This is a genomic window from Rhizobium sp. N324, assembly GCF_001664485.1.
Taxonomy (GTDB): Bacteria; Pseudomonadota; Alphaproteobacteria; order Rhizobiales; family Rhizobiaceae; genus Rhizobium.
Window position 1 is genome coordinate 3,893,332 of the sequence record NZ_CP013630.1, and the last position, 55,723, is coordinate 3,949,054.

At 62.2% G+C, this 55,723-nt stretch carries 56 protein-coding genes and 2 pseudogenes (2 of these 58 running past the window's edge); 33 read left to right on the top strand and 25 right to left on the bottom strand.

The window, feature by feature from the left end; translation table 11 throughout:
- Nucleotides 1-205: the 5' portion of a 50S ribosomal protein L31 gene (gene rpmE / locus AMK05_RS18840; RefSeq protein ID WP_008533100.1), read on the bottom strand. Its footprint begins 17 nt before the window's first position; only the first 205 of its 222 coding nucleotides appear in the window; its start codon is at nucleotides 203-205; its stop codon lies beyond the left edge, outside the window.
- Between the two features lie 193 nt (nucleotides 206-398).
- Here rpmE and AMK05_RS18845 point away from each other — a divergent pair, with 193 nt between their 5' ends.
- The 5 genes and pseudogenes from AMK05_RS18845 to AMK05_RS18865 all read left to right on the top strand — a co-directional run bounded on the left by AMK05_RS18845 (nucleotide 399) and on the right by AMK05_RS18865 (nucleotide 5,651).
- On the top strand, nucleotides 399-2,201 hold the full coding sequence (locus tag AMK05_RS18845; protein WP_064840640.1) for an ABC transporter transmembrane domain-containing protein: 1,803 nt from the start codon (nucleotides 399-401) through the stop codon (nucleotides 2,199-2,201).
- A gap of 142 nt (nucleotides 2,202-2,343) precedes the next feature.
- Complete coding sequence (locus AMK05_RS18850; RefSeq protein ID WP_064840641.1) at nucleotides 2,344-3,336, top strand: Bug family tripartite tricarboxylate transporter substrate binding protein; 993 nt, start codon at nucleotides 2,344-2,346, stop codon at nucleotides 3,334-3,336.
- Between the two features lie 263 nt (nucleotides 3,337-3,599).
- Complete coding sequence (locus AMK05_RS18855) at nucleotides 3,600-3,788, top strand: YegP family protein (RefSeq protein ID WP_012485137.1); 189 nt, start codon at nucleotides 3,600-3,602, stop codon at nucleotides 3,786-3,788.
- Between the two features lie 267 nt (nucleotides 3,789-4,055).
- Nucleotides 4,056-4,394, top strand: coding sequence for a YciI family protein (locus tag AMK05_RS18860; protein ID WP_064840642.1), 339 nt, complete (start codon nucleotides 4,056-4,058; stop codon nucleotides 4,392-4,394).
- 7 nt (nucleotides 4,395-4,401) lie between these two features.
- Nucleotides 4,402-5,651 (top strand): annotated as a pseudogene (locus tag AMK05_RS18865) (RNA polymerase sigma factor).
- On the opposite strand, the gene AMK05_RS18870 reads toward AMK05_RS18865, so the two are convergent.
- The 13 genes from AMK05_RS18870 to AMK05_RS18930 form a co-directional block, all read right to left on the bottom strand.
- Nucleotides 5,652-6,683 (bottom strand): peptidoglycan -binding protein, encoded by a 1,032-nt coding sequence (locus tag AMK05_RS18870; RefSeq protein ID WP_064840643.1) that lies wholly within the window; start codon nucleotides 6,681-6,683, stop codon nucleotides 5,652-5,654.
- Nucleotides 6,684-6,686: 3 nt separating this feature from the next.
- Complete coding sequence (locus tag AMK05_RS18875) at nucleotides 6,687-7,790, bottom strand: MotA/TolQ/ExbB proton channel family protein (protein ID WP_064840644.1); 1,104 nt, start codon at nucleotides 7,788-7,790, stop codon at nucleotides 6,687-6,689.
- Nucleotides 7,791-7,904: 114 nt separating this feature from the next.
- Nucleotides 7,905-8,705, bottom strand: a complete 801-nt coding sequence (locus AMK05_RS18880) for an inositol monophosphatase family protein (RefSeq protein ID WP_064840645.1) — start codon at nucleotides 8,703-8,705, stop codon at nucleotides 7,905-7,907.
- Nucleotides 8,706-8,903: 198 nt separating this feature from the next.
- Nucleotides 8,904-10,001 (bottom strand): protein-glutamate methylesterase/protein-glutamine glutaminase, encoded by a 1,098-nt coding sequence (locus AMK05_RS18885; protein WP_064840646.1) that lies wholly within the window; start codon nucleotides 9,999-10,001, stop codon nucleotides 8,904-8,906.
- Between the two features lie 7 nt (nucleotides 10,002-10,008).
- Nucleotides 10,009-10,866, bottom strand: coding sequence for a CheR family methyltransferase (locus AMK05_RS18890; RefSeq protein WP_064840647.1), 858 nt, complete (start codon nucleotides 10,864-10,866; stop codon nucleotides 10,009-10,011).
- A 29-nt stretch (nucleotides 10,867-10,895) separates the two neighbouring features.
- Nucleotides 10,896-11,378 carry a chemotaxis protein CheW gene (locus AMK05_RS18895; RefSeq protein ID WP_171899804.1) on the bottom strand — a complete coding sequence of 161 codons (483 nt, stop codon included), beginning with the start codon at nucleotides 11,376-11,378 and terminating at the stop codon, nucleotides 10,896-10,898.
- A complete protein-coding gene (locus AMK05_RS18900) occupies nucleotides 11,375-13,183 on the bottom strand; it encodes a methyl-accepting chemotaxis protein (protein ID WP_064840648.1) in 1,809 nt (602 codons plus the stop codon). The genes AMK05_RS18895 and AMK05_RS18900 overlap by 4 nt, the downstream gene beginning before the upstream one ends.
- 211 nt (nucleotides 13,184-13,394) lie before the next feature.
- Nucleotides 13,395-15,317 carry a HAMP domain-containing methyl-accepting chemotaxis protein gene (locus AMK05_RS18905; protein WP_064840649.1) on the bottom strand — a complete coding sequence of 641 codons (1,923 nt, stop codon included), beginning with the start codon at nucleotides 15,315-15,317 and terminating at the stop codon, nucleotides 13,395-13,397.
- 232 nt (nucleotides 15,318-15,549) lie between these two features.
- On the bottom strand, nucleotides 15,550-17,259 hold the full coding sequence (locus AMK05_RS18910; protein WP_064840650.1) for a methyl-accepting chemotaxis protein: 1,710 nt from the start codon (nucleotides 17,257-17,259) through the stop codon (nucleotides 15,550-15,552).
- A 32-nt stretch (nucleotides 17,260-17,291) separates the two neighbouring features.
- Complete coding sequence (locus tag AMK05_RS18915; protein WP_064840651.1) at nucleotides 17,292-17,804, bottom strand: chemotaxis protein CheW; 513 nt, start codon at nucleotides 17,802-17,804, stop codon at nucleotides 17,292-17,294.
- Entirely contained in the window at nucleotides 17,801-19,846 is a 2,046-nt protein-coding gene (locus AMK05_RS18920) for a chemotaxis protein CheA (RefSeq protein WP_064840652.1), read from the bottom strand. Before AMK05_RS18920 ends, AMK05_RS18915 begins: the two co-directional genes overlap by 4 nt.
- Nucleotides 19,843-20,211: a response regulator gene (locus AMK05_RS18925; protein ID WP_064840653.1), complete on the bottom strand. Its 369-nt coding sequence runs from the start codon at nucleotides 20,209-20,211 to the stop codon at nucleotides 19,843-19,845. Before AMK05_RS18925 ends, AMK05_RS18920 begins: the two co-directional genes overlap by 4 nt.
- A gap of 4 nt (nucleotides 20,212-20,215) precedes the next feature.
- Complete coding sequence (locus AMK05_RS18930; protein ID WP_064840654.1) at nucleotides 20,216-20,539, bottom strand: STAS domain-containing protein; 324 nt, start codon at nucleotides 20,537-20,539, stop codon at nucleotides 20,216-20,218.
- 344 nt (nucleotides 20,540-20,883) lie between these two features.
- Between AMK05_RS18930 and AMK05_RS18935 the strand changes: the two genes are divergently transcribed.
- Entirely contained in the window at nucleotides 20,884-22,632 is a 1,749-nt protein-coding gene (locus AMK05_RS18935) for a chemotaxis protein (protein ID WP_171899834.1), read from the top strand.
- A gap of 32 nt (nucleotides 22,633-22,664) precedes the next feature.
- Here the strand turns inward: AMK05_RS18935 and AMK05_RS18940 are convergent, their stop codons facing one another.
- Together AMK05_RS18940 and AMK05_RS18945 are read right to left on the bottom strand one after the other, a co-directional pair.
- Entirely contained in the window at nucleotides 22,665-23,747 is a 1,083-nt protein-coding gene (locus AMK05_RS18940) for a tetratricopeptide repeat protein (protein ID WP_064840656.1), read from the bottom strand.
- Nucleotides 23,748-23,757: 10 nt separating this feature from the next.
- Nucleotides 23,758-24,411, bottom strand: coding sequence for a thiamine phosphate synthase (locus AMK05_RS18945; RefSeq protein WP_064840657.1), 654 nt, complete (start codon nucleotides 24,409-24,411; stop codon nucleotides 23,758-23,760).
- Between the two features lie 107 nt (nucleotides 24,412-24,518).
- Between AMK05_RS18945 and AMK05_RS18950 the strand changes: the two genes are divergently transcribed.
- Both AMK05_RS18950 and AMK05_RS18955 read left to right on the top strand, forming a co-directional pair.
- Nucleotides 24,519-25,283 carry a sulfite exporter TauE/SafE family protein gene (locus tag AMK05_RS18950; protein WP_064840658.1) on the top strand — a complete coding sequence of 255 codons (765 nt, stop codon included), beginning with the start codon at nucleotides 24,519-24,521 and terminating at the stop codon, nucleotides 25,281-25,283.
- Nucleotides 25,284-25,411: 128 nt separating this feature from the next.
- Complete coding sequence (locus AMK05_RS18955; RefSeq protein ID WP_003542830.1) at nucleotides 25,412-25,672, top strand: ArsR/SmtB family transcription factor; 261 nt, start codon at nucleotides 25,412-25,414, stop codon at nucleotides 25,670-25,672.
- 50 nt (nucleotides 25,673-25,722) lie between these two features.
- On the opposite strand, the gene AMK05_RS18960 is transcribed toward AMK05_RS18955, so the two are convergent.
- Complete coding sequence (locus AMK05_RS18960; protein WP_049734850.1) at nucleotides 25,723-26,190, bottom strand: Lrp/AsnC family transcriptional regulator; 468 nt, start codon at nucleotides 26,188-26,190, stop codon at nucleotides 25,723-25,725.
- Between the two features lie 229 nt (nucleotides 26,191-26,419).
- Here AMK05_RS18960 and AMK05_RS18965 point away from each other — a divergent pair, with 229 nt between their 5' ends.
- The 10 genes from AMK05_RS18965 to AMK05_RS19010 all read left to right on the top strand — a co-directional run bounded on the left by AMK05_RS18965 (nucleotide 26,420) and on the right by AMK05_RS19010 (nucleotide 36,307).
- Nucleotides 26,420-27,484: a homoserine dehydrogenase gene (locus AMK05_RS18965; RefSeq protein ID WP_064840659.1), complete on the top strand. Its 1,065-nt coding sequence runs from the start codon at nucleotides 26,420-26,422 to the stop codon at nucleotides 27,482-27,484.
- On the top strand, nucleotides 27,481-28,890 hold the full coding sequence (locus AMK05_RS18970; protein WP_064840660.1) for an aldehyde dehydrogenase family protein: 1,410 nt from the start codon (nucleotides 27,481-27,483) through the stop codon (nucleotides 28,888-28,890). The genes AMK05_RS18965 and AMK05_RS18970 overlap by 4 nt, the downstream gene beginning before the upstream one ends.
- Nucleotides 28,891-29,021: 131 nt before the next feature.
- Nucleotides 29,022-29,801 (top strand): ABC transporter ATP-binding protein, encoded by a 780-nt coding sequence (locus AMK05_RS18975; RefSeq protein WP_064840661.1) that lies wholly within the window; start codon nucleotides 29,022-29,024, stop codon nucleotides 29,799-29,801.
- 37 nt (nucleotides 29,802-29,838) lie between these two features.
- Nucleotides 29,839-30,609 (top strand): transporter substrate-binding domain-containing protein, encoded by a 771-nt coding sequence (locus tag AMK05_RS18980; protein WP_064840662.1) that lies wholly within the window; start codon nucleotides 29,839-29,841, stop codon nucleotides 30,607-30,609.
- Between the two features lie 119 nt (nucleotides 30,610-30,728).
- Nucleotides 30,729-31,451 (top strand): ABC transporter permease, encoded by a 723-nt coding sequence (locus AMK05_RS18985; protein ID WP_064840663.1) that lies wholly within the window; start codon nucleotides 30,729-30,731, stop codon nucleotides 31,449-31,451.
- Between the two features lie 11 nt (nucleotides 31,452-31,462).
- Complete coding sequence (locus tag AMK05_RS18990) at nucleotides 31,463-32,152, top strand: ABC transporter permease (RefSeq protein WP_064840664.1); 690 nt, start codon at nucleotides 31,463-31,465, stop codon at nucleotides 32,150-32,152.
- A gap of 203 nt (nucleotides 32,153-32,355) precedes the next feature.
- Entirely contained in the window at nucleotides 32,356-33,627 is a 1,272-nt protein-coding gene (locus AMK05_RS18995; RefSeq protein ID WP_064840665.1) for a trans-sulfuration enzyme family protein, read from the top strand.
- 26 nt (nucleotides 33,628-33,653) lie between these two features.
- Complete coding sequence (locus tag AMK05_RS19000) at nucleotides 33,654-35,063, top strand: aspartate ammonia-lyase (protein ID WP_064840666.1); 1,410 nt, start codon at nucleotides 33,654-33,656, stop codon at nucleotides 35,061-35,063.
- 12 nt (nucleotides 35,064-35,075) lie between these two features.
- Nucleotides 35,076-35,870 (top strand): phosphotransferase, encoded by a 795-nt coding sequence (locus AMK05_RS19005; RefSeq protein WP_064840667.1) that lies wholly within the window; start codon nucleotides 35,076-35,078, stop codon nucleotides 35,868-35,870.
- On the top strand, nucleotides 35,867-36,307 hold the full coding sequence (locus tag AMK05_RS19010) for an Lrp/AsnC family transcriptional regulator (protein ID WP_064840668.1): 441 nt from the start codon (nucleotides 35,867-35,869) through the stop codon (nucleotides 36,305-36,307). The genes AMK05_RS19005 and AMK05_RS19010 overlap by 4 nt, the downstream gene beginning before the upstream one ends.
- 245 nt (nucleotides 36,308-36,552) lie before the next feature.
- Here the strand turns inward: AMK05_RS19010 and AMK05_RS19015 are convergent, their stop codons facing one another.
- Nucleotides 36,553-36,726 (bottom strand): YdcH family protein, encoded by a 174-nt coding sequence (locus tag AMK05_RS19015; RefSeq protein ID WP_003566443.1) that lies wholly within the window; start codon nucleotides 36,724-36,726, stop codon nucleotides 36,553-36,555.
- A gap of 228 nt (nucleotides 36,727-36,954) precedes the next feature.
- On the opposite strand from AMK05_RS19015, the gene AMK05_RS19020 reads away from it, so the two are divergent.
- From AMK05_RS19020 to AMK05_RS19055, 8 genes are all read left to right on the top strand, one after another.
- Complete coding sequence (locus tag AMK05_RS19020; RefSeq protein ID WP_003566445.1) at nucleotides 36,955-37,158, top strand: YdcH family protein; 204 nt, start codon at nucleotides 36,955-36,957, stop codon at nucleotides 37,156-37,158.
- A 13-nt stretch (nucleotides 37,159-37,171) separates the two neighbouring features.
- Nucleotides 37,172-37,666 (top strand): 5-(carboxyamino)imidazole ribonucleotide mutase, encoded by a 495-nt coding sequence (gene purE / locus AMK05_RS19025; RefSeq protein WP_037078966.1) that lies wholly within the window; start codon nucleotides 37,172-37,174, stop codon nucleotides 37,664-37,666.
- Nucleotides 37,663-38,739 carry a 5-(carboxyamino)imidazole ribonucleotide synthase gene (locus tag AMK05_RS19030; protein WP_064840669.1) on the top strand — a complete coding sequence of 359 codons (1,077 nt, stop codon included), beginning with the start codon at nucleotides 37,663-37,665 and terminating at the stop codon, nucleotides 38,737-38,739. Before purE ends, AMK05_RS19030 begins: the two co-directional genes overlap by 4 nt.
- Before the next feature lie 165 nt (nucleotides 38,740-38,904).
- Entirely contained in the window at nucleotides 38,905-39,030 is a 126-nt protein-coding gene (ykgO, locus tag AMK05_RS19035; protein ID WP_003582204.1) for a type B 50S ribosomal protein L36, read from the top strand.
- Between the two features lie 112 nt (nucleotides 39,031-39,142).
- On the top strand, nucleotides 39,143-39,751 hold the full coding sequence (locus tag AMK05_RS19040; protein ID WP_064840670.1) for a hypothetical protein: 609 nt from the start codon (nucleotides 39,143-39,145) through the stop codon (nucleotides 39,749-39,751).
- Nucleotides 39,752-39,867: 116 nt separating this feature from the next.
- Nucleotides 39,868-40,923: an alpha/beta hydrolase gene (locus tag AMK05_RS19045; protein ID WP_064840671.1), complete on the top strand. Its 1,056-nt coding sequence runs from the start codon at nucleotides 39,868-39,870 to the stop codon at nucleotides 40,921-40,923.
- A gap of 102 nt (nucleotides 40,924-41,025) precedes the next feature.
- Nucleotides 41,026-42,762: a gamma-glutamyltransferase gene (ggt, locus tag AMK05_RS19050; RefSeq protein WP_064840672.1), complete on the top strand. Its 1,737-nt coding sequence runs from the start codon at nucleotides 41,026-41,028 to the stop codon at nucleotides 42,760-42,762.
- A gap of 120 nt (nucleotides 42,763-42,882) precedes the next feature.
- Nucleotides 42,883-43,857 carry a threonine ammonia-lyase gene (locus AMK05_RS19055; RefSeq protein WP_064840673.1) on the top strand — a complete coding sequence of 325 codons (975 nt, stop codon included), beginning with the start codon at nucleotides 42,883-42,885 and terminating at the stop codon, nucleotides 43,855-43,857.
- A 95-nt stretch (nucleotides 43,858-43,952) separates the two neighbouring features.
- On the opposite strand, the pseudogene AMK05_RS19060 reads toward AMK05_RS19055, so the two are convergent.
- Nucleotides 43,953-44,753 (bottom strand): annotated as a pseudogene (locus tag AMK05_RS19060) (phytanoyl-CoA dioxygenase family protein).
- A 234-nt stretch (nucleotides 44,754-44,987) separates the two neighbouring features.
- Complete coding sequence (locus tag AMK05_RS19065; protein WP_064840674.1) at nucleotides 44,988-45,881, bottom strand: LysR substrate-binding domain-containing protein; 894 nt, start codon at nucleotides 45,879-45,881, stop codon at nucleotides 44,988-44,990.
- 115 nt (nucleotides 45,882-45,996) lie between these two features.
- Between AMK05_RS19065 and AMK05_RS19070 the strand changes: the two genes are divergently transcribed.
- The 3 genes from AMK05_RS19070 to AMK05_RS19080 are packed head-to-tail and all read left to right on the top strand — an operon-like array spanning nucleotide 45,997 to nucleotide 47,371.
- Entirely contained in the window at nucleotides 45,997-46,416 is a 420-nt protein-coding gene (locus tag AMK05_RS19070; RefSeq protein WP_064840675.1) for a tautomerase family protein, read from the top strand.
- Nucleotides 46,413-46,817 carry a cupin domain-containing protein gene (locus tag AMK05_RS19075; RefSeq protein ID WP_064840676.1) on the top strand — a complete coding sequence of 135 codons (405 nt, stop codon included), beginning with the start codon at nucleotides 46,413-46,415 and terminating at the stop codon, nucleotides 46,815-46,817. The genes AMK05_RS19070 and AMK05_RS19075 overlap by 4 nt, the downstream gene beginning before the upstream one ends.
- Complete coding sequence (locus AMK05_RS19080) at nucleotides 46,814-47,371, top strand: DUF4865 family protein (protein ID WP_064840677.1); 558 nt, start codon at nucleotides 46,814-46,816, stop codon at nucleotides 47,369-47,371. The genes AMK05_RS19075 and AMK05_RS19080 overlap by 4 nt, the downstream gene beginning before the upstream one ends.
- 2 nt (nucleotides 47,372-47,373) lie before the next feature.
- On the opposite strand, the gene AMK05_RS19085 is transcribed toward AMK05_RS19080, so the two are convergent.
- From AMK05_RS19085 to AMK05_RS19095, 3 genes are all read right to left on the bottom strand, one after another.
- Complete coding sequence (locus AMK05_RS19085; RefSeq protein WP_064840678.1) at nucleotides 47,374-48,009, bottom strand: LysE family translocator; 636 nt, start codon at nucleotides 48,007-48,009, stop codon at nucleotides 47,374-47,376.
- Nucleotides 48,010-48,138: 129 nt separating this feature from the next.
- Nucleotides 48,139-49,578: a pyruvate kinase gene (pyk, locus tag AMK05_RS19090; protein ID WP_064840679.1), complete on the bottom strand. Its 1,440-nt coding sequence runs from the start codon at nucleotides 49,576-49,578 to the stop codon at nucleotides 48,139-48,141.
- Nucleotides 49,578-50,063: a DUF1036 domain-containing protein gene (locus AMK05_RS19095; RefSeq protein WP_088937611.1), complete on the bottom strand. Its 486-nt coding sequence runs from the start codon at nucleotides 50,061-50,063 to the stop codon at nucleotides 49,578-49,580. The genes pyk and AMK05_RS19095 overlap by 1 nt, the downstream gene beginning before the upstream one ends.
- 211 nt (nucleotides 50,064-50,274) lie before the next feature.
- On the opposite strand from AMK05_RS19095, the gene AMK05_RS19100 reads away from it, so the two are divergent.
- The 3 genes from AMK05_RS19100 to AMK05_RS19110 all read left to right on the top strand — a co-directional run bounded on the left by AMK05_RS19100 (nucleotide 50,275) and on the right by AMK05_RS19110 (nucleotide 51,752).
- Complete coding sequence (locus tag AMK05_RS19100; RefSeq protein WP_064840680.1) at nucleotides 50,275-51,063, top strand: N-formylglutamate amidohydrolase; 789 nt, start codon at nucleotides 50,275-50,277, stop codon at nucleotides 51,061-51,063.
- Between the two features lie 29 nt (nucleotides 51,064-51,092).
- A complete protein-coding gene (locus tag AMK05_RS19105; protein ID WP_064840681.1) occupies nucleotides 51,093-51,398 on the top strand; it encodes a DUF1244 domain-containing protein in 306 nt (101 codons plus the stop codon).
- 90 nt (nucleotides 51,399-51,488) lie between these two features.
- Nucleotides 51,489-51,752, top strand: a complete 264-nt coding sequence (locus tag AMK05_RS19110) for a DUF2312 domain-containing protein (protein WP_003585771.1) — start codon at nucleotides 51,489-51,491, stop codon at nucleotides 51,750-51,752.
- 161 nt (nucleotides 51,753-51,913) lie between these two features.
- Here AMK05_RS19110 and AMK05_RS19115 read toward each other — a convergent pair whose 3' ends face one another.
- Both AMK05_RS19115 and AMK05_RS19120 read right to left on the bottom strand, forming a co-directional pair.
- Nucleotides 51,914-53,752, bottom strand: a complete 1,839-nt coding sequence (locus tag AMK05_RS19115; protein WP_064840682.1) for a DUF882 domain-containing protein — start codon at nucleotides 53,750-53,752, stop codon at nucleotides 51,914-51,916.
- A gap of 178 nt (nucleotides 53,753-53,930) precedes the next feature.
- Nucleotides 53,931-55,475, bottom strand: coding sequence for a sigma-54-dependent transcriptional regulator (locus AMK05_RS19120; protein WP_064840683.1), 1,545 nt, complete (start codon nucleotides 55,473-55,475; stop codon nucleotides 53,931-53,933).
- A gap of 206 nt (nucleotides 55,476-55,681) precedes the next feature.
- Between AMK05_RS19120 and AMK05_RS19125 the strand changes: the two genes are divergently transcribed.
- A protein-coding gene (locus AMK05_RS19125) for a M3 family oligoendopeptidase (protein ID WP_064840684.1) crosses the window boundary here: on the top strand, nucleotides 55,682-55,723 show its 5' end (the start). The gene runs 1,812 nt beyond the window's last position; the window shows 42 of its 1,854 coding nt (coding positions 1-42); the start codon lies at nucleotides 55,682-55,684; its stop codon lies beyond the right edge, outside the window.

Sequence of the window (55,723 nt, forward strand, 5' to 3'; positions counted from 1 at the left end):
CGAAACGCTTGTTGAACTTGGAAACGCGGCCGCCGCGGTCCATGAGCTGCTGGTTGCCGCCGGTCCAGGCCGGGTGCGACTTGGAATCGATTTCGAGGTTCATGACAGCGCCTTCCGAACCCCAGGTCGAGCGGGTTTCGTATTCGGTGCCATCGGTCATGACCACCTTGATCACGTGATAGTCGGGATGGATGCCTGCCTTCATAACAATCTTCCTGCGATACCGGAGTTCAATTTGCCGCATGCAGTTGCGGCCACCGAACCGATTGAATAAATGAAGCCGCAGTCGTGATGGCTACGGCTTCCCATTAGGATGGCGTGCCTATACATGAAGGGCGCTTAGATAACAAGAGCCAACAGGCCGCATTGCGCGGGTCCTGCGGGTGATCGGAGACGATTTGGCAGAGCAGGCACGGGCTGAGGAAAACAAAAGGCGGTCGCTGCGGCCGCTCGGCAGGCTAACGCCCTACGTCATGCGGTATCGCGGCCTGGTGGCCGGTGCGCTGACGTCGCTGGCGCTTGCCGCCGTCACCTCGCTGGCGCTGCCGCTCGCCGTGCGCCGCATGATCGACCACGGCTTCACCCAGTCCGACGGCCGCTTCATCAACAGCTACTTCGCCATGCTGATGATCATGGCCGTCGTGCTCGCGGTCGCAAGCGCGCTGCGCTATTATTTCGTCATTACCATCGGCGAGCGCATTGTCGCCGATCTCCGCCGCGATGTCTTTTCCCATGTGACGCGGCTGTCGCCCTCCTTCTTCGACGTCAACCAGTCCGGCGAAATTGTCTCGCGGCTGACCGCCGATACCACGCAGATCAAATCCGCCGTCGGCGCCACGGCCTCGGTGGCGCTCAGAAACCTCATCCTCTGTATCGGCGCCATGGGCATGATGATCGTCACCTCGCCGAAGCTTTCGAGCCTCGTCATCGGGGCGATTCCGCTGATCGTCTTTCCGCTCGTCGCCTTCGGCCGCTCGGTGCGCAAACGCTCCCGCGCCGCCCAGGATACGCTCGCCGATGCCTCCGCCTTCGCCAACGAGACGATTGCCGCGACCCGCACCGTCCAGGCCTTCAACGGCGAGGATACCGCAGCGACGCGCTATGGCACCGCCGTCGAATCCGCCTATGAGGCGGCCCGCGCCGCCATCCGCTCGCGCGCGCTGCTGACTGGGATCGCCATCACGCTGATCTTCGGCAGTGTCGTCGCCGTGCTCTGGGTCGGTGCCCACAGCGTGCTTGCCGGCACGCTTTCGGCCGGCACGCTCGGCCAGTTCCTGCTCTATGCGGTCATCTCCGCCGGTTCGCTGGGCGCACTGTCAGAGGTCTGGGGCGAACTCTCGCAGGCAGCCGGTGCCGCCGACCGGCTGACCGAGCTTCTCGACGAAGTCTCGCCGATCACAGCCCCCGCCAATCCGCAGGCTCTTCCTTCGCCCAGCCATGGCCGCGTCGAATTTTCCGGCGTGCATTTTGCCTATCCCTCGCGGCCCGGCAAATCGGCGCTGCATGGCCTGAGCTTCACTATTGCGCCGGGCGAGACCGTTGCCATCGTCGGCCCTTCCGGCGCTGGCAAAAGCACCGTCTTCTCGCTGCTGCTGCGCTTTTACGATCCGCAGCAGGGCAGCGTGACGATCGATGGTATCGACGCGCAGCTGACGACCCCTGACGAATTGCGCCGGCGCATTGCCATCGTACCGCAGGATGTCACCATCTTTGCCGCCTCGATCCATGACAACATCGCCTTCGGGCGTCCCGGAGCCTCACGTGAGGAGATCCGCGCCGCGGCCCTTGCCGCCCAGGCCGATGAATTCATCACGCGGCTGGATCATGGTTATGAGACCGAGGTCGGCGAACGCGGCATCACCCTTTCCGGCGGCCAGCGCCAGCGCATCGCCATCGCGCGTGCCATCCTGAAGAACGCGCCTGTGCTTCTGCTCGACGAGGCGACCTCCGCGCTTGACGCCGAAAGCGAGACGCTGGTGCAAAAGGCGCTCGACGGCCTCGTCGACGGCCGCACGACGCTCGTCATCGCCCATCGCCTGGCAACGGTGTTGAAGGCCGACCGCATCCTGGTCATGGATCAGGGCCGCGTCGTCGAGGAGGGTACGCATCAGAGCCTGATCCGCCACGGCGGCATCTATGCGAGGCTGGCGCGACTGCAATTCGACGCCGCCCACGAAGATGTGCTCGCCGGCGCGAAATAGGCGGCCATCCACTCTCCCCGATAACGACTAAAGTCTCACCCGTCACGCGACTCCGCGCGGTTGCCATTCGCGTCTCCTGCCCTACCCTCTTCATGCCCCGGGGTGGGGATATCGCTGTTGAAATTCTTGGGAGGAGATAAGAATGGCGCCTTTCGATATGACGCGACGTGCGGGCCTTGCGCTCGGTTTCGGTGTGCTTGCGGCCTTTGCATCAGGCGCGGCTGCGGCTGCTGCGGATTTTCCCGATCGTGCGATCACCATGGTCGTGCCCTTCGCGGCCGGTGGCTCGACCGACGTCGTTGCCCGCATCGTCGCCCAGAAAATGTCGGAGGATCTCGGCCAGCAGGTGATCGTCCAGAACGTCGCCGGCGCCGGCGGCAATCTCGGCGCCGGTAACGTCGCCCGCGCCGAACCTGACGGCTACACCATTCTGATGGGCACGGTCGCCACCCACGCACTCAATCCGCTGATCCTCAAATCGACCCCCTATGATCCCGAGAAGGATTTCGCGCCGGTCTCGCTGCTCGTCGTCGTGCCGAACGTCCTGGTCGTCAATCCGGAACTGCCGGCAAAGACCGTGCAGGAGCTGATCGCGCTGCTGAAGGCCGAGCCCGACAAATACAGCTATGCCTCGTCGGGCAACGGCACGCCGCTGCACTTGTCGGGCGAACTGTTCAAATCCATGGCCGGTGTCAGCATGCAGCATATTCCCTATAAGGGTGCCGGCCCGGCCTTGAACGACGTCATCGGCAATCAGGTGCCGATCATGTTCGACAACTTGCCCTCCTCATCGAGCCACATCAAGGCCGGCACTTTGCGGGCGTTGGCGGTGACCACGGCCGCGCGCGCCCCCTCCTTCCCCGACGTGCCGACGGTCGCCGAGTCAGGCATACCGGGTTACGAGACCTATACCTGGAATGCGCTTTTCGCTCCGGCCAAGACACCGAACGAGGTCGTCATGCGTCTCAACGCCTCGGCCAACAAGGCGCTGAAAGACCCCGCCGTTGCCGAACGGATGAAGGAATTCAGCGCCACCATCGTCGGCTCGACGCCGGATGAACTCGCCGCCCATGTGAAGGCCGAGCTCGCCAAATGGGGTCCGGTGGTCAAGGGCGCGAACATCCAGATGGAGTGATGCCGGCGGCGCGGGCGCCTTAGTTTGCTCCGATGGAAACAGTGACAGTTGGACACTGGAACAGGATGATTTAGGTCCGGTTGGCCTGAAATCTGAATCCTCTAAATTAAGAAGCCAGGGCATGATGTCTTGAGAAAACCGCGCACGCTTTTCGGCATCATGCTCTAAGCAGCCAATTCTAATTAAGGTAGTGGAAAAGCTCGCCATTTTGATCTAGCCTCCCTGACGCTGATGGTTGCAATTCAGCGTTTCGGGAGACATCCATGTATAAATTCGAAGTTTATAAGGATAAGGCAGGCGAGTTCCGCTTCCGCTTCAAGGCATCGAACGGCGAAACCATGTTCCTTTCCGAAGGCTACAAGGCGAAGGCGTCCGCCATGAGTGCCATCGAATCGATCAAGAAGAACACGCCGGGCGCCGACGTCGTCGACCAGACGAAAGCCGAAGCCTGAGCAGAATGGCAGCGGCGGCGCAAACGCCGCCCTGCCTCTCCGCGCGCCGATAAGCAGCGCCGGCATCTCAAGCCGGGCCTGTTTGCTTGTCATCTCCGCGCCATTTCTCTTTTTTTGCAGATTTCTTGAAAACCATGTCGAAATGGCCGCTGGCCGCGCCTCATTGTCTCGGAACGGCTGAACCGCTCCGCCGGCGTCATGGCTTTAGGGATATTCCCGATATCGCGGATGCCCGGATCAACGCCACAACGAGATCAGGAGTTTTCCATGCAATATGCTCTCATCATTCGTGAAGCCGCCGAGGATTTCGCCAACCGCAGCGATCCCGCCTATCGCGACGGCTGGGTCGCCTACAGCAAGGCGCTTGCCCAGGCGGGGATCATGACCGGTGGCGCCGGGCTGACGGCGCCCGAGACCGGCACGGTCGTACGCCGCAGAGGCGAGGAGCACGACGTTCAGGACGGCCCCTATCCGGAAGGCAAGGAACAGCTGGGCGGCTTCTATCTGATCGACGTTCCCAACATCGACACGGCGCTGGAATGGGCAACCCGCGTGCCGATCTCCGACAAGGGCTCGGTCGAGGTCCGCCCGCGCCTGCAGATGTGAGGCGGCAATGCCGCCCGATGCCGGACGCGTCGCCGAAAAGGTGGCGCGTCAGTCCTACGGCAAGCTGATCGCCTTCCTCGCCGCCCGCTCGCGCGACGTGCCGGCGGCGGAAGACGCGTTGTCGGAAGCGCTGGCTTCGGCCCTTCGCGTCTGGCCGGAGCGCGGCGTTCCCGGCAACCCGGAAGCCTGGCTGCTGGTGGCCGCACGCCGCAACCTCATGCAGGCCGCCCGCCACCGCACAGTCGAAACCAATGCGCAGACGACGATCACGGTCGCCTTCGAGGAAGCCGAGGAACGCATGAACGCGGCCGGCAACGCCGTCTTTCCCGATGAGCGGCTGAAGCTGCTGTTTGCCTGCACCCATCCCGCCATCGACAGCTCCGTGCATACGCCGCTGATGCTGCAGACCGTTCTCGGCATCAAGGCGAAAACCATCGCGCGGGCCTTCGTCGTTTCGCCGCAGGCGATGAGCCAGCGGCTGGTACGGGCCAAGGTGAAGATCCGCGATGCCGGCATTCCTTTCGCCGTCCCGCCTCGCCCCGCTCTGTCGGGACGGCTCGCCGCCGTGCTTTCGGCGATCTACGCCGCCTACGGCCTCGGATGGGAGGGGCTCGACGGCGAGGAGGAGCGTCATTCGCTTGCCGGCGAAGCGATCTGGCTCGGCCGGGCGCTGCTGGCGGTGCTGCCGGACGAGCCGGAGGCGATGGGCCTCCTCTCGCTGATGCTTCACTGCGAAGCCCGCCATAATGCTCGACGCAGCGGCGAGGTCGATATGTGCCGCTGGATGAGCAGGATACGGCGATCTGGAACGCGATGATGATCGCCGAGGCCGATGGGCTGCTGCGCAAGGCCGGAGGCTTCGACCGCTTCGGCCCCTTTCAATGCCAGGCTGCGATCCAGTCCGTGCATGCGGCGCGCCGGCTTTCAGGAGCAACCGATTGGCAGGCACTGACGACACTCTACGCGGCGCTGGTGACGATGAAACCCACGCTCGGGGCACGCGTCGCCCGGGCTGCGGTGCTCGGCAGGTCCTTGAGCGCTGCCGCCGGCCTGGAACAACTCGACAGGCTCGATCCAGGCGAGGTTGCGGCCTATCAGCCCTATTGGGCCGTGCGCGCCTTTCTTCTGGCACGAGCCGGCGACAATGCCGCAGCAATCGAAGCCTACGTGACGGCGACCGGCCTCAGCGAGAGCCCCGCCGTGCGCGATTTTCTCACCGACAGGCTGAAGCAGGCGCGGCAAGCTACGTCAGACTGATCACTTCTCGGTCAGCTTCAGCTCTATGCGGCGGTTGGTGGCGCGCGCATCCGGCGTTTCACCCGGCGCAATCGGCTGGAACTCGCCGAAGCCGGCGGCAACCAGCCGGTCGGCCGGCACGCCCTGGGCGATCAGGAACTTGACAACCGAAATCGCGCGCGCCGACGAGAGCTCCCAATTGTCGCGATAGCGGCCCGTCCCGGCAAGCGGCACATTGTCGGTATGGCCATCGACACGCAGCACCCAGTTGATCTCCGGCGGAATTTCCTTGGCGAGATCGAGAAGGGCGGCGGCGAGTTTGCCCATCTCGGTCTGTCCCTCCGGGTTGAGATCGGCGCCGCCCGAGGGAAACAGCACTTCCGATTGGAAGACGAACCGGTCGCCGACGATGCGGATATTCTCGCGGTCCGAAAGGATCTCGCGCAGACGGCCGAAGAAGTCGGATCGGTAGCGGTTCAGCTCCTGCACGCGCGCGGCGAGCGCAACGTTGAGGCGGCTGCCGAGATCGGCGATCTTGGTCTGTGAGACCCGATCTTTCTCCTCCGAAGCCTGAAGAGCTGCTTCGACGGCGGCGATCTGGCTGCGAAGCGCTGCGATCTGCTGGTTCAGCAACTCGACCTGGCTCAACGCCCGCTCGCTGACCTGCTTCTGCTCGTCGAGCTCCTGCGTCATCGCGCCGATCCGCTTCTGCGCCGCGTCCTGGCCGCCCGACCCGGCATTCAGCAGCGCCTGTAGCCGCGAACGATCGCCCTCGGCACTGGCAAGCGAGGCTTGCAGATTGGCGACGGAATCCTGGAGATCCTGATTGCTGCCCTTTTCGAGCGCAAGAAGCTGCGTCAACTCGTTGATCTGGCTGTTGAGGCGACTGAGCACCTCATCGCGTCCGGTGATCTCGCGGCTGAGGATGAACTGACCGACGACAAAGACCGTCAGCACGAACATGATCGAGATGAGCAGCGTCGACAGCGCATCGACGAAGCCCGGCCAATAATCCACGCTGCGTTCGCGGCGCCGGTTGCGGGCAAGAGCCATGGCTTATTTGCCCTCGCTCTTTTCTGCCTGGCTGGCGCGGTCGCGCATGCGCTCGCTCCGGTCGCCTGTGCGCTCCTGAACGCCGATGCGTTCGGCCAGCCGGTCGAGCGTGCGGCGCATCGCCTTGGCCTCATCCTGCTGCGCCTCGATCCAGTCGCGCAGCATCTGCTGTTCGTTGCGCATATTCTTGACCAGGCCCTGAATGCCTTCGGCAAGACTCGCCATGGCGGCGACGGAACGCTGGGTGCCGGCGCCCCCCTCTTCCGAGACCTTGCGCAGATAATCGGAGAGCGCGCGCATGTCGTCCGAGGAAGCGCCGGAAACAGCGTCGAGGGCCGGCGCCAGGTCGGAACCGACATCGGTGACCGAGGAGAGCCAGTTTTCCAGCTCCATGTAAAAACGGTTCTGCGCGCGGCCGGCCTGAAGGTCGAGGAAGCCGAGAATGAGCGAACCGGAAAGGCCGAGCAGGGAGGATGAGAAGGCCTGGCCCATGCCCGAAAGCGGCGTGGAAAGCCCTTCCTTCAGCGCCGAGAGCACGTCGCCCGTGCCGTTCGAGCCGGCATCGAGCGACTGGATGACGACGCTGATCGAACCGATCGTGCCGATGAGGCCCCAGAAGGTACCGAGCAGGCCGAGGAAAACCAGGAGCCCGATCAGGTAGCGCGAGACATCGCGCGATTCGTCGAGGCGGGTGGCGATCGAATCGAGAATCGAGCGCAGCGCCGTCGTCGACAGCGCCACCGAGGACTTGCGGCTGCCGATCAGCGCCCGCATCGGCGCGAGCAGCCGCGGATTGCGGTTGACCTTGTCGGCGCTGCCGGCGGCGCGGAACGAATTGAACCAGCGCACTTCGGGGCGAAGCGCCAGCACATGGTTGAAAACTAGAATGATTCCGACTGCGAGAACACCGACGATCAGGCCGTTAAGGCCCGGATTGTGCATGAAGGCGGTCTGCGTCTGCCGAAAGAGGATGGCGGCGATAAAACCGACGATGACCAGGAAAAGCAGCATCGTCCAGAGGAAGGGCATGGGGCTCGAAAGCCTGTAGGCATAACCGCCGGCCGTCTTTTCGGTGGAGCCGATCTCCGCCACATTCACATTTTCCATAGGGTCCGCTGCCTCCGGAGTCATTGCTGGCGGAGACTAGAGCAACATTGTGCCGAATTGAAGTATGCCGAGGCGAAAACCGTGACTTTACAACAGCCGGATTTTCCTTTTCGCTTACTTGGCGGGGATCGGCCGCTTGACGACTTCGATCAGCGCCTTGTGGATGGCTTCGTTGCCGGCAACGATCGCGCCGCTCTCCAGAATCGCCGTCCCGCCGTCCCAATCGGTGGCGAACCCGCCGGCTTCGCGGATGAGCAGGATGCCGGCTGCCATGTCCCACGGCGCAAGCTCGGCTTCCCAGAAACCATCGAAACGCCCGGCGGCGACATAGGCGAGATCGAGCGTCGGCGACCCCAGGCGGCGGATGCCCGCCACTTCGCCCATCACGTGGCGAAGCTCGACCAGGAACTTGCCGTGATTGCGCTTGCCGAGCGCCGGCACGCCGCAGCCGATGACGCAATCCGACAGCGCACGGCGCGCGGCGACGCGCAGGCGCCGGTCGTTGAGGAAGGCGCCGCCGCCACGCTCGGCGGTATAGAGCTCGTCGGTTGCCGGATTGAAGACGACCGCGGCAACGATCTCGCCGTTACGCTCGAGCGCGATCGAGACGGCGAAGGCCGGGATGCCGTGCAGAAAGTTCGTCGTGCCGTCGAGCGGGTCGACGATCCAGCGATGCGCGCCGTCCGTGCCCTTGATCTCCTCGCTTTCCTCGCCGAGGAAGCCATAGGTCGGGCGCGCCTTGAGCAGCTCTTCCCTGACGATCTTTTCGGCCTTGCGGTCGGCGGTGGAAACAAAGTCGCCCGGTCCCTTGACGGAAACCTGCAGGTTCTGCACTTCGCCGAAATCACGTCCCAGCGATTTTCCTGCCTTGAGGGCAGCCTGAACCATGACATTGAGAAGAGCTGAACGGGCCATCGGCGCATTTCCTTGGGACTGATACGGGGTGCGCGCTGCCAGGGGCGGGAAGTGTCCCTGAACTTGCATGACAGGCAGCGCTGCAAAGATTGGCGGCCTCAAGACCACAAAATCAGGGAAATTTCAAGGGCCGGCGCGCATGGCTGCCATCCTCTGCCGGAAACCGGCGCTGATACCGGACCACCGCTCGAAACAGTCTCAGAATTTCTGCTGCGTCATCAGCACTTCGCGGGCGATCTGGTCGAGCGGCAGGATACGGTCGACGCCGCCCTTGGCGATCGCCTCCTTCGGCATGCCGAAAACGACGGAGCTCGCCTCGTCCTGCGCCACCGTGTAGGCACCGGCCTGATGCATTTCCAGCATGCCGCGCGCGCCGTCATCGCCCATGCCGGTCATGATGATCCCCATGGCGTTCGAGCCGGCCGAGCGCGCCGCCGAGCGAAAGAGCACGTCGACGGACGGCCGGTGGCGTGACACCAGCGGCCCGGTCTTGACGCTGACATGATAACGCGCACCCTGGCGTTCGAGCAGCATGTGCTTGTCGCCCGGTGCAATCAGCACATGGCCGCGCAGCACGGGGTCGCCATCGACCGCTTCCTTGACCTCGACCTCGCAGAGGCCGTTCAGCCGCTTGGCGAAGGCGGCGGTGAATTTCTCCGGCATATGCTGGACGATCACCATGCCAGGCGCATTGGCCGGCAATTCCTCCAGGAATTCGCGCAACGCTTCGGTGCCGCCGGTGGAAGCGCCGACGCAGACCACCATCTCCGTCGTCTTCGCCATGGCCCGCCCCGTCGGCGGCGGCAGCATCACATCCGCCGTCAGCTTTTTGGCCGGCCCCTCCGCTGGAGCCGAGCGGACGGTGCCGGCGGCGCGGCGAACATTGGAAAGCCGTGCATACGAGGCGCTCTTGACGACTTCGCGGATGCGCATGGCGTCTTCGGCAAGGCCGTCGGCGGCGCCGATCTTCGATTTCAGGATAACATCGACGGCGCCAGCCTCCAGCGCCTGGAGCAATGTTTCCGAGCCCGCTTCCGTCAGCGACGAGCACATCACGACGGGGATCGGCCGCTGCGCCATCAGCTTGCGCAGGAAAGTGATGCCGTCCATGCGCGGCATCTCGACGTCGAGCGTGATGACGTCGGGGATTTCCTCCAGCAGTTTGCGCGCCGCCACGAAGGGGTCGGACGCCACCGCCATGATCTCGATATCGGGATCCTGCTCCAGCACATATGTCAACGTCTGACGGATGCTGGCGGAATCGTCGATGATGAGAACGCGGATTTTTTTAGCCATGAAGCCTCTAAATGCGCTGAAACACCGTGTTCGAGACCTGCTTCAAAGGCAGATCGAAGCCGGTGATCGATTCGGAATGGCCGATGAAGATATAGCCGCCCTTCGCCAGGCAGCCGCAGAGACGGTTGAGCACGCCGGCCTGAGTCTGCTTGTCGAAGTAGATTAGCACGTTGCGGCAGAAAATGACGTGCATCGGCTCGCCGATCAGGTATTTCTCGTCCATCAGGTTCATGCGGGCAAAACCGATCCTGCTGCGCAGTTTCGGCGTGATGCGCACCTCCCGCCGATCCGGCCGCTTGGCCGTCAGCACGTATTTGCGTTGCAGGTCGCGCGGCACCGGCGCAATGAGATCTTCCGGATAGATGCCCCGGCGCGCGGTCTGCAACACATCGGTGGAAAGATCGGTCGCCAGCACGCTGTAGGAGAGGTCGTTGCGACCTTCGGTGAATTCCGCCAGCACCATCGCCATCGTATAGGGTTCGGCTCCCGTCGAGCAGGCCGAACTCCAGGTGCGAATGGTGCGAACGCCGCTGCCGGCGATCGCCGGCAGCGCCACGCTCTGCATGTAGTCGAAATGCTTGGCTTCGCGGAAGAAGTCGGTCTTATTGGTCGTCACCACGTCGATCAGGTAGACGCTTTCCTGGGCAAGCCCGTCTTGATTGAACAGGAAGTCGCAATAATCGTCGAAGGTCGAATGGTTGGTTGCGCGAAGGCGGCGCCTCAGCCGCCCCTCGAGCATCGTCAGCTTGGTCGGCGGCATCTTGATGCCGCTATAGTCATAGATGAACCGGGCAAGCTTTTCGAAATTGCGCTTGCTGATCCGGTCGCCCGGCAATTGGGTTTCCACCGCTGCTGCCATACTCATGAGACGCAGTACTCCGGGTTGGCGCGCGGTCAGGCCGCCGATTGCAATGCAGAGGCGTCCTCGCGCGACAGCAGCCGCGCGAGATCGATGATGACGACGAAGCCGTTTTCCCGGCGAACGACGCCGGCAATATAGTCCGAACGCCAGCGCACGCCGATGTCGGGCGCCGCCTCGATCTGCTCGCGCCGGAACGGCGTGACCTCGAAGACGCGGTCGGCGACGAGCCCAAGGGTCAGGAGCCGGCTTTCCATCGGCACGTCGAGCACCAGCACCCGCGTATGCGGTGTCGGCTCGGTCTTCGTCATGCCGAGCTTCAATCGAAGATCGATCGTCGGCACGCCCTGCCCGCGCACATCGCGCAGGCCGAGCAAATAGTCGGGACCATTCGGAATCTTGAAAGCTTCGGCATAGTCGAGGATTTCCCGTACCACCTCAACCGGCACGGCGAAAATCTCCTCGCCGAGGCTGAAGGTCACGAATTGCGCTTCCAGAGATGTCGTGGCCATGATCATGCGCTTTCCTTGAATTCGGCGTCGCCATCATCGGGACCGCCCATGGAGAGATCGAGAGCGAAGCCCTTTGCTCGCGCCTGCTGACCGGCGACGCTGTTGGCGGCGAGCTTCCTGCCGCCGAGGCTGCGGCTTGCGACGGGCGCCGAGCTGCGAACGGTCACCCGGGCGGCCGGCGTGCGGGATTGGCGATCGCCGGCCGTATCGACCTTGAAGAAGGCGATGGAAGCCTGCAGTTCTTCGGCCTGGCTGGCAAGCTCTTCCGAGGTCGCCGACATCTGCTCGGAGGCACCGGCATTCTGTTGCGTCACCCGATCGAGCTGCTGGATCGCTTCGTTGATCTGGCCGGCACCAATATCCTGCTCGCGGCAGGCAGCGCTGATCTCAGAAACCAGCTCGGCCGTCTTGCGGATATCCGGCACCAGGCGGCCGAGCATGTCGCCGGCGTCCTGGGCGGCCTTGACAGTATCGCCCGACATCGAGCTGATTTCGGCGGCCGCCGACTGGCTGCGTTCGGCAAGCTTGCGCACTTCCGAAGCGACCACAGCAAACCCCTTGCCGTGCTCACCGGCGCGTGCTGCTTCCACAGCCGCGTTGAGTGCCAGCAGGTCGGTCTGGCGGGCGATCTCCTGGACGATGCTGATCTTCTCGGCGATGGTCCGCATCGCCTGCACGGCGCGCGACACCGCTTCGCCGCTCATCTCCGCGTCCTTGGCCGACTGGCGGGCAATCTTTTCGGTCTGCGCGGCGTTGTCGGCGTTCTGCTTGATGTTGGCGGCCATCTCTTCCATCGAGGCGGAAGCCTCTTCGGCCGAAGCCGCCTGTTCGCTGGCGCCTTGCGATACCTGCTCGGCGCTCGAAGACAGTTCCTGGCTGCCGGCCGAAACATTTTCCGCGGCCGTGATCGCATCGGCGACGACGCCACGCAGGCGCTCGACCATCTGCTCGAGCGCTATGCCGAGCATGTCCTTGTCCGAAAGCGGCTTCGGAGACACCGTCAGGTCGCCGTCGGCGATCCGCGCGGCGATGTCGGCGGTAACGCGAAGATTATCCGTCATGGTGTTGATCATGTTGACCAGATCCTTGATCTCGTCATTGCTCTTGATCTCAACCTTCTGGTTCAGGTCGCCGATGGCGACAGCGCTGGCGACATTCATGATCTTGCGCAGGCCGCTGTTGACGCCGAGAGCGATCCACAGAGCAGCGGCAAAAGCGATGACGGAAGCCCCGATTGCAATGCCGATCAACAGGTTCTTCGTCGAACTATAAAGAACGTCGGTGTCGTTATCGGCTTGCGCCATCGACTTCTGCTGGAGCGCGACGAGTTTTCCAAAAACGTCCTCCATTTCCACGACGAGGGCGCGGACCTCCCCCGAGGAAAGCGCCACGGCGCCTGCCCTGTCGCCGCTCTCCTGCGCGGAGGCGACTTTGTTGGAACCTTGATCGAAGCGTTTGGCCAGCTCGACCAGCCTGTCCCAATTGGGCCTGCCCTCAGCAGTTGCGAGCTGTTGGCCGCTTGTCACGAGGGTGAGCATTTCATCCACGCTTTTCGCCGAATTCTGATAGTCCTTCCTGGCGATTTCGGGATCCATTTCCAGAAGGGCGTTCTTCTGCCAGCGGACGGCGTCGAGCTCGGCAGTTTGCGCTTCCAGAGCCAGCTCCAGCCTTTTTGCAGGACCGGAGATAAGGTCACTGACAGCATCGTTCAGCGAGCTGAGGCTGATGATCCCATAAACCGCGCTGCCCACCAGCAACAATATAACAAAGCCGAATGCAGCCGCGAGTTTGAGTTTGATCGTAATACGCATCTCAATATTCCTCTCAGAGAGCGAAGCAATAAATATGGTCCAAGTATCGCGGCATCATGCAGCAAATAAATTCCATCCGGCGAAAGCCGATGGCAGAAATGAATAAGCTTCGATATCGCTTCCCCGAGCGCCGAAAGCCTGCGTCGCGGGCCGGGCCAGCCGGCCCACGACAGTTGCGAAGAGGAATGCCTAAGCTTCCCCCAGGAAGCGCTCACGCGCTCTCCCGAAACTCGTCATCCACGGTGTCGGGACCACCCATCGACATGTCGAGGGCAAAGCCCTTCACGCGGGCCTGCTGGCCAACGACCGTATTGGCCGGTGACTTGGTGGCCGGCTTGCGCGGCGTGGCTTGAGGCCGGCTGCGGGCGGTGGCTTTTGCCGCCGGCGCGCGCTCACGGCGTCCGCCCGCCATGTCGACCTTGAAGAAGGCGATCGAGGTCTGCAGTTCTTCGGCCTGTGCAGCGAGTTCTTCCGAGGTCGCAGACATCTGCTCGGACGCGCCGGCATTCTGCTGCGTCACCTTGTCGAGCTGCTGGATCGCTTCATTGATCTGGGCAGCGCCGATATCCTGTTCGCGGCAGGCCGCGCTGATCTCGGAAACCAGCTCGGCCGTCTTGCGAATATCCGGCACGAGCCGACCGAGCATTTCGCCCGCTTCCTGGGCAGCCGTCACGGTATCGCTCGACATCGAGCTGATTTCGGCAGCAGCCGATTGGCTGCGTTCGGCAAGCTTGCGCACTTCCGAAGCAACCACCGCAAAGCCCTTGCCATGCTCGCCGGCACGGGCGGCTTCGACAGCGGCGTTCAAAGCCAGCAGATCGGTTTGACGGGCGATTTCCTGAACGATGCCGATTTTCTGGGCGATCGTGCGCATGGCGTCGACGGCGCGTGTCACCGCATCGCCACTGGCTTCCGCATCCTTGGCCGACTGGCGGGCGATCTTTTCGGTCTGCGCGGCGTTGTCGGCGTTCTGCTTGATATTGGAGGCCATCTCTTCCATCGAGGCGGAGGCTTCTTCTGCCGAAGCCGCCTGTTCGCTGGCGCCCTGCGACACCTGCTCGGAGCTTGCCGACAGTTCCTGGCTACCGGCCGAAACATTTTCCGCAGCCGAGATCGCGTCGGCGACGACGCCGCGCAGCCGCTCGACCATCTGCTCCAGGGCAATACCCAGCGCATCCCTGTCGGAAAGCGGCTTCGGAGACACCGTCAGGTCGCCGTTGGCGATCTGGTCGGCGATTCCGGCGGTGGTTCTGAGGTTGGAGATCATGCTCTGCATCGCGATGCCGAGCGTATCCTTGTCCGAGAGCGGCATGGCATCGGTGCTGAGGTCGCCCGTGGCGATCTGGTCGGCAAGGGCCGCCGTGGCGCGCAGATTGGCGGTCATGGTATTGACCGTATTGATCAAATCCTTGATCTCGTCATTGGTTCTGACATCGACCTTCTGGTTGAGGTCGCCGCGTGCGACGGCGTTTGCGACGGTCGTGATCTTCCTGAGGCCGTTGTTGATTCCGAGTGTTATCCACAATGCGGCGCCGAGCGCGACGAGCGCGGCGATGCCGGAAGCGATAGTGAGGATCAGCTTGGTCGAGTTATAGAGCTCGGTATTGGCGTGGTCCGTCGCCTGCATTCCCTTGCGCTGGATCTCGGTAAGGGCAGCGATAGCCTCCCCCATTTCGTCGGTCATCGTCCTGAGGTCGCCGAGTGAAAGCGCCAGTGCACCGGATTTGTCGCCCCTGGCGTCGAGTTGCTGCAGCTCGGCGGATTTCTCACGGAATTTCCCGCCGATCGTCCGCAGCTTTTCCCAATGCGGCTTGCCTTCCGGCAAAGCAATCGCAAGACCGGCATCGACGGCATCGAACATCGCCTGCAATTTCTGGTCGGCCTCCTTATAGAAGCCGGCGGCCGCCTCGGGATCCGTGGAAAGCAGAGCGTTCTTCTGAGCGCGGATGGCGTCGACTTCGGCAATATTGGCGTTCAGCGCCAGTTCCAGGCGGCGCACGGAGCCGTCGATCATGGCGCCGCTCGCCTCGTTCAAGGTGCCGAGACTGACGCTTCCATACGCCGCGATGCCGATCAGCAGCAGCGTCATGATGCCGAAGGCAAGGCCCAGTTTGAGTTTGATGGTGAAACGCATGTGATACCCCCGATTTGCGGTCAAAACGAATGGAGAGACATGTCCCCCTGGCGGGACGTCGAGCTTGGAAGGATGTGTCTGAAAGGGGAAAACGACTCATTCGCTTCCCGGTGGCCGACATCTATCGATCGCAGCGCCAACGCCTACACGCGTTGGGGGTACCTCGGATCGCCGGAGCAACCCGAGGGATCACATGGGCGAAGGCGCTTACGCGCTTTCCCCCGGGGAGCGCTTACGCGCTCTCCCTGAAGTCGTCGTCGCCGGCGTCCGGACCGCCCATCGACATGTCGAGAGCAAAGCCCTTGAGACGCTGCTGCTGGGCCGAAATCGTCTGGCCGCGGCCCTGGCCGTAGGCCTGCGGGGCGGGTTTGCGGACGGCGGCCGAGGGATGCAGGCCCTTGGCCGGAGTTTTCGGCTGTGCCTTGCTGACGCCGGGCCGCGCGCTGCCTGCCATATCGACCCTGAAGAAGGCGATCGACGCCTGCAGTTCTTCGGCCTGCGAGGCGAGTTCTTCCGAGGTCGCGGACATCTGCTCGGAGGCACCGGCATTCTGTTGCGTCACCTTGTCGAGCTGCTGGATCGCTTCGTTAATCTGCGAGGCCCCTATATCCTGCTCGCGGCAGGCCGCGCTGATCTCGGAAACCAGCTCAGCCGTCTTGCGGATATCCGGCACCAGGCGGCCGAGCATGTCGCCGGCATCGGCTGCGGCCTTAACGGTATCGCCCGACATGGCGCTGATTTCGGCGGCCGCCGACTGGCTGCGTTCGGCAAGCTTGCGCACCTCCGAAGCGACCACCGCAAACCCCTTGCCATGCTCGCCGGCACGGGCGGCTTCCACAGCAGCGTTGAGGGCGAGAAGGTCGGTCTGGCGGGCGATCTCCTGAACGATGCCGATTTTCTGGGCGATCGTGCGCATGGCGTCGACGGCGCGCGTCACCGCTTCGCCGCTCATCTCGGCATCCTTGGCCGACTGGCGGGCAATCTTTTCGGTCTGCGCCGCGTTGTCGGCGTTCTGCTTGATGTTGGCGGCCATCTCTTCCATTGAGGCGGAAGCCTCTTCGGCCGAAGCCGCCTGTTCGCTGGCGCCTTGCGATACCTGCTCGGAGCTTGCCGAAAGCTCCTGGCTGCCGGACGAGACGTTGTCGGCAGCCGACAACGCATCGGCGACGACGCCGCGCAGCCGCTCGATCATGATGTTGACGTTGCCGAGAAGCTCGCCGATTTCATCGCGGCTGGTGATATCGGCCATCTTCGTCAGATCGCCTTCCGACACTTCGCGAACCACGATATTGGCTCGGCTAAGGCCCTTGCTGATCGTGCTGGCGATCCAGAAGGCGGTAATCGCCGCAACCAGCAGGGCAATGGCGGCCACTGCCATCATCATCGTGCGTGTGGTCGCATACTGCGCGTCGGCGCTTTCGTCCGCAGCCTTCATGCGCTGCTTTTCGAGAGCCAGGATTTCGCCGAGCGTCGCGTCGATATCGTTGGCAGCGGCCCGGGCTGATGTGACGGAGACGGTATTTGCGCCTTCGGCGTTCCCGGCCTTCACAAAGTCGCGGATCTGGTCGTCGGCTGCATTGAAGGCCTTGGAAAGTTCCGCGATGCGCGCCCAGCGAACCTTGCCTTCTTCAGTTGCCAGCGTCAGCACGTGGCCAAAGGCATCGGCGAAGTCTTTGCGGGCCTGATTGCCCTTGGCGATTGCACCGGCCGTCTCCTCGGGGGTGCGGGCAGTCAGCAGGTTCTTCTGCTGACGGATGGCCTCGAGCTGGGCAATGTTGATTTGCTGCGCGAGGTCGAGACGGGCTGCCGGACCGGCAAGCAGATTGCCGATCGTGTCGTTCAGCGATCCAAGGCTGACGATGCCGTAGGCAGCGGTACCCATCAGCATGAGGATGATGAAGGTGAACGCGGTCACCAGTTTTGTCTTGATTGTCAATCGCATCGGTTTAACCCCCAACCTGAACTCAGCCGACGTCAGCTGGCGGCCCCCGCCGCGTCGTGCTTCGATGAAAAAATCGCCTGAAGATTGGGGAGAATGATGAACTCTCCGCCCCTCTTCACCAGGCAGTTGATATAGTCGGCGCGCCAGCGCATGCCGATGCTCGGCGGCGCCTCGCTCGCCGACTTTGCCAGTGTCGTCACCTCGTTCACCTTGTCGGTTCTGAGGCCGACGAGCGTCTGCTCGCCCTGCAGATCGATCTCGATGACGATGATGCGGCTGTCGATCGTCGCCTCTGCCGCCTCCATCCCGAAAGCGAGACGCAGATCGGCGAGCGGAATGACCTTGCCGCGAAAGTTGATGACGCTGGCGACGAAAGGCTGGCTGCCCGGCACGGCGGTCTCCGGAAGCAGGTCCAGGATTTCCTGGACGATGACCGCTTCCAGCGCGAAAGTTTCGCCGTTGAGATCGAAAGTCAGGACCTCGACTTCCTCGGCATAGCTCCAGTGATTGTCAAATCGTGCGGCCGTTGCTGCTGTTGCGCTCATCCTGTTACCCGCAATTGCGCCTCCTGGTGCTGACCCGCGGCAACCAGGTGCCCGACGTCGAGAATGAGGGCGACGCTGCCGTCGCCGAGAATGGTCGCGCCGGAAAAGGTCGCGACGTTATTGTGCAGTTTCGACATCGACTTGATGACCGTCTGGTGGTCGCCGATGATCTGGTCGACGACGAGGCCGACACGCTCGGTACCTGTGGAGATCACGACGACCTTCTGATGGACGTCGGGCTTGGTGCCGGTGCGGAAGAGATCGCGCAGGCGCAGAAACGGCACCAGGCTGTCGCGCAGCGAGATGAAGCTGCGGCCGCGCGAGCGGAGATCTTCCTCGAGCGACAGTTCGAGGCATTCCTCGACCGCCGAGAGCGGAATGACGTAGCGGCCGGAACCGACACGCACCAGCAGGCCGTCGATGATGGCAAGCGTCAGCGGAATGCGCAGCGACACTTCCGAACCCTGTCCCGGCACGCTGACGACATCGATCGCGCCGCGAAGCGCTTCGACCGTTTTCTTGACCACGTCCATGCCAACGCCGCGCCCTGACAGATTGGTGATCGCCGCAGCCGTCGAGAAGCCAGGAGCGAAGATCAGCTGCAGCAGCTCGGAATCGGAAAGAGGCTGGCCGGGATGAATAAGGCCGGAGGATTCCGCCTTGGCGCGAACCCGTTCGCGATTGATGCCGCGACCGTCGTCCTTGATCGAGATAATCACCTCGCCGCCTGCCTGGCGGGCCGAAAGGATCACCGTGCCGGCTTCCGTCTTGCCGGCGGCAAGGCGGTCGGCAGGCATCTCGAGACCATGATCGATCGAATTGCGCACCAGATGCACCAGCGGATCGGCCAGCCGTTCGATGACTGTTTTATCGACCTCGGTGGTCTCGCCCTCCATCACCAGCTCGATCACCTTGCCGGTCTCGCGAGCGAGATCGTGAACGAGGCGGCGGAAGCGGGAAAAGAGGGTAGCGACCGGCACCATGCGCAGCACCATCATCGTGTCGCGCAATTCGCCGGAGAGACGTTCGATTTCCTCCGAGACGGAGCGCAACGCAATATCGGCGCTGGCGCTGGCGAGCTGGCTGAGACGCGATTGGGCGATGACGAGCTCGCCGACCCGGTCCATCAGCTCGTCGAGACGCTCGGCCGGAACGCGGACATTCTCGGCCGACTTCGCCTGGCTCGCGGCGGCGGGCGCCTCGCGCCGGACCGGGACTGCCTCGACCGGGCGAAACTCCGGAACGGCAGTTGGCGGAACGGCCATCGATACGGGGGCGGCCGGTGCGGCTGCGACCTTCTCCACGGTCGGAGCCGCGGTTGCCGCGCCGTCGATCTCTTCGACGCTGAGCTCCATATCGTCGAGCACGAAGATGAAGACGTCGTCGATCGCCGAGCGATCCTGCTCGCTGGTCAGCATCACCTCCCAGGAAATGTGGAGTTCCGTCGGCGTGAGTTCACCGAGCGGCGGGATGGCCGCAGTGTTGGCGCGCACGGTGCATTCGCCGAGATCGCGCAGCTCGTCCAGCAGGCCGAGCGGGTTGGTGCCGTTAGCCATCGAATTGGCCGGCAGGCTTAAGCGGATGCGCCAGCTGTTTTTCTTCTTCGCCGAGACCTCCCGTACGATCGCGGGTGCGACAACGGCAGCCGGTGCGGCAACAGGCGCCGCCTTGCCGCCGACGGCAGCCTGCAGCTGTGCCAGAAGCTTGCTGCCGGTATCGCCGTGATTGGCGTCCGGCTGGTCGACCAGGGCGCGCATATGATCCCGGGCGGCAAGAACGGCGGCGACGAGTTCGCTGGTCGCCGCGACCTCGCCCTTGCGGACGCGGTCGAAGGCGGTTTCACAATGATGGGTAAAGGCGGCGAGCGCCTCGAAGCCGAACATCGCGCCGGAGCCCTTGAGCGTGTGGAGCCCGCGGAACACGGCGTCGACGAGATCCTTGTTGTCGAGTTGGTGAGTGAGGTCGAGAAGACCGGCCTCGATCGCTTCAAGGCATTCGGCGGCCTCCATGCGGAACACGGCAACGGGATCGAGCGTACTCATCGTCCGAGAACCTTCTTCACGATCTTCACCAGATTTTCCGGATCGAACGGCTTGGTCAGCCAACCCGTAGCACCCGCGGCCTTGGCGCGCGCCTTGAGATCGGCGTCCGATTCCGTCGTCAGGAAGATGATCGGAACGCCGGCCTGCCCAGGCAGTTTCCGCAGTTCCTCGATCATCGTCAGCCCGTCCATGACCGGCATGTTGAGATCGGTCACGATCAGATCGAAACTGCTGCTCTTGGCCGTCGCCAGGCCCTCGGCCCCATCGGCGGCCTCGGTGACGCTATAACCGGCATTGGTGAGTGTGACCTTGGTGGTCAGGCGGATGCTGGCAGAATCGTCAACGGTCAGGATGTTTGCACTCATAACTTTATACCTCTTTATGCAACCAGAACTTGGAATCTTCTCGATCGAAGGAGTCGACGAAACCCGCGCGCTCAAGTACCTTCAGGACCGAGCCGCTGGCAGGCGTAGAAAGTTTGAATGTCTTCCCCTCAGCTTTTGCTTGGCGGCGCGAGGACTCGATGAGTTGAACGAAACTCAGATCCGCTTCCGCACTTTCGGGAATGCTAATTGTGATTGTATCTTTGGCGCGAATTGCGTCAGTAAACTTTGAATATAGTTCGGATACCGTGCGAATACTCAGCGCTTTCGGCAAATTTATAGATTCGTAATATTGCTTAGGAGTATCCAATGCAGCCCCCTCGGCCGGAGAAATACTTGACGACCTTTAAAGGACTCTCACGGCAGCGTTAATGCGGGGTAAACAGCGGTTGTATGAAACTGTCGTATAACGAGTCCTGGGACTCCCAATTTCTCATCCGGAATAAGTTGTATCTTTTTCTCAAAAATTAGAAACAAATAAAATAAAAGCAATAGGTTAAGCAATATTAACCAGATGCTAGATTTGGGCCGGCGCCCCATTCACATCTTTCGTTAATCACAACGCTGACGAGTCTTGCGCGTTTACCGGACGTTTCCATCCTGCCCGTAGAAATAGTGTCAAATAAGCCTATGTTTTAAGAAAAGGTACAAATGTTGGCACACGCTCTGGTATCGCCGATCGCTGCAGCCTACACGTCCGGACGGGACATCGGCCGGACCCTGGAATCGGCGCGCAGCCGGGTCGAGGAACGTTTTCTTGAAGGCGGCACCGTGCTGCTCTCGGTGATGGATGTTCTCAACCGGCTGTTGAATTCTCTCGAGAGTGTCACCGCGGCGCTCGACAATGGGGAATCGAGCGATACCGGCGCCGATCTCCGTGCCACGGTTCAGAGCCTGACGGCGCTGCCGGTCACCGAAGAAAATCGCCAGCAGGCACTCCTCTCGCTGGCGCAGACCGGCAGGGACCTACGCAAACACGTCTCCGACATGCAGGAGACGATGCGTTATCTCAGAACTTTCGCCGTGACCGTGAAGATCACCGGCGCCGGCATTGCCGAATTCGCCGGCTTCGCACAGGAGATCCTGGAGCGAATCTATTCCGGCACCGATGAGGTCAACCGTTTCGCCACGCATCTCGACAGTCTCGATAAGGAGGTCAAACTCGCCGCCTCCTTCGGCGCCAGTGTCTCCAAGGGTTACGCCGATACCGTTCCGGCCGTCGCCGCCGCCCTGCGCGACGATGCCGCCAAGATTGCCGAACACCGCAAGCATCTCGGCGTCATCGCCCGTGAGGTCGGCGCAATCGCACGCGGCGTCCAGAGCAAGGTCGCCTCGACGCTCTCGGCCCTGCAGATCGGCGACATCACCCGCCAGCGCATCGAGCATGTGCAGGCGACCCTTTCGCTGCTTGAGGATTTCTTTGCCGGCGAAGAGAGCGCCAAGCTCGATGCCGGCGCGCGCAAGCGTCTCCAGAACGTCGTTCACCATCTGACGGCAGCGCAGATGAGCGACATGTGTGCCAATTTCCAGCGAGAATCGGAAAACGTCGTCACGACGATTGCCAGTTTCGACCACGACATGCGGGAGATCCTCAAGCTGCGTGACCAGATGAGCGGCGCGAGCGGCGAATCCGGCGGCAATTTCATGCGCGCGCTGGAATCCAGCGTTTCGGCCGCCCACGAAATCGTCCAGCAGGTCGACACGGCAAGCCGGCAGGCCGACCAGGTGAGCCAGTCGACGATCGGCACGGCCGCCAAGCTTTCCGAAGCGATCGCCAATATCCGTGCTGTCAAGACCGACATCCACTATATGGCTTTGAACACGAACCTGCGCTGCAGCCGTCTCGGCGAGGAAGGCAGGTCGATCAACGTCGTCACGGCCGAGCTGCGCATTTTCGCCGGCAAGCTCGACGAATCCGCCGATGCTATCGTCACCGGCCTGCCGGTGCTCGAAGCCGCTGCCGGACGCATCGCCCCCGCCGCCGATGCCGGGGCCGGCGGCCTGGGAGAGAGTCTGACGTCAGCCGTCGGCAACATCCACTCCGCAGCCGACGTCATGGAAAACGAGCTGAAGGTGCTGGCCGAGAACGGTCGCGAGGTCGCCGCCAAGATCGGCCTGCTGATCGGCAAGCTCGATTTCCAGCGCGATCTCGGCGAAGTCTTTGCCCGCTGCGCGGATGTGCTTGATGAGGCGGCCGGCACCGAGGTCGCCGATATCTCCGATCTCACCGAGGTGATAGCGCCGCTCGACCGCAAGATCTTCAAGCACTATACGATGGTTCAGGAGCGCAGCATTCATCGCGACATCATCCCGGCGAGCGAGGACAGCGCTCCTGCCCCTGCGGCCGCCGAACCCGCCAAAGTCGAAAGCGACGAGGATCTTTTCGCCGACGCGCTGTTTTAGAGCCGCTCCGCGGGGACGCGCGGCGCTATAATTTATCGCCGCCGGAACTTGTTGGCGGCCTCGATCGCCGCTTTCTGCTGATCGTCCTCGATGCCGAGATAGAAATCCTCGAGCGACGGGTCGGCGAGGCCGGCCCGGCGCGAGAGGACGTACCATTTCGCCGCCTCGACCGGATCGGGCGCCGTGCCGATGGCGTTGATATAAAGATGGGCGAGCTTGTTCTGTGCCGCGACGTTGCCGCCATTGGCGGCAAGTTTCAGCCATTCGAAGCCTTTGACATAATCCTTCGGCCCGCCGACGCCGTTGACGAGCCAGATGCCGAGATCGAGCTGGGCCGTGTCGAAACCGGCGCGCGCCGCGCGTACCATCCACTCGCGGGCAAGCTGCTTCTTTTCCTCGGGCAGGTCCTTCAGCGTCGCGTAGAGCTGCGCCACGGCGTATTGCGAATCGGCAATGCCTTGCTCGGCCGATTTCTCGTAGAATGGCAGCGCGAGCTTCAGTCCCTTCTCGCCGGGATTATCGGCGATGAGTAGCTGCGCCCAGTTGAATTCCGCCGAAGGATTGCCGGCCTCGGCGGCCTTGCGCATGTATTCGTCGGCCTTGACCTTGTCGCGCGGCACGCCCTCGCCTTCCATCAGGATCAGGGCATATTTGAACATTGCCGCCGCATCGCCGCCTTCGGCCGCCTTGCCGTACCAGAAGGCGGCATTCTTCACGTCCTTCTTGACGCCAAGCCCCTGCGAGAGGATTTCGCCAATCAGCGTCTGCGCCGCTGCATCGCCGAGCTGGGCGCGCGGCAGCGCCTTGTCCATCGCCGTCAGGTAATAACCGCGCTGGAAGGCGCCGTAGGCCTCGTCGACAGGTCCCTTGTAGTCCTTCTCCGGCGGCAGGTCCGGCAGCTTCGCACCCATGCGGTCGAACACGCCGACACCATCGGAGGGCCGCACATCGGGGCTGGAGGGCCGGTCGGTGCGGAAGGTCGAAGCCGGCGCCGAACCCGGCTGGCTGATGACGCTGTCGCTGGCCTGCGCCAAGACGACACCCGGCATGGCCGCAACGAGGGCGGCCATGCTGGCAAGGGCAAATTTCAACAGGCGGGCGGTCGGGATCGGCATGAGCGGGATTTCAATCCTCAAACCGTGGCGCTTTTTCGTCAAGCAAGGCGTTGACTTCAGCGACGATAGACGGCGCGCGGCTGGGCTCGCCGAACACCGCCAGCCGCAACGCCACGAATTCCGCTCCGGCCTCGGCGACGGCGAGCGCCGAGGCCGGATCGGTGCCGCCCATGACGATGCAGGGAATCTCGATCATCGACGCCCACCATTCGCCGAGCGCCAGGTTCTTCGGATGCGCCTCCGGCTTGATATCGCCGTCGAGCTTGCCGAAGAAGATATAGTCGGGCCTGACTTCGCCGATCTCGAGCGCATTGTGCCGGTCGGCTGCGTTGCCGCCGCCGACGATCAGCTTCGGCGCATGTTTTTCGATCGCTTCGGAAAGTGCCTCGGCATTGCCGGAAAGGTGCAGGCCATCGGCCTTTGACCGCCCCGCCACGCGGCTGTCGCCCGCAATCAGCGCGGCCGCCCCGGCATCCTGGATCAGCGGCACCAGCTTTTCGGCGTGTTTCTGGAAGACCCCGTCGTCGAGCCCGTATTGCGGCACGATCACCGAGGCGACATCGCCGCCCTTCAGCGCATCGGCAACGATCCTTGCCTGTTCATCGGCATCGGCAATATCGGGTGCGATGAGCACAAGGCGGCAGCGGTTTTCAGGTTCGGTCATCAGGTCTTTCCGTTTCCTGCGATTTCCCCGTTGAGATCAGGGATCCGCACTCGTTTTGTGTGAGTAGTTCCGTTAGACGAGGCTTGCAAGAGGAGGACGTCGAAAGCATGCCGCAGGATTTGTCATTCTACTACGCCGCCGTGCCCGCCGTTCTGCTGGTGGGCCTGGCAAAGGGCGGTATGGGCGACGCTTTGTCGCTGATCGGCCTGCCCTTTCTCGCCCTTGTCGTCTCGCCGGTCGAGGCGGCAGCGATCCTGTTGCCGATCCTGGTCTTCATGGACATGATCTCGCTCGTCATCTGGCGCAAGCACGGCGACTGGGAGACACTGAAGATCATGCTGCCGGGTGCCGTCTTCGGCATCGGCCTCGGCTGGGCGACCTCGGCACTCGTACCGGGCAACATACTGCGCATCGTCATCGGCGCGGTGACCATCCTGTTCTGCCTGCGCTATTTCTGGAACAATTACGGCCCTGGCGCCGGCAAGATCGTCCCGCCGCGCGGCCAGCGGCCGGTGGCCGCCGGCCTTTGGGGCACGTTTTCCGGTTACGGCAGCTTCGTCGCCCATGCCGGCGGCGCACCCTTCCAGATCTACGCGCTGCCGCTCAAGCTGCAACCGCGCGAATATACCGGCACCAGCGTGCGCTTCTTCGCAATCCTCAACGCCATCAAGCTGATCCCCTATTTCGCGCTCGGACAGCTCGACACCCAGAATCTCGCGACCTCCGCGACGCTCCTGCCCTTCGCCCCGCTCGCCACCCTTGCCGGCGCCTGGTGCGTGCGCCGCATGAAGCCGGCGATCTTCTACCCCTTCATGTACGCAATGGCCCTGATCGCCGCCTTTCTCATCATGCGAGAGGGTCTTGGCTGGTAAAGCCCGCCCTGCAGCAATCCTAAGTTTAACAGCGTCCTTAGGGCATCTGGACAGACGCGCAGCGCTGTACCACGCTGCAATGCACAATTTCCTTGCTGGAACGGCCGGTTTGACGTAGCTTTCCCGTCATGTCGAACACGGACCCCTTCTCTGCGATTGCCGATCCGAACCGGCGGTTTCTGCTGGAGGAATTGCGTCGTGCGCCGCGGACCGTCAACGAGCTCGCCGAGGGTCTGCCAATCAGCCGCCCCGCCGTGTCGCAGCACCTGAAAGCGCTGCTCGACAGCAACCTCGTCTCGGTGACCTCGGAAGGCACGAAACGCATCTACACGGTCAACAACCGCGGTTTCGACAAGCTCAATCTATGGCTGGATCAGTTCTGGGCTTGAAGCAGGCTTCCGGATGTCGCGGGACCGGAACGATGGAATAGAACCGGGTCCTAATCCGCGATGGGAACAAACATCCCGACTTTGATATCTTTCAACACGACATTCGTGTGAATGCTTTTGATCTGAGGATTCTCGGACATCAGATTGGCCGTGATTTCATCATATTGTCCGACATCGCGCGCAGTGATGATCGCGACTAGGTCGACTGAACCGGTCACATAGTAGACCTGCTGAATATGCGCCTGCTTCGCCAGCCAGACCCGGAACTTGGAAAGAGCGTCATAATTCTCCCGCTCGATTTCCATCCCCGCGATGAACATCATTGGGGTTCCGGCCGCCTTGCGATCGACCAGGGCAATCTCGGCCGTGATGATTCCAGAATCGCGCATCCGTTTCAGACGCCGCTGCACGGCAGAAGCGGAGAGGCCGACGAGGTCGCCGATGATCTCAGCCTTCATCTGACAATCGATCTGGATAATGTCCAGGATTTTGCGGTCCAGCTGGTCAATCGGTTCCATGATCATCGCCGTCAGTGGTCTTTGCGCATATTATGGCGAATCTGCGCGGTGAAACTGCATATTTCCGTCCATTTACAGTTATCGCCTTCATCGAGCATGATTCATCGCGGGAAATCTGCACGTCGTGACCGACCTTGGCAAAGTGGCCATCAATTTGGTCGTTCCGCAAGCTTTCCCCTAACCTTCTGCACCGTCATCCTTTGCTCGTCGCCCATGATGAGGAACCGAGATGGTACAATACAATATCGCGCTTATCGGATTTGGCGGGGTCAACCGCGCCCTCGCTGAACTCCTGGCCAAGCAGAACGACCGCTGGCGAACCGAGCTCGGTTTTCAGCTCAACATCGTCGCGGTCACCGACCTCAATCTCGGCTCCGTCGTGTCAGCAAACGGCATCGACGCACGTATGCTCATCGAAACTAGATTTGAGAAGGGCGGGTTCGCGAACCTTTCCGGCGGATCAGCGGAAGCGGATAACGAGCAGGTCATCAGGCACGCGCCCGCCGACATTGTCGCGGAAGCGACCTTCACCAACCCCGGCGATGGCGAACCGGCCGTTTCCCATTGCCGCTGGGCGCTTGAAAGCGGCAAGCACGTAATCACCACCAACAAGGGCCCGGTCGCCCTTGCCGCCGCCGATCTTAAGGCGCTCGCCCGGCGCAACCATGTTTCCTTCGAATACGAAGGCACGGTGATGAGCGGTACCCCCGTCATCCGCATGGCAAAAGCCACGCTTGCCGGTTCTGGGCTCAACGGTTTCGAAGGCATTCTGAACGGCACCTCGAATTTCGTTTTGGGGCGCATGGAAAGCGGCCTCGGCTTCTCGGAAGCAGTCGGTGAGGCGCAGGCACTTGGTTATGCCGAGGCGGATCCGACGGCTGATGTCGAGGGCTATGACGTGCGGCTCAAGGTGGTCATTCTCGCCAACGAACTGCTTGGCGCCACGCTGACGCCGGGTGACGTTTCCTGCCGCGGTATCTCGTCACTGACTGTCGCCGACATCCAGTCGGCGGCCAAGGACCGGTGCCACTGGAAGTTGATCGGCTCGGCAATCCGTGGCGAAGACGGCCGGATCGAGGCCTCCGTGGCACCACGGCGCCTAGCTCTCGACCATCCGCTCGCAGGGGTGGGTGGTGCCATCAATGCAGTTTCCTTCAAGACTGACTTGCTTGGGGCCGTGACCGTCACGGGCCCCGGAGCTGGACGGGTCGAGACGGCCTATGCGCTTCTCTCCGACATTGTCGCCATCCACCGCGCCGCTCCGGCCCGCATGAACAAGGAAGCTGCAGAATGACTGCTGCAAACCGCCAGATCGCCTCGGCCGCCCCAGAGATCGCCGTCTTAAGTCCCTATGATGGTTCCCTCGTCGATATCGTTTCGGCCAGCGGCCCGAACGACATCGACGCACTCCTTGCCCGCACCAGGCATGGCGCCGCCCTGTCGCGCGCATTACCCCGGCATCGTCGGGCGGCGATTCTGGAGAAGGCGGCACGGCTTGTCGAAGAACAGTGCGAAGCGTTTGCCCGGACCATCGTCAGCGAGGCGGGCAAGACAATCGTCCAAGCGCGCAAGGAGACCTTACGCTGTATCAACACGCTGAAGCTGTCCGCAGAAGAGGCCAGGCGTAACGCCGGGGAGATCGTGCCGTTCGACGCCTATGCGGGCTCTGAGGCCCGTCAGGGCTGGTTCACACGCGAACCGCTTGGCGTGATCGCCGCCATCACACCCTACAACGATCCTCTGAACCTCGTCGCGCATAAGCTCGGCCCGGCGATTGCCGGCGGCAATTCGGTCCTGCTGAAGCCTTCGGAGTTAACGCCGCTTTCGGCTCTGAAGCTCGTCGAGACACTGGTTGCGGCGGGTCTTCCGGAAACGGTCGTCACCGTCGCCATCGGCGGCGCGGATCTCGGACACGCCATCGTTTCTGCTCGGGATATTCGAATGGTGTCGTTTACCGGCGGATTTACGACCGGCGAGGCCATTGCCCGGTCTGCCGGGCTGAAGAAGCTTGCCATGGATCTCGGCGGCAACGCGCCTGTTATCGTCATGGCGGATTGCGATATCGACAAGGCAGTGGCGGGGTGCATTTCGGGTGCCTATTGGGCCGCCGGTCAAAACTGCATCGGCGTGCAGCGCATTCTTGTCCAGGCCGACTGCTGCGAGCGCTTCCGTCAGGCATTCGTGGCCGGCACCGCCAGGCTTAGCGCCGGCGATCCGGGTCGAGAGGAGACGGATGTTGGCCCGATGATCTCGCCGGCCGCGGCCGAACGGGCGCAAACCGCCGTCGAACAGGCAATCGGAGCCGGAGCCCGGCTTTTGTGCGGACACCAGCGCGACGGCGCGCTCTACAGCCCGACGGTGCTTGAAGGCGTTCCTCGCCAAAGCAGACTCTGGCGGGAAGAGATATTCGCGCCGGTGGTCATGCTTGAGCGCTTCGAGACGCTTGCCGACGCGATTTGCATGGCGAACGAGCCGGATTACAGCCTGCATGCCGGGATATTCACCGACAACCTCGCCGATGCGCTGGAGGCTGCGGCCGGCATCGAAGCCGGCGGGGTCATGATCAACGATTCCTCGGACTATCGTTTTGACGCCATGCCCTTCGGCGGCTTCAAGCACGGGAGCATGGGGCGGGAGGGCGTACGCTTTGCCTATGAGGATATGACGCAGCCGAAAGTAGTCTGCATCAATCGCGCATGAGCCGGAAAACTGCGGTGTTCCCAAATATACGCGGAGGAACGCCTCAAGAACAGCAAACTGCGCGGCCGAACCCCATCAAACGGGGTTAAACTCCTTGACCATAAACCACGCAAAAGTGGGGAACAAAGTGGATGACGAATGATATTTCCTGCGCTTTGCGGGTCGACGACGTGCACAAAAGCTACGGCGCTCATCAGGTGCTGAAAGGGATTTCCCTTACCGCGAGAAAGGGGGACGTCATATCGCTGATCGGCTCCTCCGGCTCCGGGAAAAGCACCTTCCTGCGTTGCATCAACTTTTTGGAGATTCCCGATCGAGGGCGCTTCGTCGTCAATGGCGAGGAGGTGGTCTTGAAGACAGGATCGGATGGCCGCGCCCACCCTGCCAATTGGCGGCAGGTAGAGCGCATTCGCAGCGGCCTCGGCATGGTATTCCAAAGCTTCAACCTCTGGGCCCACATGACCGTCTTGGAGAATGTCGTCGAAGCGCCGATCCATGTGCTGGGCCTGGGCCGCAAGGAGGCGACGGAAAAGGCGGAGGCGCTGCTGCAGAAGGTCGGCCTTTATGAGAAGCGCAACGTCTATCCGGCCTTCATGTCGGGCGGCCAGCAGCAGCGCGCCTCGATTGCGCGGGCGCTTTGCGTCGACCCCTCCGTGATGTTGTTCGACGAGCCGACCTCGGCGCTTGATCCCGAGTTGGTGGGGGAAGTGCTTAAAGTCATTCGTGATCTCGCCGACGAGGGCAGGACGATGCTGCTGGTCACGCACGAGATGAAGTTCGCGCGCGACGTTTCCAGCCATGTGATGTTTCTCCATCAGGGGCGCGTTGAGGAAGAGGGCCGGCCGGAGCAGATCTTCGGCGCCCCCAGCAGCGTCCGATGTCGCGAATTCACAAGCTCTTCACGTCACTGAGCACCGTTATTCGCCAATCAAAAGAAAGAGAACTGACATGAAAACTGCAATCTGCCTCATTGCCGGAGCCACTCTTCTCGCCTCTGCCGCCGGTGCGAACGCCGAAGTGCGCTTTGGCATCATGAATGAAGCCTACCCACCGTTCTTTACGAAGGACGCGAGCGGGAATTGGGTCGGCTGGGAAATCGACCTGATGAATGCCGTCTGCTCCGAAATGAAGGAAACCTGCTCGGTCGTCGACATGTCGTGGGATGGCCTGATTCCCGGCCTCCAATCGAAGAAATTCGACGTTATCTGGTCTTCCATGTCGATCACCGATGAGCGCAAGAAGACGGTCGCCTTCACCGACAAGTACTACAACACGCCGAGCAAGCTGATCGGCGCGCAGGATGGCAAGACCGGCACCACGGCCGAGGATATCGCCGGCAAGACGATCGGCATCCAGGTTTCCACGATCCAAGCGGATTACTACAAGAAATACTATGCGAGCGCTTCCTCGGAAAAAACCTATGCGACGCTCGACGAGGCGTTTCAGGACCTGGCCGTCGGCCGCATCGACTATGTCTTCGGTGATTCCATCCCGCTGATGAGCTTTCTCCAGACGGATTTTGGCAAGGGCTGTTGCGAGGATAAGGGCAACGTCAAGGATGACCCGCAGGTTTTGGGACAGGGTATCGGTGGCGGCTTGCGCAAGGAGGACACCGAGCTTCTGGCAAGGCTGAACACCGCCATCGCCGCCGTACGGGCCAGCGGAAAATACGCTGAAATCTCCAAAAAATATTTCGACTTCGACCTCTACGGCGAATGAACGAAGTGCACGGGGGCGCGGCGAAGCGCGTCTCCCGGCATCCATTCCAACAATACCTTCTGAAAGAGAAAAGCGTTCGAGCCGCAAGGGTCTCGCTCGAACGCCGAGGAGCTGTTTTCATGGCGACAAGCTCATCCATTGTGGAACTGCTTTCCCCATATCCGCCCGGCTGGGGTGGGGTGCTGCTTTCGGGCGCGGCCTCAACCATCCTGATTTCGCTCGGTGCGTACGTGTTCGGCATACTGATCGGGCTGGCGGGTGCGACAGGTAAACTCAAGGGCAGCCGCGCCGTCGTCACCCTGCTGGATTTTTACACGACGGCAGTGCGCGCCATTCCGGAGCTGATCCTGATCATCGGCCTCTATTACGCCGGGACGGACGGCATCAACAGGGTGTTGTCCACGCTCGGTCTTCCATCGATCGAGATCAACGGCTTCCTTGCCGCGGTCGCCGTACTGGGCATCGTCCAAGGCGCCTATATGATCGAGGTGTTGCGCGGCTCGATCCTCGCCATTCCCATTGGCCAGATAGAGGCCGCCAGCGCCTTCGGGATGCGGCCCTGGTTGCGCTTCCGGCGGATCGTGCTGCCGGCGCTGATGCCGAACGCCCTGCCCGGCATGGCCAATTTGTGGATGTCGGTCACCAAGGACAGCGCGCTGATCGCTGTCGTCGGATACCAGGAGTTGGCGTTGGCAACACGGCTCGCCGCCGGCAATACCAAGCATTACTTCCTGTTTTTCCTGGCCGCAGCCGTGCTCTACCTGGTGATCACCCTCGTCTCCAATATCGTCTTCGGAGGTCTTGAAACCCATTTCCGGCGTGGACAGCCGAAATCAGCCTGAGGAGATAGACAGTGGATTTCTCATGGGTTTCCAGCTATTGGCCGCTTCTCGTTGCGGGCGCGACACAGACCATCTTGCTGCTTGTCATCTCGGTCGCTCTCGGGTTCGTCCTGGCGATTGGTCTTGCGCTCGCGCAGATCGGCGGACCCTATTGGCTGCGATGGTGCGCCAAAAGTTACTGCACCTGCCTGCGCGGCACACCCCTGCTCATCCAATTGTGGTTGCTCTACTACGGTGTCGGATCCTTGCTGCCGATGATCCCGGGTCTGCGCGCAAGCTTCGTTTGGCCGATCGTGCGCGAGGGCTTCTTCTTCGCTGCGGTCAGCTTCACGCTCAACTACGCGGCCTACGAGGCCGAAGTATTACGCGGCGCGCTGCTTGCGGTGCCGAAAGGCGAACTGGAAGCCGGTCGCGCCTTTGGCATGACCCGCTGGACGCTTCTGCGACGCATATGGTTGCCGCGGGCGACCCGCATCGCCCTGCCGACGATCACCGGCGAGGTGGTGCTGCAACTGAAGGCAACGCCGCTCGCCTTCACTGTCACAGTAATGGATCTTTATGCCGTCGCCTACAAGATCAGGCAGGACACGCTGCTCGTCTACGAGCCTCTGATTGTCGTCACCATCTTCTATGTCTGCCTCACCATCGTCATCACGCGCGCCTTTCGCATTGTCGAAAGACAGCTGCCGGCGAGGCGCTGACGCTCTCGTTTGAAATTTACCGGAGAATCCAATGTTCAAAGAAATCGACCGGGCCATGCGCCACGCCGGCCTTCCGGCCTGATCGGCTCAACTGCCGCGCACACTGCTTCTCCGCGCCGCGTCAAGCAGCGCTCGCGAGATTGCACGGCTGAAAAACGACCACCTCCCTCAAATTCCAGGGAGTGAAATTGCAGGAGAATGTGATGACCGCAACAAAACTCTCAGATCTGCCCGCGCGCGGCATCGACCAGCGGAAGGCGGCGCCTGCCGCAAACGCGGGGCCCAGTCGAGAAACCCTGGCGCTAAACGGCGGGCTCGTCATCGACCCGGCGACGAAGGCGATCGCCCCGAACATTTCCATGTCCGTCAACAATGTGTTTATACCTGGCGACGGCCCATTTTCCGCCGACGGCGTCGACGACCTGACGGCGCTGCCCTTTCTCTATGCGCGCTGGACCAACCCCACCGTGCGCCAGCTGGAACAGCGATTAGCCGCGCTCGAAGGGGCCGACGATGCGATGGCCACGGCGACGGGCGTCGCGGCGATCGGAGCCACGTTCTTCACCTTCCTCAAGAAGGGCGATCATCTGATCCTGAGCGATGTTTGCTATGCCGGCGCCAATGAGCTCGCCCGGCGCATATTGCCGGACTACGGTATTGAGGTGACGCCGGTCAATATGTCCCGCCCTGAAGACGTGGCGGCCGCCTTCCGGCCCAACACGCGGCTCGTCCATTGCGAAAGTCCGTGCAATCCGATCCTGCGTCTGACCGACCTTGCTGCCATTGCCGAGCTTGCGCGAAAACACGGGGTTTTGATGTCGGTCGATTCGACGCTTGCCACCCCCGTGGCCACGCAGCCGCTCTTGCTTGGCGTGGATCTCGTCATCCATTCGCTCACGAAATTCATCAACGGCCATGGCGACGCATTGGGTGGAGTTGTCTGCGGGCGGAAGGAACTGGTTGAGAAAATCCGCTCGCGCGCCGGCGTCTATCTCGGTGCGTCGATGCCGGCCATGAACGCCTGGCTGATCATGCGCGGCATCGATACACTGTTTCCCCGCATGCGCATGATCTCGGAGTCGGCCGCGAAGATCGCGGTCTTCCTTCAGGGCCATTCCGCTGTGGAGACGGTGACTTATCCCGGACTTGCTTCCCATCCCCAGCATGATCTGGCGAAGCGCCAGATGGATATGTTCGGAGGCATCGTGACCTTCCGGGTGAAGAATCCCGGCCAGATGGCGCGACAACTCGCCGAACGCCTCAAAGTCGCCCATTATACCTTCTCGCTCGGTCATCAGCGCTCGATCGTCGTCTTGCTCGACACGCAGGAAATGATGAAATCCACTTACCAGCTGACCGGCGAGCAGCTCGAGGATTACCGCCGTTTTGCCGGCGACGGCGTGTTCCGCCTGTCGGTCGGGCTGGAAGCGACCGACGATCTGATCGGCGATCTTCATCAGGCTATTTCCAACTGAGCGGAGAGAAGGAAGGAGCGGGGGCCATGTCGATAACGCGCATCGAGACAGATCTTTTGGGAAGTCGGGAATTACCGGCCAACGCTCTGATTGGCATTCATACGCTTCGGGCAGTCGATAATTTCGATATTTCCGGCATTAAACTGCAGGATTTTCCCGGGTTTCTTCAATCTTTCGCGATGGTCAAGAAAGCTGCGGCCGCCACCAATCTGGAGCTGCGGTTGCTCGACCCCGCGATCGCGTCCGCGATTGATCGGGCTTGCGACAGGCTGATCGCCGGTGAAATCCTAACGCCGCACTTTCCGATCGATATGATGCAAGGTGGGGCGGGCACCTCGACCAACATGAACGTCAACGAGGTCATCGCCAATCTGGCGCTTCAGGAGATCGGCCGGCCGGCTGGCAGCTACGACGCAGTCAATCCAAACGATCACGTAAACCTTTGCCAATCGACCAACGACGTCTATCCCACAGCAATCCGGCTGACTGTGTTGCGGGAAGGGGAGAAACTCTGTTCGGCGCTATCTGCTCTGGTGGTCGCCTTCCGGCGCAAAGGGGAAGCCTTCGGCGATATTGTTAAGGTCGGGAGAACGCAGCTTCAGGACGCCGTACCAATGTTCCTTGGTCAGGAGTTCGAAGCCTTTGCCGAGACGCTGGAAGAAGACATCACGCAATTTCTCGCCGCAGCCGAGTTGATGCGAGAGGTCAATCTCGGCGGGACGGCAATCGGCACCGGCGTAAACGCACCTGTGGGCTTCTCGGCGGCGGCCTGTGCACACCTATCCACGATCTCCGGCATCGCCGTTCGCCCGGCGCGAAATCTCGTCGAGGCCACGTCCGATACCGGCGCCTTTGTTTCGGTATCGAGCATGCTCAAGCGCCTGGCGGTGAAACTCTCCAAGATCTGCAACGGTCTCCGTCTCCTGTCGAGTGGTCCGCGCGCCGGCTTTGGCGAGATTCGTCTTCCGGCCATGCAGGCGGGCTCGTCGATCATGCCGGGCAAGGTCAACCCGGTGATCCCCGAATTGGTGAACCAGATCGGCTTCCAGGTCATTGGCAACGACCTGACGGTCACACTCGCTGCCAGCGCCGGGCAACTCCAGCTGAACGCCATGGAGCCGGTCATCGTGCTCAACATCCTACAATCCATGCGGCTGTTGGTGAAAGGAATGGATGCGCTTCGCACACGGTGCATCGACGGCATCGAGGCGGATTCACAGCGTTGCCGGGCGCTTCATGACGGCGCTCTAATTCTTGCCGCAGCCCTCAATCCCTTCGTTGGATATGCTCGGGCGGCCGCGCTTGCCCGCACCGCCCTTGCCGAAGGAATTCCGCTGCGAGAGGCGGTCGAGCGCGACAGTGGTCTGCCGCCAGCCCAGATCGAGACGATCTTCGGCATGAAGAACATCGGGGCCGACGGGTCGGTGCAACACTGAAGGAAAGCAAAAATGGCTGTTTTCACAGATCTGTCGGAGGCAGACTGCGGGAGGATCGCGACGGCCTATCGTCTGGGAAGTCTTACATCGGTGATCGGCATTGCCGATGGTGACGCCGAAACCACTTACCTTTTCCGCTCCGCGCGCGGTGAGTTCATTGTCACCTTATTCGAAAGCGAGGCCGACCCCTTCGACCTCGAGGGGGCCTTCCGAACGATGGAAACGCTGTCTGGCGCCGGCATTCCCTGTCCGGCAACCTTTCGCACCGACGCCGGTGCGGCGACGATTACCGTGTCGGACAAGCTTGTCGCCGTTGTCGGTTTTGTGCCAGGCTCTCGACTGAGCGAAGTCACTCCGGGCAAATGCCATGCGCTTGGGAGCTGTGTCGCACGAATCCACGAGACACTGAGGCGTTCAACAACACGAGCCTCGCTCGGGCTGCCGAAAGGTCCTGTGCACGGTGCGCTCAATCGCGACAACGTCTTCTTCCTCGACGAGATGGTGAGCGGCGTCATCAATTTCCGCTTGCGCCATGATGATGTTCTGATCGCCGAACTCGCGGAGGTCATAGTGCATTGGGCTGTGGCAGCAGACGGCACTCTCGAGAGGACGCTCGTCAGCGCATTGCTCGCTGGCTACGACGACATCAGGTCCCTCAGCGAAGCGGAGTGGCGGGCCGTGCCGGCTTTCGTCATGGCAGCGGCCGCCACCATGTTTGCGCAGAACGACAGACTTGCCGATCTCGAAGCCGCCACACAGCGGGTCTTCCTCTCCGCCAAGGACTGCATTCAGGATATCCGGCCATGAAGCGCATCCTCGACCGATCCGACGAGCGCATTCTAACCGAGCTAACCCGCAACGGCCGGATTCCCCACGCCGAACTGGCCGAAAAAGTCCACCTGTCGCGCAACGCCGTTCGCCAACGCATCGAGCGATTGGAACGCGACGGCCTGATTCAGGGCTATACGATTGTCGTAGGCGACGGAAAGCCGCGGGCAGCCATCACAGCAATGATCTTCGTGTATCGTCACGACCGTATGCGCGGCGGCGACGTCATCCAGACGCTCAAAGGGATACCGGAGGTCGTCTCCTGCGACGTCATGAGCGGTGAGTTCGACCTGGTCGTGCGGGTTGAGGCAAGCGCGGCAGACCGCATCCGCGAAATCTGGCAAGAGGTTTCGGCGATGCAAGGGGTGCGTGACACGCTGACGGCATTTGCCCTGTCTTCGATGATCAAGCGTTGACCGAAAGGGACGGCAGGTCAACGACATAAGCACACAGCGCCGCTCGTCTTTTCAGACGCGCAAAGTACGCGATGCGACTTATAGAAATGGTATGCGCCGCAGCTCGTAAAAGCCCAGCCGCGATGCCGCTGGCATCGGGCTGGCGCAATTCTGGTGTAAAATCACCGGGTCTTGCTGATTTCAGGCGGAATGGATGGATTTACCTTTTCTTTCGCAAGATGATCGACCGGCGACCCTTGGGAAGATCAGTGGACGGATGACTTGAGACGCATAATCTCGTCCTTGATGCGCAGCTTGCGGCGCTTGCATTCGGCAATTTCCGTATCGGAGATAGAGGGAGCTGTTCTGAGCGCGTGCAGCTCCTCTTCGAGAGCGACATGCTTTTTCTGGAGTGATTCAAGATGAGCTTGAACTGTCATTTGACCCTTCCTTCCTCTTACCCTCCCCGGCCAACATCGTCGGGGATCAAGGTGTCAACGCGGCGGACTGTGACATATTTTTGAAGGCTTGTCGAAGGCCAAAAGATGAAGACTGGATGGCAATTTCATGATCAAGACTAACTAGCCGTTACCCGTATTTGGTGATAGGAGCTTGCGGAAATCATCGGCAGATCGGACAAGGTCCGAGGACGACAACGGGGAATGCATATGGCCGATCAGGAACAGGCGGAAATCAGGCTCACAGTTGCGCGGCTGCGCCAGGAGCACGAGGATTTCGACGCCGCGATCAACGCCATGATCCAGATCGGATGCGACGCTCTGCGGATCCAGCGCATGAAGAAGAAGAAGCTCGTCATCAAGGACAGGCTTTCGAAGCTGGAAGATCAGATCATCCCTGACATCATCGCCTGAGGGGATAACAATGATGACAGACAGACCGTCCGTCGCCATCATCATGGGCAGCCAGTCCGACTGGGAGACCATGAAGAACGCCGCCGACACGCTGGAGGCGCTTGAGATCCCTTATGACGCGCGCATCATTTCGGCGCATCGCACACCCGACCGGCTGGTCAATTTTGCCAAGGGCGCGCGGGCGGAGGGCTTCAAAGTCATCATCGCTGGTGCCGGCGGCGCCGCCCACCTGCCGGGAATGGCCGCATCGATGACGCCGCTGCCGGTTTTCGGCGTACCGGTCCAATCCAAAACCATGTCAGGCCAGGACAGCCTTCTTTCCATCGTGCAGATGCCGGCGGGCATTCCGGTGGGAACACTTGCCATCGGCAAGGCCGGTGCGGTCAATGCCGCCCTGCTCGCCGCCGCCGTGCTTGCCCTTTCCGACGAAGAAATCGCCGACCGGCTCGACGAATGGCGCGAGCGCCAGAGTGCCGCCGTCGCCGAATACCCGATGGACGACCTATGACGGCAAGAACGATCGGCATCATCGGCGGCGGCCAGCTCGGCCGCATGCTGGCCATTGCCGCCGCCAGGCTGAATTTTCGCACGGTCATTCTCGAGCCGCAGGCGGACTGCCCGGCCGCCCAGCTCGCCAACCGGCAGATTATCGCCGCCTATGACGATCCGGCGGCACTGGCCGAACTTGCGGATCTCTGCGATGTCGTCACCTACGAATTCGAAAACGTGCCGGTCGCAGCCGCCGAGATGCTCTCCGCAAGCGTATCGGTCTATCCGCCGCCAAAGGCGCTGGAAGCCGCTCAGGACCGCCTCGTCGAAAAGCGTTTTCTCAATGGCTGCGGCATAACGACCGCCCGCTTCCACGCGGTCGACAGCCAGACCGATCTCGAAGCCGCGCTTGAGGATTTCGGCGGCCAGGGTGTGCTGAAGACCCGCCGTCTCGGTTATGACGGCAAAGGCCAGAAGGTTTTCCGCTCGGTGGCCGACAGCGTTGATTGCGCCTATGCCGCGCTCGGCGCCGTGCCGCTGATCCTCGAAAGTTTCGTCGCTTTCGAGCGTGAGATCTCGATCATCGCCGCCCGCGCCACCGACGGTACGGTCGTCTGCTTCGATCCCGCCGAAAATGTCCATCGCAACGGCATCCTCCACACCTCGACGGTTCCGGCTGCGATCTCGCCTGCGACGGCGGACGCCGCGCGCCGATCGGCCGAAAAGATCCTCACAGCATTGAATTATGTCGGCGTTATCGGCATCGAATTCTTTGTGCTTGCCGATGGCAGCCTGATTGCCAATGAGATGGCGCCGCGCGTCCACAATTCCGGCCACTGGACCGAGGCCGCCTGCGTGGTCAGCCAGTTCGAGCAACATATCCGTGCCGTCGCCGGCCTGCCGCTCGGCAATGCCGATCGCCATTCCGACTGCGTCCTGCAGAACCTGATCGGCGACGATATCCTGGCCGTTCCCGGCTGGCTGAAGCGCTCCGATACGATGGTCCATCTCTACGGCAAGACCGAATGGCGTCCCGGCCGCAAGATGGGCCATGTCACCACCTTGACGCCGAAATCACCGGTTTCGGCCTGAGAAAACACCTTTGCGCCTTGGGAAAAACACCGTCATGCGGTTGACACGGAAAAGGTGACGGGGTATCTGCTCCCCCACCTAAACAGCGCGCCCGACGGCGCGCTTTTGATTGTTAAAAGATACGGGCGAATGTGAATTCCCCCACAGAGATCGCGGATCAGAAAAATGAAGATCAAGAATTCGCTCAAGTCGCTCAAGGCTCGCCACCGTGACAACCGTCTGGTTCGCCGCAAGGGCCGCATTTACATCATCAACAAGCTGAACCCGCGCTACAAGGCTCGTCAGGGCTGATTTCGCGCGCGTCCGGATCGCTTCGCCCGCGCGGCTTGCGTCGGCAGATATCCGGTGGGTCACTGCGGTGATCACGTCAAATTTGTTTGATCTTCGGCGTTGGCGGGCTAATATGTCCGCCATGCGCTTTTTTGCTTTGACGTCAGCGGCGCTGCCGCTCATCCTCTTCACCGCCACCTTTCCGGCCACTGCGGCGGAAAAGGACGTTATCGTCGAGCAGGCGGATGTCAATTCCTCCCCGAAACAGCACCTCGACCAGCTCTTCAGCCAGCTGAAACGCGAGCGCGATCCCGACAAAGCCAGCGGCATCGCCAATGAGATCCGCATGGAATGGAACGATTCCGGCAGCGCCACCATCAACCTGCTGATGCAGTGGGCCGACAAGGCGATCGAGGAAAAGCGCAATCCCGCCGCCCTCGACTTCCTCGACGAGGCGATTGCGCTGAAACCCGATTATGCCGAAAGCTGGAACCGTCGCGCGACGCTGAATTTCGTCATGGGCAATTATCGCAAGTCGATGTCCGATATCGAACGCGTGCTCGATCTCGAGCCGCGCCATTTCGGCGCGCTCTCCGGCCTGGCGGCGATCCTCAGCAATTCCGGCAACGACCAGCTGACCTTGAAGGCCTGGGAGCGTTTTCTTGATATCTATCCCGCCGAACGTACCGCGCAGGAACAGGCCAACACGCTTGCGGAAAAACTCGCCGGCAACCGCACTTGATCCTCGGGGCGTGATCTTGATCGCCGGTCAAGCCGCGCAATCTAGAACCGGAGACGGGAAACGACGCAAGGCGTCCGCTCTCCGCAAAATAGCCACAACTATCGCCCGTTAAGATCATGCTTGCAGAAGTTTCCGCTCTTCTCGCCCCGCTCGCCGCCGCCATTGGTTACTCCTCCTACAAGGCGCGGCAATTCGAGCGTACCTATCCGAATATCGGCGAACTGACGGATGTCGGCGGTTACCGCATGAATGCCGTCCATATCGAGCCTCCCGAAAATGCCGATCTGCCGGCCCTCGTCTTCATTCACGGCGCCAGCGGCAATCTGCTCGACCAGGTCGTCGCCTTCCGCGCCGCACTCGAAGGCCGGGCGGAAATGCTGTTCGTCGATCGTCCCGGTCACGGTTATTCCGAACGCGGCGGCCCTGACAACGCCGCGCCCTCCGGTCAGGCCGATGCGGTCGCCAGGCTGATGGAAAAGCGCGGCATCGAAAAAGCTATCATCGTCGGCCATTCCTTCGGCGGCGCGATCACCGCCGCCTTCGGCCTGCGCCATCCCGACAAGACCGCCGGTCTGCTCTTCCTGGCGCCCGCTACCCATCCCTGGCCGGGCGGCATCGACTGGTATTATCACGTGGCCACCGTGCCGGTTCTCGGCTGGCTCTTCAACCACGCGATCGTCGTGCCGCTTGGGCTGAGCCGGCTGGAGCGCGGCACGCTGAACGTCTTCCGCCCCAATCCGCGCCCGGCCGACTACATCGAAAAGACCGGTCCGTCGCTGGTGCTGCGACCCGACGCTTTCCACAACAACGCCGCCGATTTAAAAAGACTGCTTGCCTATGTGAAGCAACAGTCGCCGCTCTATGCGCAGATCACCGCACCGACCGTCATCATCACAGGCGACAGCGACGCGATCGTCTGGGAGCACCTGCATTCGCGCGGCCTGGCCCGCGATATAGCAGGCTCCGAACTCATCACCGTTCGCGGCGTCGGCCACAAGCCGGATTATCTTGCAACCGATGTCGCCATTGCCGCCATCGAGAAGATCGCCGGCAAGCCGCGCGACCTGCAGGCGATCGCCCGCCGCGCCGAGGAGCGGCTCGCCGCCGCATCCCCCGATCGGACGGTCGCGACGACGCCGTCGTTGAGGCCAGGCGCCCTGCACGGCGCATGACTTCGTCGGCTTCGGAACTCGTCACATAAAACCAATCGCTTGCATTGCCGCTAGCTGCCGCAGCCCCATATCTCTCCATCATTGTCCATAGGAGGGGAATTCATGGGCCGCCTGCATATCGGGACGATCTCCGTCATTGCGACACTGTCGCTGAGCCTGACCTCGGCCTTCGCCGCCTCGCCGGCCCCTGTCGAGGCAGAGCACGGCATGGTCGTCACCGCCCAGCATCTGGCGACCGATGTCGGCGTCGAGGTGCTGAAGAGCGGCGGCAATGCTGTCGACGCGGCCGTTGCCGTCGGTTATGCGCTGGCGGTCGTCTATCCCTCGGCCGGCAATCTCGGCGGCGGCGGCTTCATGACCATTCGGCTGAAGGACGGCACCAAGACCTTTCTCGATTTCCGCGAACGCGCGCCGCTTGCCGCCACGAAAACCATGTATCTCGATGCCAAGGGCGATATCGTGCCGCGCGCCAGCCTGGACGGTTATCTTGCCGTCGGCGTTCCTGGCTCGGTCATGGGCTTCGAAACCGCACGCGAGAAATACGGGACAAAGCAGCGCCAGGATCTGATCGCGCCGGCGCTCCGCTTCGCCAGGGAAGGCTACACCCTGGAACAGGGCGATGCCGCAAGTTTCGCCGGCAGCGCCAAGCGCCTCGCCAAAGACGAGGCGGCGGCGAAGATCTTCCTGAAAGCCGATGGCAAACCTTATGCATCGGGCGAAACGCTCCAGCAGCCCGACCTTGCCGCGGTCCTGGCAGCCATATCCGAAAAAGGTCCGGACGCTTTCTACAAGGCGGCGCCCGCCGAGGAGATCGTCAAGGCAAGCCAGGCCAAAGGCGGCATCCTCGCCAGGCAAGATTTCGAGGAATATGCCGTGCGCGAGTTGAAGCCGGTCGAGTGCAATTATCGCGGTTACGACATCATCTCCTCGCCCCCGCCCTCCTCCGGCGGCGTCATCATCTGCGAGATCCTCAACGTTCTCGAAGCTTATCCGCTTTCCTACCTGGGTTACGGGTCAGCCGATACTGTGCATGTCATGGTCGAGGCCATGCGCTACGCCTATGTCGATCGCAACGCTGCGCTCGGCGATCCCGATTTCGTCGAGAACCCGGTCGCAAAGCTCACCGACAAGGCCTATGCCAAGGAGATCGCCGCCAAGATCGATCCCTACAAGGCCGGCATTTCGGCCAACCTGAAACCGCTCGGCGGCAAGGAAAGCACCGAGACGACGCATTATTCGATCATCGACGACGAGGGTAATGCGGTTGCCGTCACCTACACGCTGAACGGCTCCTTCGGCGCCGCCGTCGTGGCCCCTGGCACCGGCGTGCTGCTCAACAACGAGATGGACGACTTCACCTCCAAACCCGGCGTGCCGAACCTCTATGGCCTCGTGCAGGGCGAAGCCAATGCCATCGCACCGAAGAAGACGCCGCTCTCCTCGATGAGCCCGACGATCGTCACCAAGGACGGCAAGCCCTTCATGGTGATCGGCAGTCCCGGCGGCTCGCGCATTATCACCATCACGCTGGAGGCGATCCTCAACGTCGTCGATTTCGGCATGGATATCAGCCAGGCGGTGAACGCGCCGCGCATCCACCATCAATGGCAGCCCGACAAGGTCTATCTCGAACCCTATGCGATTTCGCCCGACACAGAAAAGACCCTCGCCGCCATGGGTTACAGCTTCGACGGTGGCAATGATGCGCCGCTTTGGGGCCAGGCCGCCGGCATCCTCGTCGGCGGCAAAAGTCTCGCCGCCATCGAAAAGGGCGGCGGTGCGCGGTATAATGGCGCCATGGACAGCCGGGCCACAGAAGGCTCTGCGAACGGCTACTGACGGTCGGCAGCAGCCGACAAACGCGATGGGCCATTCGTGTCACGGTGACAAAGTCGCCGTTCACAATTGGCTTGCCGCACCCTAAGCATGAGCGAACCCCGCAAGCAGGACGATTCCCGAATGGTCAGCATTGAAATGATTGTCGCCGCCCGCGCCCGTCTGCGCGGTCACGCGAGGCGCACGCCGCTTCTCTCCTCTCCCTTCCTGAACCAGATCGCCGGCAGGCGCCTTTTCGTAAAGGCCGAATGCCTGCAGCATTCCGGCTCGTTCAAGTTTCGCGGCGGCTGGTCGGCCGTCTCCGGTCTCGATCCGGCGGTACGCTCGAGGGGTGTCATCGCCTTTTCCTCCGGCAACCATGCCCAGGGCGTCGCGCTTGCCGCCAAGCTGCACGATGTACCCTGCGTCATCATCATGCCCAGCGACGCACCGAAGCTGAAGATCGCCAACACCCGCGCCTTCGGCGCCGAAGTGGTGCTCTACGACCGTGTTGCCGAGGATCGCGACGCGATCGGCGCCAAGCTCTCGGCCGAGCGCAGCCTGACGCTGATCAAGCCTTTCGACGAACCGCTTGTCATCGCCGGCCAGGGCACGACCGGCCTCGAAATTTCCGAGCAGGCGGAAGAGGAAGGCGTGAAATCAGCCGAAGTCCTCGTGCCCTGCGGCGGCGGCGGATTGACCTCCGGCATCGCGCTCGCGCTCGAAGCCAGCGCTCCCGGCTTTCGCGTCCGCCCCTGCGAACCGAAGGATTTCGACGACACCGCCCGCTCGCTCGCCTCCGGCCGGATCGAACGCAATGCGTCGATATCAGGCTCGCTCTGCGATGCGATCCTGACGCCACAGCCCGGCAATATCACCTTCCCGATCCTCAAGCGCCTCGCCGGCGCCGGCATCGTCGTCACCGACGAGGAGGCGCTGCGCGCCATGGCGCTCGCTTTCGTCAGGCTGAAGATCGTCGTCGAGCCCGGCGGCGCCGTAGCACTCGCCGCCGCCCTCTTCCATGGCGAAGCGCTGGAAAGCGACACGATCGTCGCCGTCACATCGGGCGGCAACGTCGATTCCGACATCTTCGCCATGGCACTCGAACGCTTCGGCTGAGGACATCGTCAGGCAACCGGCCGCCGGCAACGTCCGATGATAAATGCAGGTCGTAGGGCATCCGGCTCTCACAAGCCGGATGCCGCATTCAGCCGTCAGATGGAGTGAAGCGCCCGGCGGATTGCCATCTCGACCGGCGAATAGGCGCCGTCCTCCCGTTCAAGCCGAAGAGGTTCGGAAGGTGCCAGGCCGGGCTGCGCCATGAAGCGCGGTTTTTTGCCGCGATGCTTTTGCGCTGCATGGATAAGGAACGGATGGCACAGATAGACCGTGCCCGCCTGCCCTGTCGCCAAGGCCAACGGCCGGTCTTCGCCGACATGCTCCGGCCTCAGATGCGCCATACCCGCCTCGCCCGCCGGTGCCAAAAGGCGGGCGATATCCTTGTGCGAGCCGATGCGGATGCGGGTCGGCGCATCCTCCTCTCTGACATCCGAAAACAGGAAAAGCATCAGCAGCGCCCGCCCGCGCGAGGTGACGTTCACCCGCCAGGCGGAAAAGTCGCGTTGCTCGTTCGGATCGGATGCCACACCGGGAAAGCTCAGATCGACATGCCAGCCGGCATCGCCGGGATCGTCTGGATAGGGAAATCGCACCGGGAACTGCCAAGCCCGGTGCGTGGCTCCCAGCGCCCTTTGCCGGCAAGCTGGTCGAACGCCGAATGCAGTACCGGTGTGTTGACGGCTTTCTCGAACGGTCCTCCTCCATAGCCGGCAAGCCGCACGACGGGCTGCGTCCACGTTCTTGGCTCATCCGCATCGAAGGGTATTATCGCGCCACATGATGGCACGAGCTTCCTCCGCCAATTCGCGGGGAAAAGCTTCGTCGATCCGGATAAGGCCATCCTCGATGAATTGCTCGATCTGCGCAGCGCTCAGCGCCGGCGGGTAAACATTGATGTCATGAAATATCTCTCTATCGCCAAACCTGCAGGCTCTTTCCTTGGCCAGATGCAGGGTGGTTACACTAACGGCAACGCGCCAGCCGCGAAGGCTGGTAATCGACCGCATCTTCCGATGCCCGAAGGCAGAGCTTTAAAGGCTCAAGAAGAAGGCCGTGGCGATATTGAGAGTGATCATCTTCATAACAAGCCAAAGCTATAGCCCCGCGACCGCAGGGTCAATGCGAAGATGTCAGGCCGTCTCGCTGAGCGCGCCATGCACCGACTGCAGCACGAGCTCGGCAAGCCGGGCCGCAGCCGGCTGCGGTTCGGGTTCGGCGCGATGCAGGACCAGACCGAGCTTTGGCAAATCAGGCAGGCCGATCGTCTCCGGCGCCAGCGGCCGGACCTTTGCCGGCAGGCCGATCGGTGTGCGGATGGTGATGCCGAGACCGGCCGCCGCCGCTGCCCAGAGACCGCCGAGGCTTGGGCTGACGAAGGCGAGTCGCCAGGAAATGCCGGCCTCGTCAAGTGCCCGGGTCGCCGCGCTGCGCATCAGACACGGCGCCTCCAGCGAGGCGAGCGGCATCGGTTCGCCACTTGCCACATGCCAGCCACGCGATCCCTCGGCAGGTCCGATCCAGCGCATCGGCACCTCGCCGATCCGCTCGCAATGCGCCGTCAGCGCGCCGTCGCTCCAGGCAAGCGCCAGATCGAGCTTGCCTGCGGTGACGCGCTCGAGCAGTTCGGCATTGCGCACCACCCGCGCCTCGATCCGCACTTTTGGATGCGCCCGCGCGAAGCGGCCGAGCACCTCCGGCAGCAGGGTCTCGCCGAAATCCTCCTGCAGGCCGAGCCGCACCCAGCCTTCCAGCTCGATGCTATGCACGGCCGCCGCCGCCTCGTCGTTCAACTCCAGCAGCCGCCTGGCATAACCCAGCATCGTCTCGCCGGCATCGGTGAGCGCCAGCCCGCGTCCCGCTTTGCGGAAGATCGGCGTGCCCGCCTGCTCCTCCAGCTTCTTCAGCTGCGCGCTGACCGCCGAGGTGGAGCGTCCGAGCTTTTCGGCCGCCTTGGCGAAATTGCCGAGCTCCATGCCGGTCGAAAAGGTGCGCAGCACATCGAGATCGAAGATCGTCCGTCGCATCGATAGTCCCGATTTTCAGGATCACTTGTTCATAATATTCTGATTTTCAGCATCACCGTGCCGTGCGATGGTGCTGCTGTCAAGGCCGACGACGGCCTGAACCATGGAGATCCCGATGCCCTTCGTTCGCATTTCCCTTCGCAAAGGCAAGTCGCCGGACTATCTCGCCGCACTCGCCGACACCATCCAGCGCGCCCTGGTCGAGACCTTCGACGTGCCGGAAAACGATCGTTTCCAGGCGATTCATCAGCATGACGAGAACGAGCTGATCTTCGACCGCGGCTATCTCGCCGGCCCGCGCTCCGCCGATTTCGTCTATATCTCGATCACCATCGGCAGGCCCCGCACTGCCGAGATGAAGGCGGCCCTCTATCGGCGGCTCGCCGATCTGCTCAGCCAATCGCCGGGCCTGCGGCCCGAGGACGTGATGATCGTCATCAGCACAAGCGCCCCGGAAGACTGGTCCTTCGGCGACGGCATTGCCCAGATGACCAACGCCGATTGGCGGTCGCAGGCGGCCGGAGGCCAAAGATGAGCGCTTCGAACCCGAAGACGATGGCCGTCAGGCGCCCCGGCAAGGCGATCCACTCGCCCGACGGTGTCGCAACCGCGCCTTTCTGGGTCGAGATGCTGCTTGAAGGCAGCGCCGACGGCGAAAACACCGCGATGCGCGCCACACTCGATCCCGGCACCATCACCCGCTGGCATACGCACCCTCGAGGCCAGTTACTCTATGTGCTTTCAGGGCATGGGCTGGCGCAGTGCAAGGATGGTCCGGTCGAGGAACTGCGCGCCGGTGATGCCGTCTGGTTTGCGCCCGGCGAGCGCCATTGGCACGGGGCTGCCGATGACAGCCCCTTCAGCTATCTCAGCATCCAGGCGACGGATAACGGCAGCATCGTCGAATGGCTGCAGCCGGTGGAGGCACGGTCATGATCGCCATGCAGTACAGCTTCACCTTGCCCGCCGATTACGACATGTCGATCGTCGACCGGCGCATCCGCGACAAAGGTCCGCTGCTCGACGGCTTTCCCAATCTCGGCTTCAAGGCCTATCTCAGCGCCCGTAAGGGCGAATTCGGCAGCCGGGACAATCTTTATGCGCCCTTCTACCTCTGGCAAAGGCCGGAAGGAGCGAGCGACTTCCTCTGCGGCCCGGGATTTGCGGCGCTCACCGGCGCTTTCGGCTGGCCCCAGGTAAAAACCTGGATCATTTGGCAGGCGGAAATCTCGCCCGATATCGCTGCAGCCAGGTTCGCCACCCGCGAGATCCTGCAAATCGAGCCGTACGCGCCGCTTGCCGAGATCCGCCGCGCCGAAAGCGCTGAGACTGAAGCTGATGTTGCGACAGGCGGCGCCCTTGCCTCCATCTGCGGTTTCGAACCGACGACATGGACGCGGGTACGCTTCAGCCTATGGCGAGCGATCCCCGAGTGCGGCGCGCACATGCAGGCCTATCGCCTCGGTCACCTATCCCTGGCTCGAACCTGAACTTAAACGGTTGCCCGGCGATGGAGGGCGAGCGAACCGGCCAGCGCCAGCAGCGCACCGCCGCAGGCACGCTCCAGCCAGAGGGCGCCTGAGGTTTTCAGGAAGCGTAACGCCTGCGAGCCGAAGAAGGCGTAGCCGAACATGATGAGGAAATCGAGGGCGGCAAAGGTGAGCGCCAGCAGCGCATATTGGGTCGCCTGCGGCAGGGCGGGGTCGATGAACTGCGGCAGGAAGGCCGAGAAGAACAAATAGCCCTTCGGATTGGTCGCCGCGACCATGAAGCTCTTCAGTGCGATCGAAACGGGCGACACCGCCCCCGCAGGCGCGCCGGACTTCAGCACTGCATCGATCGTGCCCTTCGAGCGCAGCAGCATGATGCCGAGAAAGGCGAGATAGGCAGCGCCCGCCCATTTCAGCATCGAGAACCAGAATTCCGATGCCGCCAGCAAGGCGCCGAGCCCGATCGCGACGGCGCCGATCAGCACGAAATCGGAAAGCACCGCGCCGATCATGCCGGCAGCTGCCCGCCGCAGGCCATGCCGCGAACCGTTGGTCAGCGCCAGCAGCACCGTCGGCCCCGGTGTGGCGATGCCGACGAAGGAAACGGCTGCGAAAGCCAGAAGCGTGACTATATCCATAGTGATCCCTCCCAATCCAGGGAGCGAAACTTGCATGCGCCGCAGCCCTTGGCAATGCCGCCCCGTCGACGAAAAAGCCCGCCACCTCCGCAAGCGGGAGACGGCGGGCTTCGAACGGATGCGATCGGATCAGATGCCGCTCTGGCCGTCGGAACCGATATAGGCGATGCGGATCATGTTGGTGGCGCCGGGCGTGCCGAGCGGCACACCGGCCGAGATGATGATGCGATCGCCCGGTTTGCCGAAGCCCTCGTCCGCGACGATGCGGCAGGCGCGGTTGACCATGTCGTCGAGATCGGTCGCGTCATGGGTGACGACGCAATGCAGGCCCCAGACGACGGCAAGGCGGCGTGCCGTCTTGATGATCGGCGACAGCGCCAGGATCGGCACCTGCGGACGCTCACGCGAGGCGCGAAGGCCTGTCGTGCCCGACGAGGTGTAACAGACGATCGCCGACAGCTTCAGCGTTTCGGCGATCTGGCGCGCGGCGAGCGAGATCGCATCGGCGCCGGTCGCTTCCGGCTGGGCCCGCTGGGCATAGATGATGCCGGGATAATGCGGCTCGCGCTCGATGGCGGTGGCAATCGACGCCATGGTCGAGACGGCTTCGACCGGATAGTCGCCCGAGGCCGATTCGGCCGAGAGCATGACGGCATCGGCGCCTTCGAAGACGGCGGTCGCGACGTCGGACACTTCGGCGCGCGTCGGCACCGGGGCGGAGATCATCGATTCCAGCATCTGCGTGGCGACGACCACCGGCTTGCCCGAACGGCGGCAGGCGCGGATCAGCTGCTTCTGGATGCCGGGAACGGATTCAAGCGGCATTTCGACGCCGAGATCGCCGCGGGCGACCATCAATGCGTCGGAAAGCTCGATGATTTCCTCGATACGTTCAAGGGCCTGCGGCTTTTCGATCTTCGACATCAGGCCGACGCGGCCACGGGCGATCTTGCGCACTTCTGCAAGGTCGTCGGGACGCTGGACGAAGGACAGCGCCACCCAGTCGACATCGTCGGTGGCAAGCACGGCGTCGAGATCGGCGCGGTCCTTATCCGTCAGAGCGCCGACGCCGAGCAGCGTGTCGGGAAGGCTGACGCCCTTGCGGTCGGAGATGCGCGTGCCCGAAATAACGGTGGTGACGATGCTCTTGCCGTCGCATTTTTCGGCGCGCAGCGCCAGCTTGCCGTCGTCGATCAGCAGGCGGTGGCCAGGCTGCACCGATTCCAGAATTTCGGGATGCGGCAGATAGACGCGGTTCTGATCGCCGAGCGCTTCGTTGTTGTCGAGCGTGAAGGTCTGGCCGGGCTTCAGGTCGACCTTGCTGTCGACGAATTTGCCGACACGCAGTTTCGGTCCCTGCAGATCGGCGAGAATGCCGATCGGCCGGCCGGAGCGGGCTTCGACCGAGCGAATGCGCTGGATCAGCGTACGCATCATGTCATGGTTTGCATGGCTCATATTGATGCGGAAGACATCGGCACCGGCCTGGTGCAGCTTCTCGATCATCGATTCCTCAGCGGAGGCGGGCCCGAGGGTGGCGAGGATTTTAATTTTGCGATTACGCTTCATCAATTCTGGCTTTCTTGCGTCCCTGGGGTGTCGGAGAGTTGGACCATCCAGCTGCCCTGGCGGCCCGTATCGTATTCCTTGAATCCCATCTTCTGGTAACCGCGGGCATAACAATCCTGCACACCCGTGATCTTGAACTCGTTTTCCGCCACGCACATCTGCACGTCACCCGTCCAACGTCCTCCCCGGGCGGCGTCCTCTGCGTAGAGGTAATAATAACGCGATTGCAATTCTCCCTCGATCAACGTGGCGCAGGTCGTTGCCGGCACCTGCCACCAGCCTTCCGTCATCCAGCCATCCTTGGCCCGATAGCCGATCGCGACGCCGACGAGATTTTGCGTTCCGTTGCAGACGCGAAAATCGGCGCGTGCGGCATCTGCAATAAAAAACGGCATGACAGCTGCAAGAGCGAACAGAGCGAGACGGACCAGCGGTCCGGACCGCGTGAGGAAACTTGGCGCGGCTTGGATCAACACGGCTCCCAAATAGCTCCACGGTTATTCGTATCCGTGTCTTCTTGCGCCGCCGTCAAGCGAAAGTCAACGCAATGCTAATCGATTATATTTCCTTTCACAAACCGCCCGTCGAGGGTTCGGCTCAGCCTCTGTCCGACTGCGGCGCTTGAACGTGACGCAGACGCATGCGATCACTGCGCCCGACCGCGCCCGACGACCCAATGACGATCGGTAATTCCTGATGGACGACTTCCAATCCTTCGAAATCCTATCCGGCAAACATGACAAAGGCATGGTGATCCTCGCCGATCACGCGATGAACCGCCTTCCCGCGAGATATGGCCGGCTCGGCCTGCCCGAGACGGCTTTCGCCCGTCACATCGCCTATGACATCGGCATCGAGGGTCTCACGCGGCAGCTTTCGGAAAGCCTCGGCGTCCCGGCGGTGCTCGGCGGCTTCTCGCGCCTGCTGATCGACCCGAACCGCGGCGAGGACGATCCGACGCTGATCATGAAAATATCCGACGGCGCCGTCATATCAGGCAATCATCCGGTCACGCCGCAGGAATGGGACGACCGGATCGCAACCTTCCACCGCCCCTATCACCATGCCGTGGCCGCAACGATCGACAGTGTGGCGAACGCCACCGGCCGGGCGCCGCTGGTGCTGTCGCTGCATTCCTTCACGCCGGCCTGGAAGGGCGTTCCCCGCCCCTGGCACGTCGCCGTGCTCTGGGACAGCGACGGCCGAGTCGTCGCTCCGCTGCTCGACCTGCTGCGCGCCGATCCCGATCTCATCGTCGGCGACAACGAACCCTATGACGGCGCGCTGAAGGGCGATACCATGTACCGCCACTGCATGATGACAGGCATTCCGCACGCGCTGCTCGAGGTGCGCCAGGATCTGATTGCGGACGAGGCCGGCATATCCGCATGGGCCGAACGCCTGACGCCGATCTTTGCGGCGATGAATGCCGATCCCGCCTTGCACGAATACGACGTCCACCTCTCGCGCACGGGTCCTTATTAAAGGCCCCTCTTAATAGAAAGGAGAGCGGGATGAGCACGCTCAGCAAGAAACAGCAGACTGAATTCGAGGCCGCCGCCTTCCGCCGCCTCCTCGCGCATCTTCGCGACCGCGGCGATGTTCAGAACATCGACCTGATGAACCTGGCCGGCTTCTGCCGCAACTGCCTGTCGAACTGGTACCGCGAAGCCGCCGAGGCCGACGGCGTCCCGATGACCAAGGACGAATCGCGCGAGATGGTCTATGGCATGCCTTATGAAGACTGGAAGAATCTTCACCAGAACGAGGCCTCGCCTGTGCAAAAGGCTGCTTTTGAACTGAACAACCCGCACAAATAGCTTAGGCGGCCGACAACGGGCTTGACCGTGACGCCGCTTCACGGCAGTCACGTGCCTTCAAAATTGATCATCCCCAACCAGGAGAACACGATGTCTGATGCTCATGGCGTCGCCCGCGACCAGCTTCGCGCTTTCATCGAGCGCATTGAACGGCTGGAAGAAGAAAAGAAGACCATCGCCGACGACATCAAGGACGTCTATGGCGAAGCCAAGGGAATGGGCTTCGATACCAAGATCCTGAAGAAGGTCGTGGCGCTGCGCAAAAAGGACGAGCAGGAGCGCATGGAAGAGGAAGCTATCCTCGACACCTACCTGCACGCGCTGGGCATGATCGAGTCGCCGCCGGAAGGCTGATACGCCTCGCACCGCTGATAATGCCGACAAGCCGCTGGAGCGATCCGGCGGCTTTCCTTTGTCCGTAGGCGCCGGCTCGACAGCCATCTGCCGTGTCGACCCGCCAAAAGAAAAACCGCCGGATCGCTCCGGCGGTTTTTGATATTTCCTGATCGGCGAACTCAGTTCGTATTGAACTTGCGCACTTCCATGAAGTTGACAGCCGTGCCGCTGAAGCGGGCAGGATCGACCGAAGCGGTTTTGACATTGAAGCCCTCGGCATAGACAGCGGTCGGCTGGGCGCGCATCGTCTGGCTGACGAAACGCGGTGCCTTGACCTGCTTGGAGGCCATTTCGAGGCGGGCATTGGTCAGTGCCCATTGCGAGATCATCTTTTCCGTCAGCTTCGGCTCGGTCCGAACCGTCGTGCGGCTGGCATCGGCTGCGGCGGCTTCCTTCTGCGTCGGGCGGCGGCCCTTGGCGGGAAGTCCCTGGCTCGCGGCGCTATCGGCGGCCGGTTGGTCGAAGCCGTCGCCAAAGCTTGCCGATTTGGTCATCGGCGGCGCCAGGGCTGCGAGCTCGAGCGGCGGCTTTGCGGCAGGCGCCTTTTGCGTCATCGCGGCATTGATCGCCTGCTCCACCGTCATCTCAGGCGCCTTCGCGATCTGACTTTCCCCCTCGTTGCGCTGCTGCTCGAGCGCATCGGCAACGGCGGGAGACAGAGCATCCTGTTCGGCTTCGTCGGCCTCGGCTTCCGGATCGGCATCGGCCGCGGCAAGAAGGTTCTCGGCAACGGCAGGGCGTTCGATCGGCGTCGGAACCGGCAGGCCGTTGTTGCCCATCAGCGACGCAACCTCGGCATCGCCAGGCGCGCGGCGCGGGCCGAGAAGCGAGGGAACCGGAATGCTGTAGGCGCTGAGATCGGCAAACTGCTGCGGCTGGGCCTGATCGGCCGGAAGGGCCGCTGCAAGAGCCTGTTGCGCGGCGTTACCCGAAGGCGGCGCGATGAGCGCGCTCGCCACGTCGCTGCCGGCCGGCTGATTGCTGAATGCCGGGCGAACCTGCGGCACCGGCGCGTTCAGATCGGCGACTTCGGTCTGCTGCGGCTCGACAGGAGCAGGCTCGGGCGCAGCCTTCGGCGGCGTTGCCTTGGCGACGGCCACAGGCGCCGAATCGTCCGAATCGTCTTCCTGCTCGTCCGCTCCGCCGCCAAACAGCGCAGCAAACAGCGTCTTGTGCTTCGGCGCCGATTCGGAAGCGCTGGCGATCTCGATCTGCGTGCCGCTGACGCGGCGCTTATAGTCGGCCATGGCCTGCTGATAGCCCGGCAGCGGCTTACCGTCAGCCGGAATATGAATGGTGTTGCCGTTCGGGAAAAGCCGGACCAGCTCGTCGCGGCTCATGCGTGGCCAGGCGCGAACGCCGCCGACATCCATATGCACGAAGGGCGAACCCGATTTCGGATAGAAGCCGACGCCGCCGACCTGCATCTTCATGCCGATCCCACGCAAAGTCGCGAGTTTGACGTCCGGAATAAAGAAGTCCATCGCCTTGCCGAGCATATGTTGGCTCTTTTCGGCGACGCCGGAGTTGCGCGAGCGGCCGCGCAGCATCTCGTTGGTACCCGGCGAACGGAAACCGCAGACGACGTTGATATAATCCCGCGAACCGCTCTGGCGATAGACTTCCCAGATCAGGTCGAACAGCCGCGGATCCATCTTCGTCGGCTGGTTCTTGCGCCAGTCGCGAAGGAAGCGGTTCAGCTGCTCCAGACCCTTGGGGTCGAACTTGCCGTTGCGCTTGTAGGTGATCACGGCTTTTTCGCCGGTATGGATGAAATAGAGTTTGAGGCTACGGGTGTCGCCCGCAGCCTCAGAAGGTGTACTAACGAATACCGGTGAGGAAACCGCGACCGCAAGAAGGGCGGCCGCTGCCGTCCTTGCTACCTTTCCGCAGATGTCGGCGCACAACGAACGCCAGCTCAAGCGCGAAGGCTTGGAATTCCCATTCAGATTCGGCAACTCGATCCCCGTCAGACAGACAATGTCCCGTACTGTCTCAGATGACTGTCAAATGCGGTCACACGATGGCAAAAATGCCACACATGATCAACCTTTTCTTTACATAGTGAACGGGCCACTAACAAGTGGTTTATGATCAGTAACAAATCGTGGTTGCCTTAGTCTTAACAAAAAGCGCTTAAGCCGCATCTTTCTGGGGATTATCGGGGTCTATGCCGTAATCTTTCAGTTTGCGATAAAGTGTGGATCGGCCGATGCCAAGTTTCCGCGCCACTTGACTCATTTGCCCGCGATAGAATTTGAGCGCGAATCGGATGAGCTCCTCCTCGACATCGGCAAGCCTGCGCACGTCGCCGGCGGGATTGACGCTGGCGATGGCGTTTTCCGAGGTTTCGGACAGACGGTGGTGCACCTCGCCCGAGATCGACGCCCTGAATTCCTCGCCATAGCTGTCGTCGGGATCGAGGCCGGTATTGTCGGCAACGAGCGCCAGGTGATCCACGACTTCGTATTCCGGCAGCTGGGCGGCGATCTGCGGGAAGTCCCCCTCGGTCAGTTCCGGCCCTTCGGCGAGAACGACCGCGCGGAAGATCGCATTTTCGAGCTGGCGGATATTGCCCGGCCAGTCATAGGCGGTCAGCAAGGCCAGCGCGCCTGAATTCACCGTCATGCGGCGGCCGTTCTTCTGCTCGCTGGAGAAGCGGTCGGCAAAGACCCGCACCAGATGCGGAATGTCTTCCTTGCGCTTGCGCAGCGCCGGAATGGTGATCGGGAAGACGTTGAGGCGATAGTAAAGATCCTCGCGGAAATGGCCGTTCTTGACCTCCTCGATCAGATCCTTGTTGGTCGCCGAAATCAGCCGGACATTGACCTTATGCGCGGTGCGCGCGCCGACGGTCTCGATCTCGCCCTGCTGCACGGCGCGCAACAGCTTCACCTGCACCTCGAGCGGCAGGTCGCCGATCTCATCGAGGAAGATGGTGCCGCCGTCAGCTTCCATGAATTTGCCGATATGGCGCTCGGTTGCGCCTGTGAAGGCGCCCTTCTCGTGGCCAAAGAGAATGCTCTCGACGAGATTGTGCGGGATCGCTCCGCAATTGACCGTGACGAAAGGCTTGTTCGAGCGGTCGCCGCCGGACTGGATGGCACGCGCCACCAGTTCCTTGCCGACGCCGGATTCGCCTTCAAGCACGACCGGGATGTTGGACTGCGCCGCCCGCTGGGCGAGATCGATGACGCGGAGCATCGCCGGACTTGCCGATACGATGTCGTCGAAGCCGACCGAGCCCGAGCGCGACCGGCGTCCGGCCCGTGCCTTCACTTCGCGCTGGTCGAGCTTCATCGCGTTCGAGATCGAGGTGGCGATGCGTTCGGGCGAGACCGGCTTGACGACGAAATCGAAGGCGCCGGCGCGCATTGCCTGCACCACCGTTTCGATGCCGCCTTGCCCCGTCTGCACGATGACGGGAATCTGCGTGCCGAATTCATGAAGCGCGTCGAGGAATTCGAGGCCGGTCATCTCCGGCATCATCAGGTCGAGCACGATGACGTTGAAAAGGCCGCTGTCGCGTTTGACCATTTCCAAGCCGATACGGCCGTTTTCCGCCTGGTGCACGACATGGCCGTGACGCTCGATTGCGTTCTTGAGCAGGCGGCGTTGCACCGGGTCGTCCTCGACCACGAGGATTTGCCCTGCTCCCTTGAGCTCATTGTAACCGGTCATTGTCGCCTCACTTCATGCGAAACCATGAAGCGCACTCTGACAGGAAGGCTTGAACATCCAGTTTTGAGAAACAATTGCATTTTAACGATTGGAACGGGTCGTTTCGTGCCGAAGCGACGCCTTTCATGCGCCGAAAGGCCCTTGATGCCGGGCCTTCTCGCGCTTATTCAAGCAGACCTGTTATGAAAGTGGAGAGGAATTGCCCCATGAAAATCGAGCTCCCGCACGCCCGCCTTCTTTTGTCGGCA

Coding starts and splice junctions, on each gene's coding strand:
- AMK05_RS19085 (WP_064840678.1), bottom strand. CDS start 48,009: ATGGATATAGTCACGCTTCTGGCTTTCGCAGCCGTTTCCTTCGTCGGC.
- AMK05_RS18995 (WP_064840665.1), top strand. CDS start 32,356: ATGACCGCAACAAAACTCTCAGATCTGCCCGCGCGCGGCATCGACCAG.
- AMK05_RS18920 (WP_064840652.1), bottom strand. CDS start 19,846: ATGAGTACGCTCGATCCCGTTGCCGTGTTCCGCATGGAGGCCGCCGAA.
- AMK05_RS18945 (WP_064840657.1), bottom strand. CDS start 24,411: ATGACCGAACCTGAAAACCGCTGCCGCCTTGTGCTCATCGCACCCGAT.
- AMK05_RS18915 (WP_064840651.1), bottom strand. CDS start 17,804: ATGAGCGCAACAGCAGCAACGGCCGCACGATTTGACAATCACTGGAGC.
- AMK05_RS18975 (WP_064840661.1), top strand. CDS start 29,022: ATGACGAATGATATTTCCTGCGCTTTGCGGGTCGACGACGTGCACAAA.
- AMK05_RS18940 (WP_064840656.1), bottom strand. CDS start 23,747: ATGCCGATCCCGACCGCCCGCCTGTTGAAATTTGCCCTTGCCAGCATG.
- AMK05_RS19040 (WP_064840670.1), top strand. CDS start 39,143: ATGTCCGCCATGCGCTTTTTTGCTTTGACGTCAGCGGCGCTGCCGCTC.
- AMK05_RS19010 (WP_064840668.1), top strand. CDS start 35,867: ATGAAGCGCATCCTCGACCGATCCGACGAGCGCATTCTAACCGAGCTA.
- ggt (WP_064840672.1), top strand. CDS start 41,026: ATGGGCCGCCTGCATATCGGGACGATCTCCGTCATTGCGACACTGTCG.
- AMK05_RS18855 (WP_012485137.1), top strand. CDS start 3,600: ATGTATAAATTCGAAGTTTATAAGGATAAGGCAGGCGAGTTCCGCTTC.
- AMK05_RS19075 (WP_064840676.1), top strand. CDS start 46,413: ATGAGCGCTTCGAACCCGAAGACGATGGCCGTCAGGCGCCCCGGCAAG.
- AMK05_RS19045 (WP_064840671.1), top strand. CDS start 39,868: ATGCTTGCAGAAGTTTCCGCTCTTCTCGCCCCGCTCGCCGCCGCCATT.
- AMK05_RS19110 (WP_003585771.1), top strand. CDS start 51,489: ATGTCTGATGCTCATGGCGTCGCCCGCGACCAGCTTCGCGCTTTCATC.
- AMK05_RS18985 (WP_064840663.1), top strand. CDS start 30,729: ATGGCGACAAGCTCATCCATTGTGGAACTGCTTTCCCCATATCCGCCC.
- AMK05_RS18895 (WP_171899804.1), bottom strand. CDS start 11,378: ATGATCATGGCCACGACATCTCTGGAAGCGCAATTCGTGACCTTCAGC.
- AMK05_RS19065 (WP_064840674.1), bottom strand. CDS start 45,881: ATGCGACGGACGATCTTCGATCTCGATGTGCTGCGCACCTTTTCGACC.
- AMK05_RS19120 (WP_064840683.1), bottom strand. CDS start 55,475: ATGACCGGTTACAATGAGCTCAAGGGAGCAGGGCAAATCCTCGTGGTC.
- AMK05_RS19005 (WP_064840667.1), top strand. CDS start 35,076: ATGGCTGTTTTCACAGATCTGTCGGAGGCAGACTGCGGGAGGATCGCG.
- AMK05_RS18870 (WP_064840643.1), bottom strand. CDS start 6,683: ATGGCTCTTGCCCGCAACCGGCGCCGCGAACGCAGCGTGGATTATTGG.
- AMK05_RS18960 (WP_049734850.1), bottom strand. CDS start 26,190: ATGGAACCGATTGACCAGCTGGACCGCAAAATCCTGGACATTATCCAG.
- AMK05_RS18970 (WP_064840660.1), top strand. CDS start 27,481: ATGACTGCTGCAAACCGCCAGATCGCCTCGGCCGCCCCAGAGATCGCC.
- ykgO (WP_003582204.1), top strand. CDS start 38,905: ATGAAGATCAAGAATTCGCTCAAGTCGCTCAAGGCTCGCCACCGTGAC.
- AMK05_RS18875 (WP_064840644.1), bottom strand. CDS start 7,790: ATGGAAAATGTGAATGTGGCGGAGATCGGCTCCACCGAAAAGACGGCC.
- AMK05_RS18885 (WP_064840646.1), bottom strand. CDS start 10,001: ATGGCTAAAAAAATCCGCGTTCTCATCATCGACGATTCCGCCAGCATC.
- AMK05_RS19105 (WP_064840681.1), top strand. CDS start 51,093: ATGAGCACGCTCAGCAAGAAACAGCAGACTGAATTCGAGGCCGCCGCC.
- AMK05_RS19070 (WP_064840675.1), top strand. CDS start 45,997: ATGCCCTTCGTTCGCATTTCCCTTCGCAAAGGCAAGTCGCCGGACTAT.
- AMK05_RS18880 (WP_064840645.1), bottom strand. CDS start 8,705: ATGGCCCGTTCAGCTCTTCTCAATGTCATGGTTCAGGCTGCCCTCAAG.
- AMK05_RS19030 (WP_064840669.1), top strand. CDS start 37,663: ATGACGGCAAGAACGATCGGCATCATCGGCGGCGGCCAGCTCGGCCGC.
- AMK05_RS19080 (WP_064840677.1), top strand. CDS start 46,814: ATGATCGCCATGCAGTACAGCTTCACCTTGCCCGCCGATTACGACATG.
- AMK05_RS18980 (WP_064840662.1), top strand. CDS start 29,839: ATGAAAACTGCAATCTGCCTCATTGCCGGAGCCACTCTTCTCGCCTCT.
- AMK05_RS19000 (WP_064840666.1), top strand. CDS start 33,654: ATGTCGATAACGCGCATCGAGACAGATCTTTTGGGAAGTCGGGAATTA.
- pyk (WP_064840679.1), bottom strand. CDS start 49,578: ATGAAGCGTAATCGCAAAATTAAAATCCTCGCCACCCTCGGGCCCGCC.
- AMK05_RS18850 (WP_064840641.1), top strand. CDS start 2,344: ATGGCGCCTTTCGATATGACGCGACGTGCGGGCCTTGCGCTCGGTTTC.
- AMK05_RS18965 (WP_064840659.1), top strand. CDS start 26,420: ATGGTACAATACAATATCGCGCTTATCGGATTTGGCGGGGTCAACCGC.
- AMK05_RS18910 (WP_064840650.1), bottom strand. CDS start 17,259: ATGCGATTGACAATCAAGACAAAACTGGTGACCGCGTTCACCTTCATC.
- AMK05_RS18955 (WP_003542830.1), top strand. CDS start 25,412: ATGTCGAACACGGACCCCTTCTCTGCGATTGCCGATCCGAACCGGCGG.
- AMK05_RS18925 (WP_064840653.1), bottom strand. CDS start 20,211: ATGAGTGCAAACATCCTGACCGTTGACGATTCTGCCAGCATCCGCCTG.
- AMK05_RS19055 (WP_064840673.1), top strand. CDS start 42,883: ATGGTCAGCATTGAAATGATTGTCGCCGCCCGCGCCCGTCTGCGCGGT.
- AMK05_RS19015 (WP_003566443.1), bottom strand. CDS start 36,726: ATGACAGTTCAAGCTCATCTTGAATCACTCCAGAAAAAGCATGTCGCT.
- AMK05_RS19100 (WP_064840680.1), top strand. CDS start 50,275: ATGGACGACTTCCAATCCTTCGAAATCCTATCCGGCAAACATGACAAA.
- AMK05_RS19020 (WP_003566445.1), top strand. CDS start 36,955: ATGGCCGATCAGGAACAGGCGGAAATCAGGCTCACAGTTGCGCGGCTG.
- AMK05_RS18950 (WP_064840658.1), top strand. CDS start 24,519: ATGCCGCAGGATTTGTCATTCTACTACGCCGCCGTGCCCGCCGTTCTG.
- AMK05_RS18900 (WP_064840648.1), bottom strand. CDS start 13,183: ATGCGTATTACGATCAAACTCAAACTCGCGGCTGCATTCGGCTTTGTT.
- AMK05_RS18860 (WP_064840642.1), top strand. CDS start 4,056: ATGCAATATGCTCTCATCATTCGTGAAGCCGCCGAGGATTTCGCCAAC.
- purE (WP_037078966.1), top strand. CDS start 37,172: ATGACAGACAGACCGTCCGTCGCCATCATCATGGGCAGCCAGTCCGAC.
- AMK05_RS18890 (WP_064840647.1), bottom strand. CDS start 10,866: ATGAGTATGGCAGCAGCGGTGGAAACCCAATTGCCGGGCGACCGGATC.
- AMK05_RS18905 (WP_064840649.1), bottom strand. CDS start 15,317: ATGCGTTTCACCATCAAACTCAAACTGGGCCTTGCCTTCGGCATCATG.